Raw genomic sequence first — 57,671 nt, 5'->3', positions numbered from 1 at the left:
CTGCTCGGCGATCCGCTCGGTGTACCAGTCGAACGCGGGATGTTCGGGCAGGTTCCGGTATTCGAATGAATCGTCCTGCACCAAAATCTGATTGACCAGCAGTTCGGCCACCCGCACACCCATCAGGGCCAACGACCCGATGGTGCGGACCGCCTCCGCGGCCACCACCCGCTCCGGGGTGAGCACCAGGTGGGCACTCACCCGCTCGACGTCTGCGAGCAGCGCCGACAGCGACTCGGTGCCCGCGGCGACCCGCTCGACCAACATGACCACACCCGCCGATACCGGGTCGGTGCTCGACGGGGACAGGCGCCGGTGCCGAGGCCACATCCGCTCCAGGTACAGGCCGAACGTCGCGGGCAGGGTGAGCATCCGCAGCGCGTCGGCGGTGGAGGCGCAGTCCACGACCACGTGATCCCAGCGACCCGAGTCCGCGAGCTCCCCCACCTCGTACAGGCCGAGTACTTCCTGGACTCCGGGCAGCGCCGAAAGTTCCTCGGGGGCAACATTTCCCAGATCTGATTCGGGAAAGCGGTCGGCGAGCAGACCGGCGATGTCACGCCAGCGGTTCTCCAGCAGGGCCAGCGTGTCCAGGGCCAGCGCATCGAGGTGCCCCCCGGAGGAATCCGCGACCCCGGCGTCCAGGTCGGCGAGCACCCGGGTGGGCGCACGCTCGCCGGTGGGGATCACGGCTACGCCGAGCACGTCGCCGGTGGAGTGCGCCTGGTCGGTCGACACGATCAGCACCCGCTGCCCGCTGCGCGCATCACGAACGGCGGTGGCGGTGGCCAACGTGGACTTGCCTACCCCACCCTTGCCGACGAACAGGCTGATCCGGGCGGGCACGGGTGCTTGCTCACCATTCAGCTCACACCCACCTCGACTCGCTTCTTGAGGTCCTTGAGCGCGGTGTCGGTGAGTCGGCGTTCGGCCTTGCGCTTGAGCAGGCCGATCATCGGGATCAACAGATCGACGGACAGCTCATAGGTGACATCTGTCCCAGAGCCCTTGGGCGACAACTTGTATGCCCCCTCCAGGCCACGCAGCAGCGAACTGGACACCAGGGTCCAGGTCACCGATGTACGGTCGGCGGGCCATTGGTAGGCGAACACCATGGTGTCCTTGAGCACCGCCGCGTCGAGCACCAGGCGGGCCGTCTTGGGATTACCCTCGCCGTCGGCGTCGAGCACTTCCGCTTCCTTGTACTCGGCCACCCATTCCGGGTACGAGCCGATATCGGCGATCACGTCCATCACCGTCGAGGGATCGGCATCGATGTAGATCGTCTGAGCCGTCTTCTCTGCCACGCACAGAAATGTACCCGCACCGCCGAACGGGCTGCTCGCTATCGGGCCAGCCGTGACACCCCGACCGGCCGGTGCTGCTCCAGCCGGGTCTTGACCTCGAAGGCCATGTTCTTGCCGGCGACCCGGCGAACGTGGTTGAGCTTGGCCAGATCCAAGCGGGCCACCTCGTGGGCGGCGGCGCCGGCCGGCTCGGCATGCAGGAAATAGTGCAGGATGACGCCGTCCATCATGGTTTCCAGCCAGACCTCCATGGTGCCGGTCAGTGCACCCGTGACGGTCCAGCGCACCCCGACCGGGCCGCGGTCCTCGACGACGGTCAGGTGCAGATCCGGCCACCAGCGGCGCCAGCTCGCCGGGTCGTTCACCGCACGCCCGACATCGTCGGGATCGGCGCATACGAAGGTCTCGTCAGAGATCTGCACGCTGCTCATGGCTGACCAGCATCACACACGCGGTACCGCCGGTCCGAAGCGGGCGACTAGGCTGTCGCGCGGAAGTTCCGCCACGGACCTAGAGGGGCCAAGATCGTGCGTGAGTACAGCGTTCCGGCAACGTTTCAGATCGGCGCGAGCGACACCGTCGTCGACGCCGTCTACGCGCACGAGCGGGATGATCCGAACCATGTCATCCTGCAGCGCCAGACCGGCGCCGGCTGGACCGATGTCACCTGCGCCCAGGTAGCTGCCCAGATTCGTTCTGCCGCTTTGGGTTTGATTGCCGAAGGCGTACAGGCCGGCGACCGGGTGGCGATCCTGTCCGCCACCCGCTACGAGTGGCCGATCCTCGACTTCGCCATCCTGTCCATCGGAGCGGTCACCGTGCCCATCTACGAGACGTCGGCGGCCGAGCAGGTCCGCCACGTGCTGGACAACTCCTCGGCGGTGCTGGTGTTCGCCGAGACCGACGGGCACGCCGCCACCGTCGAGCAGATCAGGGACACCCTGCCCCAGCTGCGCAAGGTGCTGCGCGTCGAAGCGCTGGACACCCTGGCCGAGACGGGTGTCGGCGTCGACGCCGCCGAACTGGACGCCCGCCGCGCGGCCATCAAATCCTCGGACCCGGCCACCCTGATCTACACCTCGGGCACCACCGGCCTGCCCAAGGGCTGCCAGCTGACCCACGCGAATCTCCTCTCGGAGATCCACGGCGCCAAGGCCTGCTTCCCCGATCTGCTGACCAAGGGCGAGCGGATGCTGGTGTTCCTGCCGCTGGCGCACGTGCTGGCGCGGGCCATCACCGTCGCGGCCTTCACCGGCAAGGTCACCCTCGGCTTCACCAGCGATATCAAGAACCTGGTGCCGACGTTCGGGGTGTTCAAGCCGACCCTGGTGGTCTCGGTGCCACGGGTGTTCGAGAAGGTCTACAACACCGCCGAGCAGAACGCCCGCGACGGCGGAAAGGGCTGGATCTTCGGACCGGCCGCCGACACCGCGATCGAGTACAGCAAAGCCCTGGACACGGGTGGGCCCGGCCTGCTGCTCAAGGCCAAACACGCGGTGTTCGACGCCTTGGTCTACGGCAAGCTGCGCGACGCGCTGGGCGGCGACTGCCACGCCGCCATCTCCGGCGGCGCGCCGCTGGGCGCGCGGCTCGGGCACTTCTACCGCGGTGTCGGGCTGACCATCTACGAGGGCTACGGCCTGACCGAGACCAGCGCGGCGATCACCGTCAACCAGGTCGGCGCGCTCAAGGTCGGTTCGGTCGGAAAGTTGTTGCCGGGCAACAGCATGCGACTCGGCGACGATGACGAAGTGCTGGTCTCGGGCGGCGTGGTGTTCAGCGGCTACTGGCAGAACGAGGAGGCCACCAACGACGCCTTCACCGACGGCTGGTTCCACACCGGCGACCTCGGCGCGATCGACGACGACGGGTTCCTCACCATCGTCGGCCGCAAGAAGGAGATCATCGTCACCGCCGGCGGCAAGAACGTCGCGCCCGCGGCACTGGAGGACCGGCTGCGGGCCCACCCGCTGATCAGTCAGGCCATGTGCGTCGGCGACCAGCAGCCGTTCATCGCCGCGCTGATCACCATCGACCCGGAGGCGTTCCCCGGCTGGAAGCAGCGCAACGGCAAGGATGCCGCCGCCACGGTCGGCGACCTGGCCGACGATCCGGACCTGGTCGCCGAGATCCAGTCGGCCGTCGACGACGCCGACCAGACGGTGTCCAAGGCCGAGGCGATCCGCAAGTTCCGGATCCTGCCGGTCGATTTCACGGAGGCCACCGGCGAACTCACCCCGACGCTCAAGGTGAAGCGCAAGGTGGTCGCGGAGAAGTTCGCCGCCGATATCGAAGCGCTGTACTCCTAACCCGGTTCGGCGCCACTCAGCAGCCGGTGCAGGCGCGCCCCCTGGGCGCTCCACTGCCAGTTCTGCACGGCCCACTGCCGACCCGCGGCGCCCATCGCCGCGGCGGCATCCGGGTCGGCCAGCACACCGCTGACCGCAGCCGCGATGGCGGCCACGTCGGTGCCGTCGACGACCACACCGGTCTCCCCGTCGCGCACCGTCTCCGGTGCACCCCCGGAGCGGCCGGCCACCACGGGCACCCCGCATGCGGAGGCTTCCAGGTAGACGATGCCCAGTCCCTCGACGTCCAGACCGGCGCCCCGGGTGCGGCACGGCATCGCGAACACGTCGGCCATGGCGTGATAGGCGGGCAGTTCCTCGCCGGGGACTCCGCCGGTGAACACCACGTCGTCGGCGACCCCGACCGTGCGGGCCAGCGTGTGCAGGGTGTCCCGATAGGGCCCGCCACCCACCACGACCAGGGCGGTGCCCGGTACGGCGTCGCGGATGGCGGGCAGCGCGCGGATCAACATGTCCTGACCCTTGCGCGGCACCAACCGCGACAGGCAGACCACCACCGGCCGCTCCCCCAGGCCGTGCCGGGCCCGCAGTTCGGCGCGGGCGACCGAGTCGGGCACGAAGCGGTCCACGTCCACTCCGGGTGACAACCGCTCCAGGCGAGCCTGGGGCCCGAACGCCGAGGCGAACCTGCCCCGGGTGTAGTTGCTGACATAGGTGACGACGTCGGTCTCGTTACCGATGCGCCGCAAGGCATTCCGCGCCACCGGCAGCATCGACCAGCCCACCTCGTGGCCGTGCGTGCTGGCGATCACCCGGTCGGCCCCCGCCGTGCGCGCCAGCGGGGCCAGCAGCGCCAGCGGGGCGGCCGCACCGAACCAGACGGTCTGGATACCGCGTTCGGCGATCAGTGCGCGCATCCGAGTGGCCACCGTCGGCTCGGGCAGCATCAGCGTGGTGGGATGGCGCACCACGTCGTAGCCGAGCTGCCCGGCGGCACTGTCGTACTCGGGAGCACCCTTCCACTTCGGTGCATAGACGGTGAGCTCGTGCCCGCCGGACTGCAGCAACTGGCCGACGAACGCCTCCAGATAGGACTGGATACCACCGCGGCGCGGCGGAAAATCGTTGGTCACCAGCAGAACCCGAGTCATCGTGACCACGCTATCCGCTCATCCAGTCCCGCCAGCCGGCCAGTACCCCGTCCAGCCCGGTGCCCAGGGTGTCGGCCACCGCCACCGCCACGTCCGGGTGCCCGGGCTCGCTGGCCCGCACGTACAGCGCTTTGAGCGTGGCCGGGCCGTAGCGGGCGGCGATATAGCGGCTGAACCACCAGGCCCGGTCGTAGGCGGCAGAGCGCTGTGGCCCCACGGCGTCCAGGTCGGCGTCGGTGGGCAGCCGCGCCAGCGTGGCCGCGGCGCCCGGCCCGGGTACCGGAGTGGCCGGCCGCCCCACATAATCGGCGACCCCCTCGGCGAGCCAGCGCGGGGCGTCGGCAGCGGTGTGTGCCCGCGCCGCATAGTGAAAAAGCTCGTGCCGCAGCACGATCCGCAGGGAGTCCGGACTCATCGCGGCAGCCCCGGGCGCGAACACGATTCCGTCGGCGGTGGTCGCGGCCGCGATATCGGGACCGTCGAAGCCCAGCACCCGGAACTGCTCATCGGTCTCGGTCGCGATCACGACGATATCCCGCGGCCAGTCCGGTCCCCAGAATGCGGTGACGGCCGCCGCGGCGGCGTCGAGTTCGCCGGCGATCCGATCCAGCAGCGGCTGGGTGCGGGCGCCGCCGAGACCGCGCAGGTGTGCGGTGCGGCCGTCAGAGAGGGGCAAGGCCAAGGGCAGCGGCTGCGTATCGGCCGCGGCCGGCGCTGTCGATGACGTGGCCGGCGGGCCACCGGGCTGCTGGCACCCGGCCGACAGGACCCCGACAACCAGGAGCAGGAGGGCCGCCGCCCGCCGGGTCAGGTCAGTAACGGCGGACGTTGTAGATCGGCGCGTTGTTGACCGGCGCGACGCGGACGGGCACACCGAAGGTCGATGCGTGCACCATCATGCCGTCGCCGATGTAGATGCCGACGTGGGAGGCATCCGAGTAGTAGGAGATGACGTCACCGGGCTGCATCTGGTCGGTCGAGACCGGCTGGCCACCGGCGGCCTGCGCGTAGCTGGAATGCGGCAAGGAGACACCGGCCTGCTGGAAGGCCCACTTGACCAGTCCGGAGCAGTCGAAGGCGCCGGGCCCCTCGGCACCCCAGGAGTAGGGCGAACCGATCCGGGTCAGCGCGGCCTGCACGGCGGCCATGCCCTCGTTGGTACCGCTGACACCGGGCACCACCGCACCGTCCGGCGGCGGCGCCATATCGCCGGGCGGGATGCCCTCCGGGGGCGCGGCGAGGATGGCGGGATCCTGTCCCGGCAACGCTGCGGGCGGCGGCACGTCGGCCGGCGCCGGCGCGGCGGGCGCGGGCGGAATGGCGGCCAGCGCCTCTCGCTGCGCCGGGGTGAGCACCTGGTACTGGGACTTGACGACGGCGATCTGGACCTGCAATTTGCTTTGCTTGGATTGCAGATCTGCGCGCACCGCGGCGGCCTGCTCGGCGGCCGTCTTGGCATCGGCGGCCGACTGCGCCGAGGCCGTCTCGGCCTGCGCGGCCCGCAGGCTGGTGGTCCGGAAGTTCTGCATCTGCGCCGACATCTCGGTGGCCATCACCCGCTGCACGGCGAGCTGGTCGATCAGCCCCTGCGGCGAACTGGCGGTCAGCATGGCGTCCAGGCCGTCCGTCCGGCCACCCATGTACTGGGCGGCAGCAACCCTGTTGACCGAGGTCTGGAACGTTGCCAGCGCAGCCTTGGCGGTATCGGCGGCGGCGAGGTCGGATGCGTGCTTGGCCTCAGCGGCATGCTGCGCTGCCAGCTTGTTGTCCAGATCCAGCTGTGCCGCGTGCATGGCCTCGGTGGTCGATTCGGCCTGCCGAGAAAGTTCGTTGAGCTTTGCCAGCGCATCGTCGGCCGGATCGGCGTGCACACCCCCGGCAAGGAGGCTACCGAGGACGGTCAGGCTCGCTAACGCACCGACTAGGGCTCTCTTGACGCCACGCTTTGGTCGGTGTGTGCGATCAGGCCTCAAGGTTTTGCGTCCTTAAACTGCTTACGATCCGCTCGAACTCAATTAGGTCTCAGACAGGTTACGAAACGGCATCGAGCTTGTCCAACAGGAGACGCAAATTTAACAGTCCGTCGGGATGAATTTTTGCCTCCGCAGAGTGTGCGTGTCATCACGCCACACCTGTTCTACCACCTCTGTCCTCCGACCGTCGGATCGGCACCAGCCTCAGCCGCGGCGCCAGACCGGCGTCGGCCAGCACCTCCAGCGCCCGACGTTCGTCGTCCAGCAAAGTTTCAGGAACACCGAGCAGCACGCTGACCACACAGTCCTGACATCCGGGACCACGCACCGCGCAGTCATCGCAGTCGATCACCACCGTGCCGGTGTCCGGGTCCGGACCGGCACTCGGATCCGGCCGGCGGTCCCCGGTCTCCCCGGTTGGCTGCTCTACAGGCTTCACGGCACGCCCTCTCATATCTTTCTTTCGGTCAGCGATGACTTTCTCGCTCTGTGCCGCACCGTAACGAGGGGTACCGACAGATCCCGCCGCTCGTCGGTGTACCCAGATACCGTCACCCCTGTGTCGCAGCTGAGCTTCGCCGATGTCGAGCCGCTCGCCGATATCGCGCTGGCCGACACCACCTTCGTCGTGGTCGATCTGGAGACCACCGGCGGACGGGCCGCCGGCGACGGCCATGACGCCATCACCGAGATCGGCGCGGTCAAGGTGCGCGGCGGTGTGGTGCTCGGTGAACTGGCCACGCTCGTCGACCCGGGCCGGGCCATCCCGCCGCAGATCGTCGCGCTGACCGGCATCACCTCGGCGATGGTGCACGACGCCCCGCGGATCGACAGCGTGCTACCGGCCTTCCTGGAGTTCGCCCGCGGCGCGGTGCTGGTGGCCCACAACGCCGGGTTCGACATCGGGTTCCTGCGGGCCGCGGCCGAGCGGCTGGGGCTCACCTGGCCGCGCCCGCCGGTGCTGTGCACCGTGCGACTGGCACGCCGGGTGCTCACCCGCGACGAGGCGCCCAGCGTCAAGCTCTCGGCGCTGGCCCGGCTGTTCGGCGCCGCCACCACCCCCACCCACCGCGCGCTCGACGACGCCCGCGCCACCGTCGACGTGCTGCACGGTCTCATCGAGCGGGTCGGCAACCAAGGTGTGCGCACCTACCCGGAACTGCGCGCGTACCTGCCCGACAAGGCCGCACCCCAGCGCCGCAAGCGCCATCTGGCCACCGGCATTCCCGGCAAGCCCGGGGTCTATCTGTTCCGCGGCCCGGGCGACGAGGTGCTCTACATCGGCACCGCGGTGGACCTGCACCGCCGGGTCAGCCAGTACTTCACCGGAGCCGACCCCCGCACTCGCATGAAAGAGATGGTGGCGCTGGCCACCCGTGTCGACCACGTCGAGTGCGCGCACGAGCTGGAGGCCGGGGTGCGTGAGCTGCGGCTGCTGGCCGCGCACGCACCGCCGTACAACCGGCGCTCCAAGTTCCCCCGCCGGTGGTGGTGGATCGTGCTCACCGATGAGGCGTTTCCGCGTTTCTCGGTCGTCCGGGCACCGCGCAGCGCCCGCGCGCTCGGCCCGTTCAGCGCGCGTGGCGACGCCGCCGAGACCGCGGAGATCCTGGCCCGCGGGACGGGTGTGCGCACCTGTACGGCGCGGCTGTCCCGAACCGCCGCGCACACCTGCGCCGACCACGAACTGGCCCCGTGCCCTGCCCCGCGCGGCGCCGACGCCGCCGGCTACGCCCCGGCACCCCGGGCGGCCGCCGCGCTCATCGAGGGCACCGACAGTTCGGCGTTCGGCACCCTGCTGGCCCAGATCGACGCGCTGGCCGGCCTGCACCGGTACGAGAGTGCCGCCCGGTTGCGCGACCATACGGCCGACGCGGTGGAGGTGGTGTGCCGCGGCCAGCGGCTGCAGGCGTTGGCCGCCGTCGACGAACTGGTCGCCGCCCGGCCCGACGGCCGCGGCGGCTGGGAGCTGGCGGTCATCCGGCACGGACAGCTGGCGTCGGCCGGATGTGCGCGCCGCGGCGTACCCCCGATGCCCGTGGTGGACGCCATTTGCGCTGCGGCACAGACGATTCTGCCGGAATCGGCACCACTGGGCGGGGCTCTGGTCGAGGAGACCGGACTGATCGCCCGCTGGCTGGCCGGTCCCGGCGTGCGCATGGTGCGCGCCCAACCCGGCTATGCCAGCCCCGTCGGGTCCGCCGCCCGCTGGGCCGACTGGGCCGCGGCGGCCCGGTCGGCCCGGCTGGCGGCACAGCAGCAGGACGGCGCCGGCCTCGCCGACGACCGGTTCGGAATCGACCCGCCGGCCCGAAAGACCGCTGCCGTCAAGCTTTCTGGGTGAACCTGGCCCACTTGGCCAGCAGCTGCTCGGCCGCACCGGAATCGATCGCCTCGGCGGCACGACGCAGACCGGTCTCCCAAGCCGGGACCCACTTGGCGTCGCCGGACAGTCCGGCGTGCGCCACCATCGCGCCGGCCGCATTCAGCACGACCGCGTCACGCACGGGCCCCGTCGCCCCGCCCAGCACCGAGCGCACCGACGCGGCATTGGCCTCGGCGTCCCCGCCGATGAGCTCGCTGAGATCGGCCCGCTGGAAGCCGAACGCGGCGGGGTCGAGCGTCAGCCGCTCCACCGTGCCCGCCTGCACCCGCCAGATGGTGCTGGTCGTGGTGGTGGTCAACTCGTCGAGACCGTCGTCGCCGTGCACCACCAGCACGCTGGATCCCCGCGCGGCGAATACCCCGGCCATCACCTCGGCCAGGTCCCCCCAGGCGCAGCCGATCAATCCGGCCCTCGGCGAGGCCGGATTGGTCAGCGGGCCGAGCAGATTGAACACCGTCGGCACCCCGATCTCGCGGCGCACCACCGAGGCGTGCCGGTAGGACGGGTGGAACTGCGGAGCGAAGGCGAAGCCGATACCGACCTCGCTCAGACTGCGCGCCACCTCCTCGGGCCCCAGGTCGATGCGGACGCCGAGGGCTTCGAGGGTGTCGGCACCGCCGGACAACGACGAGGCCGCCCGGTTGCCGTGCTTGATCACCGGCACACCGGCCGCGGCGACGACGATCGAGGCCATCGTGGACAGGTTCACCGTGTTGGAACCGTCGCCCCCGGTGCCGACGATGTCGACGGCGTCGTTACCGACCGCACCCGAGGGCAGCCGCCGGGCGTGTTTGAGCATCGTGTCGGCCAGTTCACGGACCTCGGCGGAGTTGGGCCGCTTCATCTTCATCGAGACGGCGAACCCGGAGATCTGGGCGGGTGTCGCGGCGCCGGTCATGATCTGGTCCATCGCCCAGCCCGCTTGCCCCCGGAGCAGATCCTGGTGTGTCGTCAGCCGGCCCAGAATCTGAGGCCACGTGGTGGTGTCGAGTTGCGGTTCTGCGGAAGGCACCAGGTGATGCTATCGCCCGGTCGGGCACGCTCCCGCGGCCCGATCACGAGACAGGTATGACACGTACCCGACCCGAGCCCGACACGATCGAGACCAATTCGGAACCCGGGTGGAGTTAATCAACTACAAAGCGTCATACTTGCACCTGTGACGAGCGCTGTAGGGACCTCCGGAACCGCGATCACATCTCGCGTACATTCGCTGAACAGGCCAAACATGGTCAGTGTCGGCACCATCGTCTGGCTTTCCAGTGAACTGATGTTCTTCGCTGGTCTGTTCGCGATGTATTTCACTGCGCGGGCCCAAGCACACGGCGTCTGGCCGCCGCCCCCCACAGAACTGAACCTGTGGCTGGCCGTGCCCGTCACCGCCGTGCTGATCGCCTCATCGTTCACCTGCCAGATGGGCGTGTTCGCGGCGGAGCGCGGTGACGTGTTCGGGCTGCGCCGGTGGTACCTGCTCACGCTCCTGATGGGCGCATTCTTCGTCGGCGGCCAGGGCTACGAGTACATCCACCTCGTCGAGCACGGCACGACCATCCCGGGCAGCGCCTACGGCTCGGTCTTCTACCTGGCGACGGGCTTCCACGGGTTGCACGTCATCGGCGGTCTCGTCGCGTTCGTCTTCCTGCTCGCGCGAACCCGGATGAGCAAGTTCACGCCGGCTCAGGCCACGGCCGCGATCGTCGTCTCGTATTACTGGCATTTCGTCGACATCGTGTGGATCGCGTTGTTCGCCGTCATCTACTTCGTCCGATGACCGGCTCGCCGATGAGAAGGGGTTCGATGACCACCAAGTCACGCCGTCGGTTGCACCGGCGCCTGTCAGCGGCAGTGCTGCTGCTGGTCGGCCTCGGTGCCGCGGGCGCCGTCGCGGCCACGCTGACCCCCACCCCGCAGGTGGCGGTCGCCGACGAGTCACAGTCGGCACTGCTGCGCACCGGCAAGCAGCTGTTCGACACGTCCTGTGTCAGCTGCCACGGTGCCAATCTGCAGGGTGTGCCCGACCGCGGCCCGAGCCTGATCGGTGCCGGCGAGGCGGCCGTCTACTTCCAGGTCTCCACCGGCCGTATGCCGGCGATGCGCGGCGAGGCCCAGGCCCCGCGCAAGGACCCGGTGTTCGACGAGCACCAGATCGACGCGCTGGGCGCCTACGTCCAAGCCAACGGCGGCGGCCCTGTCGTACCGCGGGATGCCAACGGGCACATCGCCGACGAGTCACTGCTCAATGGTGACGTCGCGCGCGGTGGCGACCTGTTCCGGCTGAACTGCGCGTCCTGCCACAACTTCACCGGCAAGGGCGGTGCGCTGTCCTCCGGTAAGTACGCCCCCGATCTCGGTGAGGCGTCCAAGGTCCCGGCGCAGGTGTTCACCGCGATGCTCACGGGTCCGCAGAACATGCCGAAGTTCTCCGATCGTCAGCTCTCCCCCCAGGAGAAGGTCGACATCGTCAGCTACGTACGGGAGGCTGCGGCCACCCCCAGCCCCGGCGGCTACGGACTGGGTGGATTCGGTCCGGCGCCTGAAGGTATGGCGATCTGGATCATCGGAATGGTGGCCGCGATCGGTGTCGCGATGTGGATCGGAGCCCGCGCATGAGCGCCAACACCCCTGACATACCGACCGACGCCCAGCTGGCCGAGATGTCGCGTGAGGAGCTCCTGGAGCTCGGCGGCAAGCTCGACGGCGTCGAGATCGTCTACAAGGAGCCGCGCTGGCCCATCGAGGGCACCAAGGCCGAGAAGCGGGCCGCGCGCACCGTCTCGTACTGGCTGCTGTTCGGTGGGTTCGCCGGTCTGGCCCTGCTGCTCATCTTCTTGTTCTGGCCCTGGGAGTACCAGCCCTACGGGTCCAAGGGCGAGTGGGCCTATTCAATGGCCACTCCCCTGTACGGCCTGACGTTCGGGTTGTCGATCCTGGCGATCGGTGTCGGCGCTGTGCTCTACCAGAAGAAGTTCATCCCGGAAGAGATCACCATCCAGGACCGCCATGACGGCGCCTCCCCGGAACTGCACCGCAAGACCATCGCCGCCAACCTGAGTGACGCCCTGGAGACGTCGACCATCAAGCGGCGCAAGCTGGTCGGGCTCTCGTTGGGCATCGGCCTCGGCGCGTTCGGGCTCGGCACCCTGGTCGCCTTCGCCGGCGGTCTGATCAAGAACCCGTGGAAGCCGGTGGTGCAGACCGCCGAAGGCAAGAAGGCTGTGCTGTGGACCTCGGGCTGGACCCCGCGGTTCACCGGCGAGACGATCTTCCTGGCCCGTGCCACGGGCCTGCCCGGCGAGTCGCCGTTCGTGAAGATGCGCCCGGAGGACATCGACGCCGGCGGTATGGAGACGGTGTTCCCGTGGCGCGAATCCGATGGTGACGGCACCACGGTGGAATCGCACGAGAAGCTCGGCGAGATCGCCCTGGGTGTCCGCAACCCGGTGATGCTCATCCGCATCAAGCCCAATGACATGCACAAGGTGGTCAAGCGGCAAGGCCAGGAGAGCTTCAACTTCGGTGAGCTGTTCGCGTTCACCAAGGTGTGCTCGCACCTGGGCTGCCCCTCGTCGCTGTACGAGCAGCAGACCTACCGCATCCTGTGCCCGTGTCACCAATCGCAGTTCGATGCACTGCATTTCGCGCGGCCGATCTTCGGTCCGGCCGCACGGGCGCTGGCACAGCTGCCGATCACCATCGACAAAGACGGCTATCTGGTCGCCAATGGCGACTTCATCGAACCTGTCGGCCCGGCATTCTGGGAGCGCAAATCATGAGCCCTGACCTTGCCAAGCTCGCCGCCCACCAGGGCGACGCGATTGACTCGCGGTTCCATCCCTCCGCCGCGGCCCGCCGCCAGCTGAACAAGGTGTTCCCCACCCACTGGTCCTTCCTGCTGGGTGAGATCGCGCTGTACAGCTTCATCGTCCTGCTGATCACCGGTGTCTACCTGACGCTGTTCTTCGATCCGTCGATGGCCGAGGTCACCTACAACGGCGTCTATCAGCCGCTGCGCGGTGTCCAGATGTCGCGGGCCTACGAGTCGGCGCTGGAGATCAGCTTCGAGGTGCGCGGCGGCCTGTTCGTCCGCCAGATCCACCACTGGGCGGCACTGCTGTTCGCGGCGTCGATCATGGTGCACATGGCCCGCATCTTCTTCACCGGTGCGTTCCGCCGCCCGCGTGAGGCCAACTGGGTCATCGGCTCGCTGCTGCTGATCCTGGCGATGTTCGAGGGCTACTTCGGTTACTCGCTGCCCGACGATCTGCTGTCCGGCATCGGCCTGCGTGCCGCGCTGAGCTCGATCACCCTGGGTATCCCGGTCATCGGCACCTGGATGCACTGGGCGCTGTTCGGCGGTGACTTCCCCGGGAACATCATCATTCCGCGCATGTACGCCCTGCACATCCTGCTGATCCCGGCGATCATCCTGGCGCTGATCGCCGCGCACATGATGATCCTCTGGTTCCAGAAGCACACCCAGTTCCCCGGCCCCGGCCGCACCGAGAACAACGTGGTGGGCGTGCGCGTGATGCCGGTCTTCGCGGTGAAGTCCGGTGCGTTCTTCGCCATCATCACCGGCATGCTGGGGCTGATGGGCGGCCTGCTGCAGATCAACCCGATCTGGCAGCTCGGCCCGTACAAACCGTCTCAGGTGTCCGCGGGTAGCCAGCCCGACTTCTACATGATGTGGACAGAGGGCCTGGCGCGTATCTGGCCGCCCTGGGAGTTCTACCCGTTCGGCCACACCATCCCCGCGGTGTTCGGTGTCGCGGTCCTGATGGGTGTGATCTTCGGTCTGCTGATCGCGTGGCCGTTCCTGGAGAAGAAGTTCACCGGGGACGACGCCCACCACAACCTGCTGCAGCGTCCACGTGACGCACCGGTCCGCACGGCCATCGGCGCGATGGCGATCTCGTTCTACATGCTGCTGACGCTGGCGGCGATGAACGACATCATCGCGCTGAAGTTCCACATCTCGCTGAACGCGACGACGTGGATCGGCCGCATCGGCATGGTCGTGCTGCCCGCGATCGTCTACTACATCGCCTACCGCTGGGCGATCGGTTTGCAGCGCAGCGACCGCGCGGTGCTCGAGCACGGTATCGAGACGGGCATCATCAAGCGGCTGCCGCACGGTGCCTACATCGAGCTGCATCAGCCGCTCGGCCCGGTCGACGACCACGGACACCCGATTCCGCTGGAGTACCAGGGCGCAGCGCTGCCCAAGAAGATGAACAAGCTGGGCTCCGCCGGAGCGCCGGGTACCGGCAGCTTCCTGATCCCCGATCCCATCGAGGAGAACGATGCGCTCGCCGAGGCGGCCCACGCCGCCGAGCACAGGGCGCTGACCGCCTTGCGGGAGCATCAGGGCACCGGTAGCAACGGATCCAACGGGCACCACTAGAAGTACGAAGCGAAGGGCCCGCACAGCGAAAGCTGTGCGGGCCCTTCTGCTTTGGCGGACCACCACTCCCCTCCCCCGGGGTGGGAACGCTACTGCGCGGTGACGTGGGTGCGCGCGTGGGCGACGGCCTCATCGAGGTCGTCGACCAAGTGATTCTCGTGCCGCAGGGCCTCGATGACCCCGACATTGGTGAGCAGCTCTCGATGCTCGGGACGGATGCCCTTGATGATGACGGTGATACCGCGGGATTCGAGTTCACGCGCGATCTCGGCCAGGGTGTTCGCGCCGGTGGCATCGAGCATCCCCAGTTGGGACAGCCGGATGATCACCACCGAGGTGTCGGGGTGGCGGTCATCGATGATGGTGGCCGAGATCCGTTCTGCGGCACCGAAGAACATCGCACCGTCGAGCCGGAGCAGCGCGATCCGTTCGTCACCGGGTTGGGCCGGGCCGGGGAGGTCCTCCCGGGTGACGCTGCTGCGTCGGGCCAGGCTGCGCAGCGCGAACACGGCGGTGACGGCGATACCGATCTCGACGGCTTCGATCAGATCGAAGCAGACGGTCACCAGTGCCGTCAGCGCGAAGGTGACGGCATCGGAACGGGTGGACCGCACAATGCGCGCAATCGTGGGCCACGAGACCATCCGGAATGCGGTCACCATCAGCACGGCCGCCAGCGCAGCCAGCGGGATCGCCCCGACCGGACCGCTGACCAGGTAGACCACCGCCAGCAGCAGCACCGCGTGCACGATCGCCGCCACCCGGGTGCGCGCGCCGGAGCGCACGTTGACCGCGGTGCGGGCGATCGCGCCGGTGGCGGGCATACCGCCGAATACGCCGGAGGCGATGGAGGCCAGCCCCTGGCCGAACAACTCCCGATTGGGGTCATAGGGCCCGGTCGGTGACATGGTCGCCGCGACCCGCGCCGAGAGCAGAGATTCGATCGCGGCGAGTGCGGCGATCGCCAGGGCGGCCCCGGCGAGGTCGCGCAGCGCCCCCAGGTCGGTGTGCGGCCACACCGGGGTCGGCAGTTGCGCCGGCAGCGCGCCGATTCGGGCGGCCGACAGCCCGCAGACGGCGACCAGGACGGTGGCCGCGATCACGGCCAGCAGCGATGCCGGCACCGCCGGATGCAGCTTCGGCAGGAGCAGCATCAGACCCACGACCAGCGCCACCACCGCCGCCGCAGGGACGGCCGTCGCCGGATCGATCCTGGCCAGCACGGTGGCCGCCGCAGCCAGGGGTGACTCGCCCGGAGGTACCGGTTGTCCGATCGCGGAAGGGACCTGCTGGAGGAAGATGATGACGGCGATGCCGAGGGTGAAGCCCTCGACCACCGGCCAGGGCAGAAACGTCACCGCCCGTCCGAGCCCGGCGATCCCCGCGACCACCACGACGACGCCGGCCAGCACGGTGACCAGGGCGACGCTGCTCACCCCGTACTGGGTGACGATGGGCGCGAGGACCACCGCCATGGCCCCGGTCGGCCCGGACACCTGTACGTGCGAACCGCCGAACACCGCCGCGACCACCCCCGCCACGACCGCGGTGACCAGGCCTGCGGCGGCTCCCACACCCGAACTGATGCCGAAGGCCAGCGCCAGCGGTAGCGCGACCACACCGACGGTGAGACCGGCGAACACATCGCGGCGCCAGGAACGGGACAGGCCGGCGTAGTCACCGCGCCGCGGCAGCAAGCCCAGCACGGCCGGCGCCCACCGGCTCATCAGCGCGTGCCGATGGGGGGCAGTGACTGCACGACATCGAGTTGGTCGCGCCGGGCGGCCAGAGTATCGGTGAGGAAGACCCGGGCGATGCGCAGCAACTCGGCGACCTTGGGGTGCGCCAGCTGGTAGTACACCGCGTTACCCACCCGCTTGCCCTGGACCACGTGGTGGCGTTTGAGTACGGCCAGGTGTTGAGACAGCACGGTCGGCTCGATATCGGTGTCGCCCAGGATGGCACTCACCGGGACCGGGTCGTCGCTCATGGACACGATTTCCAGCACCCGGATACGGGCCGGGTGAGCCAGGGCCTTGAACAGGTTGGCCTTGATCTCATAGAGCGGTCGCTCTGGACCGTCCAGGACATTGTCGGGCACGACGTGCACGCTCCCCTGCAGATTATGGATTGAGTAAATTCGCAATTCATCATATCGCGCATTACCCTGACCAAATGTCCCGTGGTCAGACCTCATCCAGCACGCCGGGCCCCCTGCAGTACGTCGCGTACTGCTACGGCAAACGGTTACCCGACTCGATGCGCGCGTGGGTCGCCCGTGATCTGGCCGGGCCCGGGGCCACGGTGCGGATGATGATCAGGGTCGCCATCCCGGCGATCTTCATCCTGGCGCCCATCTGGTTCATCCCGATGTCGCTGTACCTGCACGCCAGCATGACGCTGCCGATCTTCCTGCCGTTCGTGTACTTCTCGCACGCCCTCAACAAGATCTGGCGCCGGCACATGCTCGTCAAGCACGGACTCGATCCGCACCTGGTCGACGCCCTGTCCCGGAAGAAGAACGCGCACATCCACGAGGCCTACGAGCGGCGGTACGGTCCCCGCACGGGCCCCGCCAGCAGCCACGACGTGTAGCGAGGCTAGGCGGCCTGCGCTCCGGTGACGGCGCGCAGCTCACGCAGAGAGAACCAGGGCACCGCGACCATCCCGACCGTGATGAGCCCGCCCACGATATAGGCAGCCCAGGCCCCGGTGTCCTTGCCCGTCGCCATCAGATAGGTGCCGATGGCCACGGCGAGAACTCCGCCGCCCACCAGACACCCGATGGCGGTGGCGCAGCGCACGTACACCTGGTCGACGATCGCGGGCAGCGCCGGCGGCCTGCCGTCGGAACCCGGGGTGACCGCACGGCGCCGGCCGGCCGGCCGGCCGGCGACGGCCGCGATATCGTCGACCGCCGATCCGGTGCCACCACCGGTCACCGCGCGTGCCGGACGCACGCTGTTGTCCCGGCGGGCCCGGATCAGCAGCGGGATGGCCGCGGCGATGACCGCCGCCGACACCCCGATCACGATGTAGAGCACCCAGGGCGTGTCGGAGCCGGACAGTTCGGCGCGGACCGAACCGCGCCCGTTGCTCAGGTCGACCAGCGCGACGGTGGCCGCGACTCCGGCGCCGAGTGCGAGCAGCCAGATCCCGGCGCAGACCCCGAGCAGGATCCGGTCCAGGTTCTCGGGCCCGGAGAGCTTCCTGTCGCCGGTCATCAGCAGCTCGTCTGCGCGGCGTTACCGGTGTTGGAGGACAACACGGTGCCGTCGCTGGTCGTGATCGAGCAGTTCAGCCGGCTCACCAGGAACAGACTGGAGGCCTGCACGGATCCGACTTCGGACTGCGAGATGGGCGTGACCGTCAGCGACCACGGGATGTACACGTTGCGCTGGGTGCGACTGCGCCCGGACGCGTCGATGTAGGTGACGGTGATGATGTCTCCCGGTGCCTTGGTGCCGGTGACCGAATAGGTCACCTGGCGTGGTCCGGCGGGCGCGGTGCTCGTCGGGGGTGGCGGAGGTGCCGTGGTGGTGACAGGGGGCGGCGCCTCGGTGGTAGCCGGGGGTGGCGGCGGAGGCGGTGGCGGCTCCTGCGTCACCGTGACCGTCTCCGGCGGTGGTGGAGGTGGCGCCTCGGTCGTCGGCGGCGGCTCCGGGCTGGGCGGCGGGGGCGGCGTCGTCGTGGTGATCTCGTCCTGGACCGGTGGCGCCGACTTCGTGGTGGTCGTCGCCGGGGTGGCCAGATTGGTGTTGTCGGTGCGGGTCACCAGCACCGCGACCGAAGCGACCAGCGCGACCGCGGCGACGATGGCCACCACGCCGACCACCCACGGCCAGCGCGGCGGACTGTCCGGCACGTCGTCGGGCGCGGAATCGTAGCTGTCGTAGTCGTACAACGCCGGATCCGGCGGCACGTACGGGGAGCTGACGAACTGCTCGGATTCCGGTGCGGAGTATGCCCGCGAATGGATCTCGGTCTCACCGGTGCTCGGCGCCGGCTCGTCGCCCGCACCGGGTTTGTCCGGTCCTGAAGGCCCGCTCATCTCACACTAACCCTCGGCCTATCCGTCTCGATTACTGCCTCGGCAACACTACCCAACCGTGCGGTCGAGCGGATCAGGCGACGCGGTACGCCAGAGAACTGACGCATGGTTGTGACCTGCGAGACGGGTCAGTGCTTCTCGGGACCGATGTAGTACTCGAAGACCAGGCCACCGGCGGTGAACAGGACGAAGCAGATACCGGCCACGATCAGCCACGGCAGCCACAGTGCGGCGCCGACGGCTGCCGTCGAGAAGGACAGGGCGATCAGGATCGGCCACCAGCTGTGCGGGCTGAAGAAGCCCAGCTCGCCGGCGCCGTCACTGATCTCGGCGTCTTCGTAGTCCTCGGGCCGGGTGTCCAGGCGCCGGGCGACGAACCGGAAGAAGGTACCGGTGATCAGGGTCAGCCCGGTGGTCAGCAGCAGCGCGACCGTGCCGGCCCACTCGACGCCGCCGCGGGCGAACATCGCGGTCAGCACGCCGTAGACGACGGCGGCCAGGGCGAAGAACGCCGTCAGGAACTCGAACAACCGCGCTTCGATATGCATGAGTTGTCCTTACTACTTGCTCGCCTGGGCTGCAGGCACGCCGACCTGCTCGCCGCGCCGCGTGTCGAACGGATGGGTGGTGATCGCCAGCGGATCCTGGTTGATCGCCTGCAGCGCTTCGGCATTGGTCTTGCCGGCCTGCCGCTGCTGCAGGTAGGCCTTGAAGTCGTTGGGCTCCACGACGCGCACCTCGAAGTTCATCATCGAGTGGTACGTGCCGCACATCTCGGTGCACCGCCCGACGAACGCGCCGGTCTCCTGGATCTCGCTGACCTGGAACACGTTGTCGGAGTTGTTCGCCTTGGGGTCGGGCATCACGTCGCGCTTGAAGAGGAACTCCGGCACCCAGAAACCGTGGATCACGTCGGCCGAGGCGATCTGGAATTCGATGCGCTTGCCCTTGGGCAGCACCAGGATCGGGATCTCGGTGGACGTGCCGAGGGTCTCGATCTTGTCGAAGTTCAGGTAGGTGCGGTCCTCGGGGTTCAGGCCGCGGATGGCACCGACGCGCTCCTCGCCGTGCTCGTCCACGCCCTCGGGCTTGGACACCATGGCCGCCTTCTTCTCCGGGTCGGCGCCGTCGTAGCTGAGCGTGCCGTCGCCGAAGGCGATCTTCTGGTAACCGAACTTCCAGTTCCACTGGAAGGCGGTGACGTCGATGACGACCTCGGGGTTGGGGTCCTTGTGCAGCATGCGCTCCTGGACCACCACGGTGAAGTAGAAGAGCACCGAGATGATGAGGAACGGCACCACGGTGAGCACCAGTTCCAGCGGCATGTTGTAGCCGAACTGACGCGGCAGCTCGGTGTCGGTGGCCTTCTTCCGGTGGAAGGCGCTCGCCCAGAAGATGAGCGCCCAGACGATGGCACCCACGACGAACGAGGCGATCACCGACCAGACCCACAGGTCGCGGTTGAGCTTGCCTTCGGGCGTGATACCGGTGGGCCAGCCGAGGCCGAACACCTCCTGCCAGCTACAGCCGCTGAGCAGGATGGTCATCCCGCCCAAGACCAGTGACAACGCCACCAACTTGTACCCGCGAGCGGTCACGTTGGCGCCTCCTATAGAAGTCGGTGGACCGTCGAACGGTCAGTCGGCTCGGTATGTACTACGCAGCGTAGACCACCGGTGGGCGAACCCGCGAAGCGACCTGCCAACTCGGGCACAGTGCGGGTTAAGCCCAGGTGATTCGGCATACTGGCGCAGTGTGCGGACTGCTGGCCTACCTGACTGACCCGTCCGTTGAGACCACCCCGGCCCTGGTGGAGGCGGTGTCCGGAGCGTCGCATCTGATGCGTCACCGGGGCCCCGACGAACCAGGGACATGGGCCGATGACGATGTGGTGCTGGGCTTCAACCGGCTGTCCATCATCGACATCGCCCACAGCCACCAGCCGCTGCGCTGGGGACCGCCGGAGTCCCCGGAGCGCTACGCGCTGGTGTTCAACGGGGAGATCTACAACTACCTCGAGTTGAGGGAGGCACTGCGTTCCGAGCACGGTGCGGTGTTCCACACCGACGGTGACGGCGAGGCGATCGTCGCCGGCTACCACCACTGGGGCACCGACGTGCTGGCCCGGCTGCGTGGCATGTTCGCGTTCGCGCTGTGGGACACCCAGACCCGGGAGCTGATCTGCGCGCGCGATCCGTTCGGGATCAAACCGCTGTACATGGCCACCGGGCCGGGTGGCACCGTGCTGGGCAGCGAGAAGAAGTGCCTCGTCGATCTGGCCCCGACGGCCGGGTTGGACCTGGATATCGACGAGCGTGCCGTGCAGCACTACACGGTGCTGCAGTACGTCCCCGAGCCCGAGACGTTGCAGCGCGGGGTGCGCCGACTGGAATCGGGCTGCTACGCCCGGATCCGCCCGGGTGCGGCGCCGGAGATCACCCGCTACTTCATCCCCCGGTTCGCCGCGGTCCCGTTCACCCCCGGTGGCGAACAGGCACGCTATGACGAGATCACCGCGGCGCTGGAGGACTCCGTCGCCAAGCACATGCGCGCCGATGTCACGGTCGGCGCGTTCCTGTCCGGCGGTATCGACTCGACGGCCATCGCCGCCCTGGCGATGCGGCACAACCCACGACTGATCACCTTCACCACCGGTTTCGAGCGGGAGGGCTTCTCCGAGGTCGACGTCGCCGTCGCGTCGGCCGAGGCGATCGGCGCGCGGCATGTGACCAAGGTGGTCAGCCAGGAGGAGTTCGTCGCGGCCCTGCCCGAGATCGTCTGGTATCTCGACGAACCCGTCGCCGACCCCGCGCTGGTGCCGTTGTTCTTCATCGCCCGCGAGGCCCGTAAACACGTCAAGGTGGTGTTGAGCGGCGAGGGCGCCGACGAGCTGTTCGGTGGTTACACGATCTACCGGGAACCGTTGTCGCTCAAGGCATTCGACTACCTTCCCCGACCGGTGCGGCGCTCATTGGGCAAGGCGTCCAAGCCGCTGCCCGCCGGGATGCGCGGCAAGAGCCTGCTGCATCGCGGGTCGCTGACACTCGAAGAGCGCTATTACGGCAACGCCCGCAGCTTCTCCGACGACCAATTGCGCACCGTGCTGCGCAAGTTCAATCCGGACTGGACCCACACCGACGTGACGGCGGGGCTGTACGCCTCGTCGGCGGGCTGGGATCCGGTGGCGCGCATGCAGCACATCGACCTGTTCACCTGGTTGCGCGGCGACATCCTGGTCAAGGCCGACAAGATGACGATGGCGAACTCACTGGAGCTTCGGGTGCCGTTCCTGGACCCCGAGGTGTTCGCGGTGGCGTCCCGGCTGCCGTACGACCAGAAGATCACCCGCACCACCACCAAGTACGCGCTGCGCCGCGCGCTGGAACCGATCGTGCCGGCGCATGTGCTGAATCGGGCGAAGCTGGGCTTCCCGGTGCCGATCCGGCACTGGTTGCGTGCCGGCGCCCTGCTGGACTGGGCATACGAGACGGTGGCCACCTCGCAGGCCGGGGATCTGATCGACCTCGCCGCCGTGCGGACCATGCTCGATGAGCACCGCGGCGGGGAGGCCGATCACAGCCGCCGGTTGTGGACGGTGCTGATCTTCATGCTGTGGCACGCCATCTTCGTCGAAGGCAGCGTGACACCGCAGATCGCCGAACCGACCTACCCGGTGCAGCTCTGACCCCATCCCGCCCAATTGATCAAACGGGCGCAAAAAGTGCGAGTAATTCGCGCCCGTTCGTCGAATTCGACGTGGGATCAGGCCAACGCCGAGGCAATCTCCGCGGCGGCGTCGGGGCCGTAGGCCTCGGCGATCCGCGCGATGCCGGCGTCCTTGTCCCAGGTCCACTCCTGCGGGCCGGTGGCTTCCAGCACCAGCACGGCCACCAGTGAGGCCAGCTGGGCCGAGCGCTCCAGGCTCAGGCCGGCCGAACGGCCGGTGAGGAATCCGGCCCGGAAGGCGTCGCCGATACCCGTCGGGTCGGCCTGATGGGTCTCGGGCACCACGTCGACGTGAATCGGAGTCCCGCCTGTGTCTCTACCGGGCACCAGGTCCACGCCCTTGGCGCCCAGGGTGGTGACGCGCAGGCCGATCTGTCCCATCACCTGGGCTTCGCTGAGGCCGGACTTCTGCAGCAGCAGGTCCCATTCGTAGTCGTTGGTGAACAGGTAGGCGGCGCCGTCGATGAGGCGGCGGATCTCCTCGCCGGACAGGCGGGCCAACTGCTGGGACGGGTCGGCGGCGAAGGCCAGGCCCAGGCTGCGGCATTCCTCGGTGTGGGCAAACATGGCGTCCGGGTCATTCGCGCCGATGATCACCAATTCCGGTGTGCCGGTGCGTGATACGACATCCGCCAGCTTGATGTTGCGCGCCTCGGACATCGCCCCGGGGTAGAACGAGGCGAACTGGGCCATATCGACGTCGGTGGTGCAGACGAAGCGGGCAGTGTAGGACTGCTCGGAGATCAGCACATTGTCGGTGTTCACGCCATGGTCGTTGAGCCACTGCCGGTAGTCGCCGAAATCCGATCCGGCCGCACCGACCAGGGCCGCCTTACCGCCGAGGACACCGATGGCGAAGGCCATGTTGCCGGCCACGCCGCCGCGGTGCACGACCAGGTCGTCGACCAGGAAGCTCAGCGACACCTTCTGCAGATGTTCGGGCAGCAGCTGCTCGGAGAACTTGCCTGGGAACTTCATCAGATGGTCGGTCGCGATCGAACCGGTCACCGCAATGGTCACAACGTCGCCCTTCATGTTCATTAACGAATCTAACTAGCGTACGGGTGTGCCACGGGCATCGGCGCCCCGGTGCGCTAGCCTGCCTGAAAGTCCAATTGACGGTCACGTCCGACCGGCGAGCCCAAGCCTAGACACCGAAACGTAGCCGATGTCCTTTCCTCCTCCGGGTCCTCCTCCGGGATTTCCACCGCACCAGATCTCCGGTGCCTACCCTGGCATGCTTCCGCCACCGGTGCAGTACCCCAGACGTCGGCGCTGGCCCCTAGTCGCGGCGATCGTGGGTGTCATCGCGGTGATCGCCGCCGCGGTCGGCATCGTCGTGGTGGTCGCAGGACGCCAGGAGCCCGGAACCCCGATCACCGCGGCGACCGCAAAACCGGCGATCCAGGAGTTCCTCGACGCGCTGGCCGACGGCGACGAACAGACCATCGCCCGGCACACGCTGTGCGGGCTCTATGACGCGGTGCGCAACCACGATTCGGATCTGGCCCTCGCAGATATGAGCGGAGACGCATTCCGCAGGCAGTACAAGCGGGTCGAGGTGACCTCGATCGACAAGATCGTCTACCTGTCACCGACCCAGGCGCAGGTGCTGTTCAGCATGAAGGGCACGCCCGCCCCGTCGGGGCGGATGCCCGCCGCAGCCGCAGACGAGCGTCAAGCCGTCGCCCAGGTACTGGCGCAGGACGGCAAGATCCTCGTCTGCAGCTACGTGCAGCGCACGGAGTAGATCAGTTGAACGAGTCGCCGCAGGCGCACGACCCGGTGGCGTTGGGGTTGTCGATGGTGAAACCCTGCTTCTCGATGGTGTCGACGAAGTCGATGGTGGCGCCCTGGATGTACGGCGCGCTCATCCGGTCGACGGTCAGCGCGACGCCGCCGAAATCGGTGGTCAGGTCGCCGTCGAGGGTGCGGTCGTCGAAGAACAGGTTGTAGCGCAGGCCGGCGCAGCCGCCCGGCTGCACGGCGATACGCAGCGCCAGATCATCGCGGCCCTCCTGCTCCAGCAGCGCCTTGGCCTTGCTGGCGGCGGCGTCGGTCAGCACCGCACCGTGGGTTTCGGTGGTGGTGTCGTCCTGAACAGTCATTGCATCTCCTGATTGCATGCGTGCGTGCATTCGCGATGTGTTCAACGGTACCTTGTCCGGGCGCTATTCCCGACTCTCCGGCCAACCCGATCCGGTGCGTTGAGCCAGTCCGGTCAGCTGGTTGGCGGCATCGGCGATGGCCAGCTCCACTGATCCGGCGAACTCGGTGATCGAATACGCCGCGGCGACACCCGCCGCGGCCAGCACCGCCGGTTCGAGTGTGACCTGACCGGCCAGTACCAGCACCGGGGTACCGCGGCCGCGGGCGCCGGCGGCCAGTGCACTCACCACCTTGCCGTGCAGTGACTGATCGTCGAACCTGCCCTCGCCGGTGATGATCAGGTCCGCAGCCGCCACATCGCCGGCCAGGCCGGTGTGCTCGGCGATCACCGCGGCCCCGGATTCCCGGCGGCCGCCGAGTGCCAGCAGAGCCGCACCGATCCCCCCGGCAGCGCCCGCACCCTCCCTCTCGGCGATACCGGGACCGAGCTCGCCGGCCCACTCCGTCAGGCGGGCTTCCAGCACCGCCACGGTGTCCGGATCGGCCCCCTTCTGCGGGCCGAACACCGCCGCGGCGCCCATCGGCCCCAGCAGCGGGTGCTCCACATCACTCGCGGCGATCAGCTCGACCCCGGCGAGCCGGGCCCGGGCCGTGCCCAGGCCGCCCAGCGCCTCCACCAGTCCCCGGCCGCCGTCGGTACAACTACTCCCGCCCAGCCCCACCGCGATCCGGCGGGCGCCCGCGTCCAGCGCGGCCGCGATCAGCTCGCCCACTCCCCTGCTGTGCGCCGCGAGCGCGGTCTGCACCGTCGGCGGTCCGCCCAGCAGGGTCAGCCCGCACGCCTGCGCACATTCGATGTACGCGGTGTCGCCGTGCAGCACCCATTCGGCGCTCACCCGGTCCCCCAACGGCCCGCTGACCTGCGCATACCGCAATCCACCCAGCCGGCTGGCCAGGACGTCCACGAACCCCGGCCCGCCATCGGACTGGGGTGCCAGGGTGAAGGTGTCGCCGTCCCGCGCCCGGGCCCAGCCCGACGCGATGGCCTCGGCGGCCTGCACCGCGGTCAGGCTGTCACCGAAACAGTCCGGGGCCACCAGCACATGCATCCGCCCAGCGTAGGACCTCCGATCCGGAGCCGCTCACCAAGGAAATCCCGTTCGGAAGTACCCTGTGAGCGTGAATCTGCTGGGCCGCAAGAAGGACAATCCGCAACCCGACGATGTGGACGCCGCCACAGAATCGACTGCCGCCGGGGACGGCCTGACTGCGCCCAAGGGCCGACCCACGCCCAAGCGCAGCGAGGCCGCCCGTCGGCGCGGGCCCGTCGCGCCGGCGCCGCTGACCACCGCGGAAGCGCGTAAGCGCCGCAAGGAACTGGCCGCGTCCAAGCCCAAGCTGACCAAGGAAGAGCGCAAGGCCGAGAAGGTGTCCCGGCGGGCCGAGATGGCCGACCGCCGGGAGCGGATGATGGCCGGCGACGACGCCTACCTGCTGCCCCGCGACAAGGGCCCGGTCCGCCGGTACGCCCGCGATATCGTGGACTCCCGCGCCAACCTGCTCGGCCTGTTCATGCCGGTGGCGCTGGGCCTGGTGCTCGTCACCCTGGCCGTGCCCGCGGTGGCGGTCCAGAAGTACGTGTCTTTCGGCATGCCGGTCCTGCTGCTGGTGATGGCCGTCGACGGCGTGCTGTTGGGCCGACGGGTCAACCGCAGGGTCGACGAGAAGTTCCCCGACAACACCGAAAGCGGTTTCAAACTCGGCTTCTACGCCGCCAGCCGCGCCTCTCAGCTGCGCCGGATGCGCGCGCCGAGACCGCTGGTCAATCGCGGCGACGACGTCTGAGCGCGTGCGGGTACTGGTCCTGGGCGGGATCCGTTCGGGTAAGTCGCACTGGGCCGAAGCCACCATCTCCGACACCGCGGGCGAACCCGTGCGCTATGTGGCCACCGGCCGCACCGACCCCACAGACCCGGATTGGTCCCGGCGCGTGGACACCCACCGCAGCCGCCGGCCGGCGCACTGGTCGACCGTCGAAACCACCGATGTGGCAACCGAATTGCGCGCCGACCCGCGCACCCCGACGCTGGTGGACGATATCGGTGGCTGGCTGACCGCGACGATGGACCGCCTCGACGCGTGGACGGGCGGGTCGGTGCGGACCGACGTCGACGCACTCTGCGCGGCGGTCACAGGATTCGATGGGAAGCTGACCCTGGTGAGCCCCGAGGTGGGGCTAACAGTGGTGCCCGCGACCGCGGGCGGCCGGCTGTTCACCGATGAACTGGGCACGCTCAACCAGCGATTGGCAGCACTGTGCGACCGCGTGGTGCTGGTCGTCGCCGGACAACCTTTAGTCGTGAAGGAGGCCAGGTGAGCGCATTCCCCGCGATCACCCCGCCCGATGCCCAGGCCCTGCAGGCGGCATTGGCCCGGCAGAACACGCTGACCAAGCCGCCCGGCGCGCTGGGCCGGCTGGAGGCGCTGTCGGTGTGGGTGGCGTCCTGTCAGGGCGTGTGCCCGCCACGGCAGTTCACCCGGGCCCGGGTGGTGGTGTTCGCCGGTGACCACGGCGTGACCGCCTCCGGCGTGTCGGCCTTCCCGTCCGAGGTGACCCCGCAGATGGTCGCCAACTTCGATGCCGGCGGCGCGGCCATCAACGTGCTGGCGACACTGGCCGACGCCACCGTGCGGGTCGCCGATATCGCCGTCGACGCCGAACCGCTGAGCCCGGCGATCGGCGCGCACAAGGTGCGCCGCGGCAGCGGCAACATCGCGATCGAGGATGCCCTGAGCGAAGCGGAGACCACCGCGGCGATCCAGGCGGGGCGCGCCATCGCCGACGAGGAGGTCGACGGCGGCGCAGACCTGCTCATCGCCGGCGATATGGGTATCGGGAACACCACGCCCGCAACCACGTTGATCGCGGCGGCGACTCGGTCCGAACCGGTGGCGGTGATCGGCCGCGGCACCGGCATCGACGACACCGGCTGGGCCCGCAAGGTGTCGGCCATCCGCGACGCGCTCTACCGGGCACGCACCGTCACCGGCGATCCCGAGGCGCTGCTGCGGGTCTGCGGTGGCGCCGACCTCGCGGCCATGGCCGGCTTCCTGGCCCAGGCCGCGGTCCGGCGCACCCCGGTACTGCTGGACGGCGTGGTCGTGACCGCCGCGGCACTGATCGCCGACCTGTTGGCCCCGGGCGCGCGGGCCTGGTGGCAGGCCGGGCACCGGTCCACCGAACCGGCGCACACGCTGGCGCTGGACCACCTGGGACTGGTACCGATCGTCGACCTCGGGATGCGCCTGGGCGAGGGCACCGGCGCCGCCGTGGCGCTTCCGGTGGTGCGGGCCGCGGTGGCCACCCTGGCCTCGATGGCCACCTTCGACGAAGCCGGAGTCTCCGACGCGTGATACCTCCGGCCCTGTGATCGGTTCGCTGGCTTCGGCTTTCGCCTTCGGCACGGTGTTGCCGTTGCGGGTGGACCATCCCTTCGGCCGGGGTGCGCTGACCGCATTGCCGGTGGTGGGCGCCGCGCTCGGTGGCCTGGCCGCGCTGACGGTCGGGGGTGCGGCCCAGCTGTACCCCGCCGGGGCGTTGGCCGGGCTGCTCGCGGTGGCCTTGCTGCTGTTGTGCACCCGCGGCCTGCACATCGACGGGTTGTCCGACACCGTCGACGGGCTCGGTTGTTACGGGCCGCCCGAACGCGCGCTGGCGGTGATGCGCGGCGGCACCGCGGGCCCCTTCGGCGTGGCGGCTGTGGTGCTGGTGATCGTGTTGCAGGGCTTGGCTTTCGGCGCGCTGACCGCCGTCGGCGTGGTGGTCGCCGTCACCGCGGGACGGGTGGCGATCGTGGCGACCTGCCGGCGCGGGGTACCGGCGGCCCCGGGCAGCACACTGGGCGTCCTGGTGGCCGGTTCCCAGCCGTGGTGGGTGGCAGCGGGCTGGACGCTCGCCCTGGTGGCCGCCGCGGTCCCGGCGGCGCCGCGGTGGTGGCAGGGACCGGTGGTGGTGTTGGCGGCACTGGCCCTGTCCGTGGTGCTGGTCGGTCACTGCGTGCGCCGGTTCGGCGGGATCACCGGTGACGTGCTGGGCGCGGCCTGCGAGCTGACGACGACAGTGGTCGCCCTGGGTCTGGCCGTGCACTGAGCCGGCCTGAGTACTGTCGAAACCATGATTGCGCTGGGTGACCGTTTCGCCCGCACGCTGCCGGAACTGTCCGTCGCCTGGCAGGCTCAGGCCGCCGCCGATCCGGCATTGCTGCTGCTCAACGAGCCGCTGGCGGCCGAACTGGGCCTGGCGCCCGACTGGCTGCGCAGCGACGCCGGCCTCAGGTTTCTGACCGGGACCGCACTGCCCGACGGTGCCGCCCCGGTGGCGCAGGCCTATGCGGGCCACCAGTTCGGTGGCCTGGTGCCACGCCTGGGCGACGGCCGCGCGCTGCTGCTCGGCGAACTGCCCGACGGCCGGGACCTGCACCTCAAGGGATCCGGACGCACCCCGTTCGCCCGCGGTGGCGACGGTCTGGCGGCGGTGGGGCCCATGCTGCGCGAGTACGTGATCAGCGAGGCCATGCACGCGCTGGGCATCCCGACCACCCGTGCGCTGGCCGTGGTGGCCACGGGTGTCACCGTGCACCGCGAGACGCCCTTGCCGGGTGCGGTGCTGGCCCGTGTGGCCAGCAGCCATCTGCGGGTCGGCAGCTTCCAGTACGCGGCGCTGACCGGGGACGGCAATCTGTTGCGGCGCTTGGCCGATTACGCGATCGAGCGACACCATCCGGACGCCGCCGCGGCCGACAACCCGTACCTGGCGTTGCTGCAGGCGGTGATACGCGCCCAGGCCACCCTCATCGCCGGGTGGATGTCGGTGGGGTTCATCCACGGCGTGATGAACACCGACAACATGACCATCTCGGGCGAGAGCATCGACTACGGGCCGTGCGCGTTCATGGAGGCGTACGACCCGGCGACGGTGTTCAGTTCGATCGACAGTGGGGGCCGCTACGCCTACGGCAACCAGCCGGCGGTGGCGGCCTGGAACCTGGCCCGGTTCGCCGAGACGCTGCTGCCCCTCATCGATCCCGATGTCGACGCGGCCATCGAGATCGCCACCGCCGCCCTCGACGCCTTCAAGGACAGCTACCAGCACGCGTTCCAGGCCCGGATGAGCGCCAAACTCGGTATCGCGCAGGAAGACCCGGAACTCGTCGACGATCTGCTGGCGCTGCTGGAGCAGCAGCGGGCCGATTTCACGTCGTTCTTCCGGTCATTGAGCGCGGGTACCGTACCGGACGGGTTCGGCGACTGGGCGCGACGCTGGCGGGCACTGGGACCGGATATCGCGGCCATGGACCGGGTCAATCCGCTCTACATCCCGCGTAACCATCTGGTCGAGGCCGCCCTGACCGCCGCCACCGCCGGCGATCTGGACCCGGTGCGCGCACTCGTCGCCGCCGTACGCGAGCCCTATACCCCGCGTCCCGGGCTGCAGCACTACGCCGAACCGGCGCCCGAGGCGTTCGCGTCGGGCTACCGGACGTTCTGCGGCACCTGAGGGGCCCAGCAGCCGAAACCGGCGGTACCGCATAATGCAGGGATGACCGCCCCCACCATGCGCGCCGTGACCTGTCATGCCGGCGTACTCGACGTCGTCGACCTGCCCGCGCCGCGCCCCGCCAAGGGGCAACTCGTGATCGACGTCGCCCGCACCGGCATCTGCGGCTCCGACCTGCACGCCCGCACGCAGGCCGACGAGCTCAAGGGCGTCATGGAGGAGATCGGCTACCGCGACTTCATCTCCAGCAGCTCCACGGTGGTGATGGGCCACGAATTCTGCGGTGCGGTCGCCGAACGCGGGAAGGGCGCCGCCAGGGAGTTCAAGGTCGGCACCCCGGTGGCAGTGTTCCCGATGCTGCGCGCCCACGGCGGCGTGCACATGACGGGGCTGTCGCCGCTGGCCCCCGGCGGCTACGCCGAGCAGGTCCTGGCCGAGTCGTCGATGGCCTTCGCCATCCCCAACGGTCTCTCGATGGACATCGCCGCACTCACCGAGCCCATGGCCGTCGCGCTGCACGCGGTGCGGCGCAGCGCCATCTCCCGGCGCGACACCGCGGTCGTGATCGGCTGCGGCCCGTTGGGCCTCGCCGTCATCTGCCACCTCAAGGCCCGCGGCGTGCAGACCATCGTGGCAAGCGACTTCTCCCCCGGCCGCCGGGCGCTGGCGAAACGGTGCGGCGCCGACATCGTCGTCGACCCCGCGGTGGACTCGCCGTATGACGCGGCGAGAACCAAGGGCACCATCACCGAGGCGCCCGCGCTGTTCGAGCTCGCCGTGGGGTCCATGGAGAAGCTGCGCAAGGTCCCGGGCTGGGTGCACCTGTACCGGCTGGTCGACTCACTCGGCGGCGCAGATCCCAAGCGCCCCATCGTGTTCGAGTGTGTCGGTGTCCCGGGCATGATCGACGGTGTCATCGCCGCGGCACCGATGGGCACCCGCGTGGTGGTGGTCGGGCTGTGCATGGGCGAGGACAAACTGCGCCCCTCGATGGCCATCGGCAAGGAGATCGACCTGCGCTTCGTGTTCGGCTACACCCCGCTGGAGTTCCGCGACACCCTGCACCTGCTGGCCGACGGCAAGCTCGACGCCGGCCCGCTGATCACCGGCACCGTCGGACTCGACGGTGTGGCGGCGGCGTTCGACGCGCTGGCCGACCCGGAGAAGCACGCGAAGATCCTCATCGATCCGCGCAGCCCCGCCAAAGAGCCGGTCTAATTCCCCGAGTCGCTGCGCTCCTGCCCGCCGGTCCAATTCCCCGCGTCGCTGCGCTCCTGCCCGCCGGTCCAATTCCCCGAGTCGCTGCGCTCCTGCCCGCCGGTCTAACCGAGGTTGGTCATCCAGCCGTGCGTATCGGCGAAGGTGCCGCGCTGGATCCCGGTCAGGGTGTCGCGCAGCGCCATGGTGACCTCACCGGGCTGACCGTCGGCGATGGTGAATTCACCGTCGCGGTGCTTGACGTGCGACACCGGGGTGATGACGGCGGCGGTGCCGCAGGCGAACACCTCGGTGATCTCGCCGGCGGTGGCCTTCTTCTGCCACTCGTCGACATCGATCTTGCGTTCCTCGACGGCGTAGCCCGCGTCGGTGGCCAACTGCAACAACGAATCCCGGGTGATACCGGGCAACAGCGAACCGGACAGCTCCGGGGTGACCAGCCGCGCCGTGCCGCCGCTGCCGAACACGAAGAACAGGTTCATCCCGCCCATCTCTTCGACGTAGCGGCGCTCGATGGCGTCCAGCCACACCACCTGATCGCAGCTCCGCTCGGCGGCCTGCGCCTGCGCCAGTAGGGACGCGGCGTAGTTGCCACCGAACTTCGCGGCGCCGGTACCACCGGGCGAAGCCCGCACGTACTCATGCGACAGCCACACGCTGACGGGCTTGATCCCGCCCTTGAAGTACGCCCCGGCCGGTGACCCGATGACCAGGTAGCGGTACTCGTCGGCCGGCCGCACGCCCAGCCCGGGCTCCGTGGCGATCACGAACGGACGCAGGTACAGCGATTCCTCACCGCCGGCCGCGGGCACCCACTGGTTGTCGACGGCGATCAGCTGACGCAGCGACGCCAGGAACGTCTCGGTGGGTAGCTCCGGGATGGCCAGCCGGCGCGCGGAGGCCTGCAGCCGGGCCGCGTTGGCCTCCGGCCGGAACGACACCACCGAGCCGTCGGCCCAGCGGTACGCCTTCAGACCCTCGAAGATCTCCTGCCCGTAGTGCAGCACGATGGCCGACGGGTCCAGCTGCAGCGGGCCGTACGGCAGCACTGCGGCGTTGTGCCAGCCGTCGGCCACGGTGTAGTCGATCGAGACCATGTGGTCGGTGTGGTGCCGGCCGAATCCCGGGTCGGCCAGAATGGCAGCCCTTACCTCGTCGCTTGCCGGTGACGTGTTGCGGGCAAGCGTGAATTCGAGGGGACCGTCTGTCATGGTCAGATTGTATCGCCCGAGGCTAGCGGGTTTTGACTGCCACAAACGGGGGTGCCACCACTTCGCATTCCAGCGCGCGGCCGCGGACGTCGACGGTCACCGTCTGCCCGTCGGCGATCCCGGCGGCGGTGTCGATCAGTGCGAGCGCGATGCCGACCTTCAGCGTCGGCGAGAAGGTTCCCGACGTCGTGACACCGATCGGGTTCCCGTCGTTCAACACCGTGAGATCCGCCCGCAGCACGCCGCGCCCGAGCGCCTTGAGCCCGCGCAGGGTGCGCCGCGGTCCGGCCTGCTTCTCGGCCAGCAGCGCGTCCCGGCCCCAGAAGGCGTCCTTCTTCCAGCCGACGGCCCAGCCGGCACGCGCCTGCACCGGCGAGATGTCCAGCGACAGTTCGTGCCCGTGCAGCGGGTAACCCATCTCGGTGCGCAGGGTGTCGCGTGCGCCCAGCCCGGCCGGCTCGCCGCCGGCGGCGCGCACCGCGTCCAGTAGGGCGTCCCACACCACACCGGCGCGGTCCCAGGCGGGCAGCAACTCGTAGCCGTGCTCGCCGGTGTAACCGGTACGGCACACCCGGACGGGCACACCCTGGTATTCGGCGTCCGCGTACCCCATGTAGTCGAACTCGGTCGGCAGGCCCAGCACACCGAGCACCTCGGCCGATTTGGGCCCCTGGACCGCGAGCACCGCGTACGAGCGATGCTCATCGGTGATGGTCAGCTCGGCCGGGGCATGGCGCTGCAGTTCGGCCACCACCGCGGCGGTATTTGCCGCGTTGGGCACCAGGAAGATCTCGTCCGGCGAGACGTAGTAGGCGATCAGATCGTCGATCACGCCACCGGATTCGTTGCAGCACAACGTGTATTGCGCCTTACCGGGCCCGATCCGGGTCAGGTCGTTGGTCAGCGCCGAGTTGACGTACGCCGCCGCACCCGGGCCGCGCACCAGCGCCTTGCCCAGATGACTGACATCGAACAGGCCCACCGCGGTCCTGGTCGCGTTGTGCTCGGCGACGGTGCCCGCATACGCCACCGGCATCAGCCACCCGCCGAACTCGGCGAAACCGGCCCCGAGCGCTCGGTGGCGGTCCTCCAGGGGGCCATGCAGGACAGAGCCCGATACGGTGCTCGATTCGGGGGCGGTCGACTCTTCGGCACTCACAATCCACCACCCTAAAGGGGATCGCGCTGGCACACTTGCACCGTGGTCGATTTCGACGCGCTGGAAGCCGCGGGAATCACCGATGCCCGCCAGCGTGCCCCGCTCATCGAGTATCTCGACCAGCTCGGCTTCACCGCCGCGGAGATGGTCGAGGCCGAGTCCCGCGGCCGGCTGTTCGGCCTGGCCGGCGATGTCCTGCAGTGGTCCGGGCCGATGCTGTACTGCCTGGCCGACGCGGCCGCCGAGATCGGGGTGCCGCTGGCAGATGTGGAGCGGGCCTGGGCGGCGCTGGGTCTGACCGTCACCGACTGTGCGACCAAATCCTTGAGCCGCGCGGATGTGGAGGCGCTGCGTACCTGGGCCGAAATGCGGCTGGTCGTCGGTGATGTCGCGGCGACGGGATTGCTGCGGGTGATCGGCGCCGGGATGGCGCGACTGGCCGAGGCCGAATCGTCGATGATGCGGGCCAGCTCCCCGGAGGTCCAGATCGAGGTCTCCCACGACGAGCTGGCCACCGCCCGCGCCTATCGGGCAGCCGTCGGGTATCTCCCCCGCATCGGCGCCACGATCGAGGCGGTGCACCGTCAGCACCTGATGAGCGCCCGCACCTACTTCGAACACGTCGTGCGCGACGAATCACCGACTGTGGTGTGCGGCATCGGTTTTGCCGACCTGTCCGGATTCACCGCACTGACCCAGCTGCTCAGCGCCGCCGAACTCTCGGACCTGCTCAACGAGTTCGGCGCCACCGCAGCCGACGTGGTGCACGCGGCCGGCGGGCGGGTGGTGAAGTTCATCGGCGATGCCGTCATGTGGGTGAGCACCACACCGCAACAACTGGTGGCCGCGGCCGTCGCGCTGGTCGAGAATGTGAAGGCACGCGACGCGGGGCTGCAGGTGCGGTCCGGGCTGGGCTACGGCGAGGTGCTGGCCATCAGCGGTGACTATTTCGGCAACCCCGTGAATCTGGCGGCCCGTTTGACCACCAACGCCGAACCGGGCCAGATCCTGTCGTCATCGGCGCTGCGTGATGCGCTGCCCGAACACGACTTCGCACCCGCGCGCTCCTTCACCCTGAAGGGGTTCGATGTCCCGGTCACGGCGTATCCACTGCAATCACTTATAGGGTGATCCCCGTGAGCAGCGCATCCGGATACCAGGCCCCGTCCGTCACCGTCAGTTCGTCCCTGCCCCGCCGCGGCGGCGGCGACGCGGTTCTCATCGTCGGCGTGGTGGCCGGCGACAACGGCGAGGGCAGGCCCCGCGTGCTCGGCGACCATCTCGACGCCGGCGCGGTGGCGGCCATCGAGTCCGGCCTCGCGGCACTGGGCGGCACCGGCGGTGAGGGCCAGCAGCACCGGCTGGTGATCGCGGATCTTCCGGTGGCCAGTGTGCTGACGGTCGGCCTCGGCGAGGAACGCGACGAATGGCCCGCCGACACCCTGCGCCGGTTGGCCGGCAGCGCCGCCCGCAGTCTGGACAAGGTCGGTTCCGTCGTCACCACCCTCACCACACTCGATCTCGAGGCGGTCATCGAGGGGCTCATCCTGGGTGCGTACCGGTTCACCGAGTTCCGCAGCGAGAAGACCGCCCCCAAGGACAAGGGCCTGACCAAGATCGTCGCGCTGGCCGGGGACAGCAAGGCGGCCACCAAGGCGCTGGCCCAGCGGGCGGTCGATATCGCCACGGCCGTGGCCACCGCGCGGGATTTCGTCAACACCCCGCCGAGCCACCTCTACCCCGCCGAATTCGCCAAGCGGGCAAAGGCTCTGGGCGAGGCCGCCGGACTCACCGTCGAGGTTCTGGACGACAAGGCACTCGTCAAGGGGGGCTACGGCGGCATCGTCGGTGTCGGCCAGGGTTCGTCACGCCTGCCGCGGCTGGTCCGCCTGACGCACAAGGGCGCCGGTCGCAAACCGAAGCGTGTCGCGCTGGTCGGTAAGGGCATCACCTTCGACACCGGCGGTATCTCGATCAAGCCGGCCGCCGGGATGCACCACATGACCTCCGATATGGGTGGCGCGGCCGCCGTCATCGCGACCGTCGTGCTGGCCGCCAAGCAGAACCTGCCGATCGACGTCATCGCCACCGTGCCGATCGCCGAGAACATGCCGTCCTCGACCGCGCAGCGCCCGGGCGACGTGCTGACCCAGTACGGCGGCATCACCGTTGAGGTGCTCAACACCGATGCCGAGGGCCGGCTCATCCTGGCCGACGCCATCGTGCGTGCCGGCGAGGACGATCCCGACTATCTGATCGAGACCTCGACCCTGACCGGCGCGCAGACTGTGGCGCTGGGCGCCCGCACCCCGGGCGTGATGGGCAGCGACGAGTTCCGCGACCGGGTGGCCCGGCTGTCCCAAGCGGTCGGCGAGAACGGGTGGGCCATGCCGCTGCCCGAGGAGCTCAAGGACGATCTCAAGTCGACGGTCGCCGACCTGGCCAATGTCAGCTCCTCGCGGTACGCCGGGATGCTGGTGGCCGGGACGTATCTGCGTGAGTTCGTGCCCGAGGGAGTCGAGTGGGCGCATATCGACATCGCGGCCCCGGCGTACAACACCGGCGGGCCATGGGGTTACACGCCCAAGGGCGGGACCGGCGTGCCGACACTGACCCTGTTCGCGGTGCTCGAAGATATCGCGCGCAACGGTTGACGCAGCGCGCGTCACTCCTCCAGTTCGCTGCGCAGCGCACGCTGACGTTCGATGCGCCGCCGAGCGTCGTAGTCGCGCATGCGCTGCGGGTATCCCACCTTCTGCACGTCGTAGACCGGGATGTCGAGTTCGCGGCTCAGCCGCCGCGCGCCGGCGTCACCGCCGGTGCGGCGCCTGGTCCACTCACCGTCGGCTGCCACCAGCACGACGGTGACCTCGGTGACCGTGGTCTTGGGCTCGACGAAGGCCTCGACGCCGTGATGGGTGGCGACCCACTGCCGCAGGTAATCCAGATCGGCTGCGCCACGAGCACCACCACCCGAGCCACGCCATTTATCGAACAGTCCCACCCGGCGTAACTCCTCTCTTTGTCACCTTCGATGGTGCCAGAACGGCAAGTACCGACGTCTGCGACGACCGGGCCGGGCGGACGTGACAGGATGGGTTCTGCACCGCATTCCAACCGCGACGACGACTGTTCGAGGAGTCAAAACCCATGGCCATCTCCGTCCAGATGCCCGCACTCGGTGAGAGCGTTACCGAAGGGACCGTCACGCGGTGGCTCAAGCAAGAAGGCGATACCGTCGAGGTCGACGAGCCGCTGCTTGAGGTGTCCACGGACAAGGTCGACACCGAGATCCCGGCACCGGTATCCGGAGTGCTGACCAAGATCATCGCCGCCGAGGACGATGTCGTGGAGGTCGGCGGCGATCTCGCGCTGATCGGTGAGGCGGGCGAGTCCGGTGAATCCGCAGCAGAACCCGAGCCCACGGCTTCCGAGCCGGAACCGCAGCCGGAGCCGGAGCCGACCCCCGAACCGGAGCCCGCGGCCGAATCGGCCCCGGCACCCGCCGCGACCGGTGGCGGCGAATCCACGTCGGTGAGAATGCCCGAACTCGGTGAGAGCGTGACCGAAGGCACCGTCACCCGGTGGCTGAAGAAGGTCGGCGACACCGTTGCCGTGGACGAGCCGCTGGTCGAGGTGTCCACCGACAAGGTCGACACCGAGATCCCGTCCCCGGTGGCCGGCGTGCTGGTGGCCATCACCGCCGAAGAGGACGATGTGGTCGCCGTCGGAGGCGAGCTCGCCAAGATCGGCGCCGAGGGATCGGCGCCGGCCGCACCGGCCCCCGCGCCCACCCCGGAACCCAAGCCGGAACCCAAGCCCGAACCCGCACCCGAGCCGAAGCCGGCCGCCGCCACCCCGCCGCCGGCACCCAAGCCGGAGCCGAAGCCCGAACCCACACCTGCTCCCGCCGCGGCGGCCGCGCCGTCCGGTGACGCCAGCCCCTACGTCACCCCGCTGGTGCGAAAGCTGGCCGCGGAGAACGGTGTCGACCTCGCCGCACTCACCGGTACCGGTGTCGGCGGCCGGATCCGTAAGCAAGATGTGCTCGCGGCGGCCGACGCGAAGAAGACCCAGCAGGCCCCCGCTCCCGCGGCACCGGTACCCACCGCCGCCAAGGCCCCCGAGTCCAAGGCGGCGGCTCCCGCTCCGGCGCTCGCCCATCTGCGCGGCACCACGCAGAAGGCCAACCGGATCCGGCAGATCACGGCGAAGAAGACTCGCGAGAGCCTGCAGACCACGGCCCAGCTGACGCAGACCCACGAGGTCGACCTGACCAAGATCGTGGCACTGCGGGCCAAGGCCAAGAAGAGCTTCGCCGAGCGCGAGGGTGTGAACCTCACCTTCCTGCCGTTCTTCGCCGTCGCCGTCGTCGATGCGCTCAAGGCACATCCGAACGTCAACGCGAGCTACAACGAGGACAGCAAGGAGATCACCTACTTCGACGCCGAGCACCTCGGCTTCGCGGTCGACACCGATCAGGGTCTGCTCTCCCCCGTCGTGCACAACGCGGGCGACCTGTCGCTGGCCGGCCTGGCCCGGGCCATCGCCGATATCGCCGCGCGTGCCCGGTCGGGCAACCTCAAGCCCGACGAGTTGTCGGGTGGCACGTTCACCATCACCAACATCGGCAGCCAGGGCGCCCTGTTCGACACCCCGATCCTGGTGCCGCCGCAGGCGGCGATGCTGGGTACCGGGGCCATCGTGAAGCGCCCCCGCGTGGTGGTCGACGAGAACGGCAACGAGTCGATCGGGGTGCGGTCGGTGGCGTACCTGCCGCTGACCTATGACCACCGGCTGATCGACGGCGCCGACGCCGGCCGCTTCCTGACCACCATCAAGCGACGCCTTGAAGAAGGGGCGTTCGAGGCCGATCTGGGGCTCTAGTGCCACTACAGGCACCCGGCGTGATCGCCATCGCCGGGTCATCGGGGCTGATCGGATCGGCGCTGACCACGGCGTTGCGCGCCGCCGATCACCGGGTCATCCGGATCGTGCGGCGCGCGCCGGGTAACGCGGACGAGCTGTTCTGGAATCCGGCCACCGGCGATTTCGACATCGACGCGCTGGCCGGTGTGGATGCCGTGGTCAATCTGTGCGGAGTCGGAGTCGGGGCTGCGCGCTGGTCGGGCTCGTTCAAGCAGAGTCTGCGCGACAGCCGCATCGGGCCCACCGAGGTGCTGGCCGGGGCGGTCGCCGATGCGCAGGTACCCGTGCTGCTCAACGCGAGTGCGGTCGGCTACTACGGCGACACCCGCACTCAGGTGGCCGACGAGAGCGCACCGCAGGGACGCGGTTTCCTGGCTCAGTTGTGCGCGGACTGGGAGGCGGCGACCGAAACCGCTGCCGAGGGCGGAGCTCGGGTGGTACTGGCCCGCACCGGTGTGGTGCTGTCCCCCTCCGGTGGCGCGCTGGCCCGGCTGCGTCCGTTGTTCGCCCTGGGCCTGGGGGCCCGGCTCGGTAACGGCCGCCAGTACTTTCCGTGGATCAGCCTGGAGGACCAGGTGCGGGCGCTGCTATTCGCCATCGCCGACGACAATCTGGCCGGGCCGGTCAACTTCACCGGGCCGGCGCCGGTCACCAACGCCGAGTTCACCGGTGCGCTCGGCCGGGCACTCAACCGGCCGACCCCGATGATCGTGCCGGGATTCGCGTTGCGCGCGGTGCTCGGCGAGTTCGCCGACGAGGGCCTGCTGTTCGGGCAGCGCGCGATCCCCGCCGCGTTGGAGCGTGCCGGTTTCGTGTTCCACCACAACACCGTCGGTGAGGCCCTGGCCTACGCCACCAGCGCCGCGCCCGCCGGGTAGCTTGGCGTCATGAGCTCCATCCGGGCGTCGACCGCACCCCTTGAGGTCCGGCTGCTGGGCACGGTCGCCTACGCCGACGCCTGGGCGCTGCAGCGCGAGATCGCCGAGGCCCGGGTCGCCGGCGGGCCCGACACCCTGCTGCTGCTGGAGCACCCGCCGGTCTACACCGCCGGCAAGCGGACCTTGCCGGAAGAACGACCGCTGGACGGCACCCCGGTGGTGGACACCGACCGTGGCGGCAAAATCACCTGGCACGGCCCCGGTCAGCTGGTCGGCTATCCCATCATCGGGCTGACGGAGCCGCTGGATGTGGTGAATTTCGTTCGGCGCCTTGAGGAAGCACTCATCACGGTGTGCGCGGGCCTCGGCGTCGACGCGGGCCGGGTCGAGGGCCGGTCCGGGGTGTGGGTGCCCGGTGAGCCTGCCCGCAAGGTCGGTGCGATCGGTATCCGGGTGGCCCGCGGGGTGACGCTGCACGGGTTCGCCCTGAACTGCGACTGCGACCTCGGCGCGTTCGGCGGCATCATCCCGTGCGGTATCGCCGATGCCGGTGTCACGTCGCTGACCGCCGAGCTGGGCCGGCCGGTGGCTGTGAAGGATGTCACCGAGGCGGTGGCTGAGACCATCGCCGACGCTCTCGACGGCCGATTGGCCGTAGCATTGACGCCGTGAGTATTGCCCCCGAAGGCCGTAAGTTACTGCGCCTCGAGGTGCGCAACGCCGAGACACCGATCGAGCGTAAGCCGCCGTGGATCAAGACCCGGCTGCGCACCGGTCCCGAATACACCGAACTGAAGAGCCTGGTTCGCCGCGAGGGTTTGCACACGGTGTGCGAGGAGGCGGGCTGCCCCAACATCTACGAGTGCTGGGAGGACCGCGAGGCCACCTTCCTCATCGGCGGCGAGCAGTGCACGCGGCGCTGCGACTTCTGCCAGATCGACACCGGCAAGCCCGCCGAACTCGACCGCGACGAACCGCGCCGGGTCGCCGAGAGCGTGCAGGCGATGGGTCTGCGGTATTCGACGGTGACCGGCGTGGCGCGTGACGACCTGCCCGACGGCGGCGCCTGGCTGTACGCCGAGACCGTCCGCCAGATCCACGCGCTCAACCCGAACACCGGCGTCGAACTGCTGGCACCGGATTTCAACGCGGTCCCCGAACAACTCGAAGAGGTCTTCGAGTCGCGCCCGGAAGTGTTCGCGCACAACGTCGAGACCGTGCCGCGCATCTTCAAACGGATCCGCCCCGCCTTCCGCTACCAACGCAGCCTCGACGTGATCACCGCCGCGCGTAACTTCGGGCTGGTCACCAAGAGCAACCTGATCCTCGGCATGGGTGAGACCAACGACGAAGTCCGCGCCGCATTGGCCGATCTGCACGAGGCGGGCTGCGACATCGTGACCATCACCCAGTACCTGCGCCCCTCGCCGCGGCACCACCCGGTGGACCGCTGGGTGCACCCCGACGAATTCGTCGAGTTGTCCGCCTTCGCCGAGGGCCTGGGCTTCGCCGGTGTGCTCGCCGGACCACTGGTGCGATCGTCCTACCGAGCGGGCCGGTTGTACGAGCAGGCGGCGCGCGTGCGCCCGCCCGTTTCCTGAGCCGTATCCTCAGAGCTATGGCGAAATCACGTAACCCCGCCGCCGACAAGGCCGCAAAGGCCGAGGCCAAGGCTGCCCGTAAGGCTGCGTCCAAGCAGCGCCGCAGTCAGCTCTGGCAGGCGTTCCAGATGCAGCGCAAAGAGGACAAGCGGCTGCTGCCGTACATGATCGGTGCGTTCGTGCTGATCGTCGCGGCTTCGGTGGCGTTGGGCCTGTTCGCCGGCGGGTTCACCGCCTACATGCTCATCCCGCTGGGCGTGGTGTTGGGCGCGCTCGTCGCCTTCATCATCTTCGGCCGGCGTGCCCAGAAGTCGGTCTACCGCAAGGCCGAGGGGCAGACCGGTGCCGCGGCCTGGGCGCTGGACAATATGCGCGGCAAGTGGCGCGTCACCCCGGGCGTGGCTGCGACCGGCAACTTCGACGCCGTGCACCGGGTGATCGGTCGCCCCGGCGTGATCTTCGTCGGTGAGGGTGCGCCCACCCGGGTGAAGCCGCTGCTCGCGCAGGAGAAGAAGCGCACCGCCCGCCTCGTCGGTGAGGTGCCGATCTACGACATCGTGGTCGGCAATGGCGAGGGTGAGGTTCCGCTGTCGAAGCTGGAGCGGCACCTGATGAAGCTGCCGGCCAACATCACGGTCAAGCAGATGGACTCCCTGGAGTCCAAGCTGGTGGCGCTCGGTACCAAGGCCGGGCCGGCGGCGATGCCGAAAGGACCGCTGCCCAACGCGGGCAAGATGAAGGGCATCCAGCGCACCGTAAGGCGCCGCTGACCACTTCCGCGTGGCGCGGCGTCTGAGCAATTGACCTGGTCAACAATATCCGGGTGTGTACCGCATGCGAGTGGGCTCCGCATTTCGCGTCCGTCGGCGCCCCCGCCACGCCCCGGATCTCCGCACCCGCCGCCCGCGATGCGGTGACCGACGCCTCCGGGACTGACGCCGATTTCGTGTTCCACCACGGCCGGGTCTACACGGTCGACTCCGAACGACCGTGGGCCGAGGCCGTCGCCGTGCGCGGTGAGGTCATCGTCCAGGTCGGGGATGACGCGGCAGCCCTGGCGCTGGCGGGCCCCCACACAAGGGTGATCGACCTGGACGGCAGGCTGCTCATGCCGGGCTTCGTCGAGGGCCATATCCACCCGTTTCTCGGCGCCTTCCTGAGCAACGGCGTCGATCTGCAGGTGCCCACCGAGGACGACGCCCTGGCGGCCATCGCCGCCTACGCCGCCGAGCACCCGGACGGCCCGGTGCGCGGATTCGGTTGGCGGGTGGACATGTTCGGGCCCGACGGCCCGACCCGCCAGTCGCTGGACAGCGTGCTACCCGACCGGCCCGGCTTCTTCTTCGCCATCGACGCGCACAGCATGTGGGCCAACAGCAAGGCGCTGGAGGTCGCGGGCGTCGGTCGCGACACCCCCGATCCGGTGCCGGGATTCAGCTACTACGCACGCGATGCCGACGGTGATCCGACCGGCTACCTGCTGGAGATCGATGCCGTGCTGGGCCTGGTCAACGCCAACGACCCGATCAGCACCGACGGCATGCGGCGCATGCTGGAGCAGTGGCTGCCCAGAGCCGCCCAGGCCGGGATCACCGCGGTGTTCGACGCCGGGGTGCCGCCCGTGGGCGCTGAGCAGGCCGATGTCATCGCGCTGTACGCCGATATCGAGCGAGAGGGCAAGCTGCCGTTTCGCGTCGTGGCCTCCTATACCGTCAAGTCCCCGCCGTTCGACGATGCCGTGACGAGGTTCACCGAGGCACGCGAGCGGGTGTGTACGGAGCTGGTCCAGGTCGGCATGGTGAAGATCGTCGGCGACGGCACCCAGGGCGGGTACACCGCATGGCTGCTGGAGCCCTACGCCGACAAGGCGGATTCGATCGGCGGGTCGCCGTTCACCGAGACGCAGTGGCACCAACTGGTCGACGAGATCGACGCGGCGGGTATCGATATGCACATTCATGCCTGCGGCGAGCGCACCGCACGGGTGGCACTGGATGCGCTCGAGGCGGCGATCGCCGCGAACCCGGCCCGCGACCGCCGACACACCATCGCGCACCTGGTCTACCTCGGCGGCGAGGACAGCGCGCGGTTCGGCGCCAGCGGTATCGGGGCGCAGTTCTCGGCCAACTGGTTCTCCGCGGATCCCGACACCGTGGTCAACATGGCCGCCCGCTACGGCGCGCCGCGTAAGGACAACTTCTATCGGGTGCAGGACGTGCTGCGCACGGGTGGACGGGTGTCGCTGGGCACCGACTGGCCGGCGGCCGGCTACTTCTCCACCTACAAGCCGCTCGACTCGATCCAGATCGGCGTCACGCGCCAGCTGATCGGCGAGCCCGATGCCGAGATCCTGTCCCCCGCCGAGCAGCGACTGACGGTCGCGCAGGCCGTGCATGCCAACACACTCGGCGCCGCCCACCAGATCCGGATGGCGGACCAGATCGGTTCGGTCGAGGTCGGTAAGCGGGCCGACCTGATCGTGCTGGACCGCAACATCCTCGACGGCGACCCGCACGATATCCATCGAGCCAAGGTCACGGTCACGATGATGAACGGCCGGATCGTGCACGAGTCCGGAACGGACTAGCGCCGCACCACCGCGGTCGCCGTCCCGCGATCCTGCAGTCCGCGCAGATCGGTGTCGGTGAACAGCGGCGGCACCACCGTCGCGATCAGCAGTCCCCGCCCGATCGCCCGGCCCAGCCCGACATGGTCCCGATTGTCGACGGGCACCACCATCAGTCCCATCACGAATTGTCCTGGGCTGAAACCGAATAGCCGCACCGACACCACGCCGAGCACGAACCACACGGCCAGTACGGTCGTGGACAGCGCCGGGAGGGAAACCAGGCCCAACGCCATCGCGAGCGCCGCGAGGCCGTAGCCGATCAGCCAGTCGATCAACAGCGCGGCGGTGCGCCGGCCGAATCGGGCGATCGATCCCGAACCGTGTTCGGGCATACCGAGCCGTCGCCCCGGATAGTCGCCGGATTCAAAATCTGGCTGCGGGCCGGACAACCAGGACGCGATTTCGCGGGCCATGGGCCCAAGCATAGAGCGCGCCCGATGGCGTAACTTCGGCGCAACATATGGTTGACCGGGGTGCAACATCAACTCCCTAGCGTCACCGGCGGGTAACGAGTCAAAGGAGATTTATCAGTGCCAGAAAAGACATCGGACGACCTCTTCAAGCTGATCAAGGATGAGAACGTCGAGTACGTCGACATCCGGTTCTGCGATCTGCCTGGTGTCGTCCAGCACTTCTCGATCCCGGCTTCAGCCTTCGACGAGAGCGTTTTCGAGGACGGCTTGGCGTTCGACGGTTCGTCGGTGCGCGGTTTCCAGTCGATCCACGAATCCGACATGATGCTGCTGCCGGATCCCGACACCGCGCGTATCGACCCGTTCCGCGCCGCCAAGACGCTGAACCTGAACTTCTTCGTGCACGACCCCTTCACCCGCGAGGCCTACTCGCGCGACCCGCGTAACGTCGCCCGCAAGGCCGAGAACTACCTGGCCAGCACCGGTATCGCCGATACCGCTTACTTCGGCGCCGAGGCCGAGTTCTACATCTTCGACTCGATCTCCTTCGACTCCAAGATCAACGGCACCTTCTACGAAGTCGACTCCGAGTCGGGCTGGTGGAACACCGGTGAGCCCTTCGAGTCCGACGGCAGCCCGAACCTGGGTTACAAGGTCCGCCCCAAGGGTGGCTACTTCCCCGTCGCGCCGTACGACCACTACGTGGATCTGCGCGACGAGATGGCCACCAACCTGCAGAACGCCGGGTTCACCCTGGAGCGCGGTCACCACGAGGTGGGTACCGCCGGCCAGGCCGAGATCAACTACAAGTTCAACACGCTGCTGGCCGCGGCCGACGATGTGCTGCTGTTCAAGTACATCATCAAGAACACCGCATGGAAGAACGGCAAGACCGTCACCTTCATGCCCAAGCCGCTGTTCGGTGACAACGGCTCCGGTATGCACGCCCACCAGTCGCTGTGGAAAGACGGCAAGCCGCTGTTCCACGACGAGTCCGGGTACGCGGGCCTGTCCGATATCGCGCGCCACTACATCGGCGGCATCCTGCACCACGCCCCGTCGCTGCTGGCCTTCACCAACCCGACGACGAACTCGTACAAGCGCCTGGTGCCGGGCTACGAGGCCCCGATCAACCTGGTCTACAGCCAGCGCAACCGCTCGGCCTGCGTCCGTATCCCGATCACCGGCAACAACCCGAAGGCCAAGCGCCTCGAGTTCCGCTGCCCGGACAGCTCGGGCAACCCGTACCTGGCGTTCGCGGCGATGCTGATGGCCGGTATCGACGGCATCAAGAAGAAGATCGAGCCGCAGGCCCCGGTCGACAAGGACCTCTACGAGCTGCCGCCGGACGAGGCCGCCAACATCCCGCAGGCGCCCACCTCGCTGGCTGCGGTGATCGACAAGCTCGAGGAGGATCACGACTACCTCACCGAGGGTGGCGTGTTCACCGAGGACCTGATCGAGACCTACATCTCCTACAAGCGGGAGAACGAGATCCTGCCGGTGCAGATCCGTCCGCACCCGTACGAGTTCTCGCTGTACTACGACGTGTAAGTCAGCAGACAACGAGTCGGCCCGTCAGGCATCTGCCTGGCGGGCCGACTTGTTGTGCGCGCCCGGCACGCCATGCCGCGATCCCGTAGGCTCTGGCATCCGTGAGCCTCGACGAATTCTGTTCGTCCGATCAATGGAGCATGCTGACCTCGGCTTCCGAGCATTCCAAGCTCGCCGCGGCCCTGGGCGGCTTCCTCATCACCGCCATCGCCCTGTATCTCAAGGGCGAGGTACGCGAGAGCGTGCACACACTGGCGTTGTTCTCCTCGGCGGTGCTGATTCTCGTTCTCAGCGCCTTCCTGTCCAGCCTGATCACCGGGACGGTGGTCCCCGCCGACGCCCAGCGGGACGGTATCTGCGCGATCGTCTGGGCCCAGGGCGCGCTGGCCACTGCCATGCTGGCCGCGGGCACCGCCGCCTTGTTCGGCGGCCTCGGCTGGATGCTGGCCGGGCACGCCATCTCCAAGATGCCCGCCGGCGCGGACGAGGACGCCGCCGGCTACACCTTTCTCACCAAACTCGGTACCTGGCTGACGTTCGCCGCGACCATGACCACCACCCTGCTGCTGAGCGAGACGTCGATCGACTACGTGCATTTCGCATTCGGCGGCGCCCCGCCGGGGTGGCTCGTCGACGCCATCGGCGCCGCCGCGGCGGCGGTGGTGGTGACATCGTTGGTTTTCGTGGTGCGCCGCAGCAGGGCGCTGCGACTGGCCGAGGGCGCCGAACCGACCCGGCTGACGTTGGGCGCCCTCAAGGTCGCCACGGTGTGCCTCGTGGTGCTGGCGATCACGGCGTCCTGGCTGGCCCTCACCCTGGCGCGGTTTCCCAAGGACTGGCTGACCACACCGGGTTCCCCGGTCATGTACGCCGTGCTGCTGCTCACGTTCGGGTTGCCCGCGGTGGTCGGGACGGCGATCTGCTACTCCGCGCCCAGCACCGACCAGCGTTAAGCGACATGTCACCTCGCTTCAGTACGGTCGAGGCCATGAACAACCTGAACAATCGCTTGGAAGCATTGACGCCTACGGTGCTGAGCCTGGTCCGCATCGTGTTCGGTTTCCTGTTCACCCTGTTCGGCACGTCCAATCTCTTCGACTGGCCCATCGTGATGGGTGTGCCGACCGGGAGTTGGCCCGGCTGGTACGCGGGTCTCATCGAGTTCGTCGGCGGGCTGCTCATCATGACCGGACTGTTCACCCGGATCGCGGCCTTCCTCTGCTCCGGCGCGATGGCCGTCGCCTATTTCTGGCAGCACCAGCCGCTGGCCCTCTGGCCGATCGTCGATCCTCAGTACGGCGGCAACGGCGGCCTGCCCTCGATCGCCTTCTGTTTCGTGTTCTTCCTGCTGGTGTTCACCGGCGGCGGGCGGTACTCGCTGGACGCCTGGCGTAGTCGCACACCCCAGCCATAGAGATAAACGGACCGTAGTCCTATTATGGGTGCCATGTCATCGACCCAGATCGAAACCAAGCTCAACGGATTCGCACCCATCGTGCTGTCGGCGTTCCGGATCGTGTTCGGCCTGCTGCTCACCATCCACGGCACGTCGAAACTGTTCGCTTGGCCCATCGCGGCCGGTGCCGGTGGTGCCGTCCCCGCCGGGACCTGGCCGTTCTGGTACGCCGGTGTCCTCGAACTGGTGCTGGGCCTGCTGCTGATCGCCGGGCTGTTCACCCGCGCGGCCGCCTTCGTCGCCTCCGGCGAGATGGCATTCGCCTACTTCAGCCAGCACCAGCCGACAGGGCTGTGGCCCATCGAGAACGGTGGCGAGCTCGCCGTCCTCAACTGCTTCGGTTTCTTCCTGCTGGTGTTCCTCGGCGGCGGGTCGATCGCCGTGGACGCCGTCCGCAAGCGCCGGAGCTGACCCCTCAGCCAGCCTCGCGCGCCCAGGCCGGCATCACGAAGATGCCCTCGGCTTCGACGGTCACCCCTTCGGCATCCAAGATCCGGCCTCGCGCAAAGGCTTTGACGCCCTCGGTGCGGTCGATCCACGCTTCGGCGCGCAACGGGCCCAGCGGGGTACCACGCAGATACTTCAGCGTCAGGGTGCCGGTGAAGCGCGGTTTCACCAGTCCCTCGCTGGCGACCTCGCCGAGGACGTGGTCGAGCACCAGCGCGCAGATGCCGCCGTGCACGCGATCGGGCGGGCCCTCGTAGCGAGCGCCGAGGGTGAACTCGGTCCAGCAGCGCCCATCTTCGGTGTGCTGAACGTCCAGGGGTGGAGCGATCGCGTTGCGCAGTCCGATGGCCGGGTCCGCCCAGACCACCGGGCGGCCGGTGACCGCGTGCCGCAGGGTGCGCGGACCCTCGTACTGCCGGCTCTCCAGCGTGGCGGTGACCGCCTCAATCGCGGCCTGGGCGTCGCGGATCACCTGGTCGTCGACGCCGGTCCGAATACTGGCGTCGACCAGTTTGCGCACGGCGGTCGTCAGCGGGCCGTACAACGCGTGTAACCGGTCGTGTTCGTCGGCGCTGATCTCGGCAAAAGACTCCCTCATCAACTGGTTCTATCAGCCGGCCTGACCACAGCGCCGATCGGCCCGACGCAGCGAGGCAAATCGCACCCAAGCTCTGTCAGTCACTGCCACCTTGTGGTTTACTGCCAAAGTAATCTGACGGAGCTGTGAATATTTGCCATGAGCGGCAACCGCGTCGAACGGAGGCGTTGGACGTGCGAAGCGAATCCCGTGCGAGTTACGCACATTATGTCGGGCGAGTCGGTGCACTCGCGGTCGCCCTGGGTATCGGAAGTGCGGTAGCCACAGCCCCTGCGATCGCCTGGGCGGAACCCGAGGGCACCACCTCGACCACGTCCTCGGGCGACACGGACGCCTCCGGCGCCGACAGCCAGACCTCGACTTCTACGAGTGCCACGACCAGCACCGCGACGCAGGCCGGCGACACCGCTACTGCCGCCACCGAACCCACCACGGCGGCAAGCACCACGACGGCAAGCACTACGGCGGGCACGGCCACGAAGGCCGCCCCGAAGAAGTCCCGCACCAGCGACCGCAAGCACCGCACCTCCTCGACAGCCAAGACATCGTCGGCGAAGACCGCCACCGCCGCCGCGACCGCCACCGCGCCGCAGGCGCCCAGCACCCCCGACACCACCAGCGCGACGACGGCCACGACGGAGGTGCGTGCGCTGCCCACCGCATCGGCGATCACCACGACCACGCTGAGCACCGCCACGGCCACCGTCGGTTCGGCCCGCGCCACGGCGGCCACCCCTGCGGTGGCGGTGGCGCGCGCCGGCGCCGCGATCAGCACCGCACTCAACCAGTTCTTCGCCCGCATCCTCGGCGCCGTCCATTCGATCGTCTCTCCCCTGTCCTGGGCCATGGCAGCCGCCGCGCGGCGTGAGATCGGTCAGACCGAGGACACCAGCCTGAGGCTGGCGACGGCCACCGCCGTGGCCAACCAGCAGCCGGTCGTCGACGCGCCGCTGCTCGGCGATCCCGATCCCACCACCGGCGCGGTGTCCGGGCAGATGGTCGCCACCGACCCCGAGGGCAAGACGCTGAGATACGCCCTGGTCACCGGCCCCACCCTGGGCACCGTGACAGTCAGCAAGACCGGCAGCTTCACCTACACACCGACTGCAGCACAACGTGTTTCGGCGGCAGTCACGTCGGAACCCGATGCCGAGTTCACCGTCTCGGTGTACGACGGCACCACCGCCAAGGTGGTGCGCACCGTGGCGGTTCCCATCGACCCGACACCGGTCCATCTGCTCAGCCCGGTGAGCACCGGCCAGGTCACCGCCGTGGCCGCCACCAGCACCCGCGCCTACCTGACCGACAGCGCCACCGGCACGGTCACCGTGGTCAACACCCTCGACGGCACCGTGGTCACCACCATCGCAGTGGGCGGCAACCCCGTCGGCGTCGCAGTCAAACCCGACGGCAAGTTCGTCTACGTCGCCAACAGCAACTCCCTCTCGGTCATCGACGCGGCGACCAACACCGTCAGCCGGACCATCGCCCTCACCATCACCCCGACGAGCATGGTCATCGCGCCCAACGGCGGCACCCTGTACATCGGCAACGCCACCGGCAAGATGGCGAAGGTCAGCACCTCCACCAACAAGATCACCGGGTGGGTGTCCGCGGTGGGCGTCACGTCGGTGATCGTCAGCCCGGACGGCAAACGGGTCTACGCCACCACCCCGTCCGGGATCGTCTCCTACACCGTCTCCACGGGTACCACGAAACTCCTTGCCGTAGCGGGTAGTTCGCCCACCGCCATCGCGGCAAGCAAGGATGGCAAGAAGCTCTACGTCCGCACCGATGGCAGCACCGTGAACGTGCTCGACACCACCAAGTTCGCCTCCCTCGGCACCTTCGACACCATCTCGGCGGTGCGGGCGGCGACGGTCAACAAGGACGGCTCGCTGCTGCTGGTCACCACCCAGAGCGGCGATCTGCAGGTGTACGACACCGCGACCAGCACACCGCTCACGACACTGCACACCGGTGACACGGTGAACGGTATCGCCGCCAGCCCCGACGGTATGCAGCTCTACACCGCGGGTGACACCGCCATGGGCGTGGTCTCGCTGGTCCCGGCCAATGTGACACCGGTGGTGAGCCTTCCCAGCAGCACGTCCAGCGGGGTCACCGGGGTCATCAGCGGCGCGACCGGGGTCACCGACGCCGACGGCGACCCGCTCGCGGTCACGGTGCTCACCGGGCCGACCAAGGGCAGGGTGACCTTCGGCACCGACGGCACCTTCACCTACACCCCCACCGCCGCGGCCAGGCACAAGGCCGCCGCGGACACCGCGTCGACCGCCGACCTCACCGACACGTTCACCTTCACCGTCAGCGATGGTCGCCGCGGCGTCGTGCAGCAGACCATCACCGTGACGGTGGTCCCGGCGAACAAGACGCCGACGTTCAAAACGACCACCGGTAGCCCCAATTCGTCGACCGGTGTGGTCACCGGGTCGGTCAAGGGCACCGACGGTGATGCCGACAAGCTCTACTACGACGGCACTCTCGCGACGTTGACGGGCACCGTGGTCGTCGGCGCGGACGGCAAGTTCACCTACACCCCCACGGTCACCGCGCGGCATGCCGCGGCCGCCGGCGGACCTGCCACGGACACCTTCTCCGTCACCGTCGACGACGGTCACGGCGGTGTCCTTTCCGTACCGGTCACGGTCACCATCCGGCCGAGCAACGCCGCGCCCACCGTGGCCACCGTCAGCACCCTGACCACCAGTTCCACCACCGCGCGGGTCACCGGCCAGATCAGCACCACCGACGCCGACAACGACACGCTGGCCTACACCGCCACCGGTGCCACCAAGGGCACGGTGGTGGTCAATGCCGACGGCTCGTTCAGCTACACCCCGAACGCGGCGGCCCGTGTCCTGGGCACGAGCACCGACACGTTCACCGTCACCATCAGCGACGGCCACGGCGGCACCCGTGCGGTCACCGTGAAGGTCAATGTCGTTGCCTCGGCCACGGGTAACGCCCTGCCGGTGAACCCGACCTACTCGACCAACGTGAACACCGCGACCGGCATCGTCACGGGCCAGATCAGCGCCGCCGACGCGAGCACCCTCACCTATGCGCGGGAAACCGATGTGGCCGGTGCGCTGGGCAGCGTCAGCGTCAACTCCGACGGCACCTACACCTACACCCCCAGCCAGGTGGCCCGCTACAACGCCTGGTTCACGCCGGGCGACGACGTGGCCACCTTCACCGTGGCCGCCTACGACGGCCAGGACGGCATCCCGATCGATGTCACCGTGCCCATCACCGCGTGGCACCCCGACAGCGACGGCACCCTCACCCTGACGGAGCTGAAGGCACTGTCCGGGGCCGAGGACGTCGATGTCACCCTGAACTCCAGCGGCAAGGTCCGCGCGATCTCCGGCACCTTCACCGTCAGCACGGTGTCCGGCGCCGCCGACGCGGCGGCCGTCCTGAACAAGGTCGCCGGACTGCTCGGGGCGCCAACCGGATTCGCCGATCAATCCCGGATCACGGTGTCCTCGGTCGACTACTCCGGCAGTGTCTTCTACCGGTTGAGCCAGACCGTGAACGGTGTGCCGGTGGTGGGCAGCGAGGTGGTGCTCTCCACCGACGGCGCCGGTCGCGTGACCGGGCTGGTGAGCAACTACGACCCCGCGATCAGCACCGTCAACACCACGCCCACCACCGGTCTCGCCACCGCCGCTGCGGCCGAAGCGATCGCCAGGGCCGACGCCGTCAGCGACTTCGGCGGAAGTCCCAGCCAGGCCACCAAGGATGCCTTCGCGGCCACCTTGATCTTCGACACCGACCTGGTCATCTACGACCAGGATGTCAGCACGAACCTGAGCACCGGGGCGCGGTGGAACCCGGCCACCCTGGCGTGGCGGGTGACGGTCTCCTCGGACCCCGCCAGCCCGTACCCGTCGGTCGGTGCCACCTACTACATCTACGCCAACGGAGCCAAGGCCGGCACCATCTTCTCCGACTTCTCCAGCGCGCAACAGGCTTTGGCGCCCATCCGGTCGTCGGGCACCGATCTGCAGGGCAAGACCCGCACCGTGAGCGCAGGCAACACCGGGACCGCGCTCGTCCTGAGCGACCCGACCCGCAACATCACCACCTACGTGACCACCTACGTCAGCACCGGCTGGGCCGGCCAGCCCAGCATCCCGGGCAGCACCGTCACCTACTCTTCGAGCTGGGGTAAAGCCGCCGTCTCCGCGCAGTCCAACATGACGCGGGTGTACGACTACTACACCTCGATTCTCGGCCGGGATTCCTACGACGACAACGGCGCTGCGGTCGTCCTCAGCATCGACTACAACCCCAGCGGGTCGTCGGCGGCCGGGTGGCGCAACGCCGCCTGGACCGGTCGCGAACTGGTCTTCGGTGACGCCGGGAACACCCAGGCCGCCCTGGATCTGGTCGGCCACGAATACACCCATGCCGTCATCCAAACCGTCAACGGCCTGGCCTATCTCGGCGATTCCGGGGCACTCAACGAGGCGTACGCCGACATCATGGGCGCGCTGATCGAGAACAAGACCGGAAGCGGCAGATGGCTTTTCGCCGAGGACGCGGCCGGTAATCCGTACCGCAGCATGGAGGATCCCTCGGACTACAGCCAGCGGGAGAGCTACCCCCAGCGCTATATCGACCCGTGCGGCTGCACGGACAACAACACCGACGACTTCGACTACGTGCACAGCAACAGCGGGATCCTGTCCTTCGCCGCCTACAAGATGATGGACGCCACCAAGAACGAGGTGTCCGGCGAACAGTGGGCCCGGGTGTACTACGAATCGCTCTACAGCCTGCCGTCGACGGCGTCCTATATCGACGCCCGCTACGCCATCCTCAGCAGTGCCCGCGCCAACGGGTTCACCGCCAAGCAGATCGCCGCGATCAAGGCGGCCTTCGATGCCGTGGCAGTCACGACGTCGGCGCTCTAGGCTCCGAACACCTTGCGCACCACGGCTTTCGCCCGCCTGGTCACGCGTAGGTAGTTGTCCAGGAACTCGCCGCCATCGCCGTTCGTCCACCCCGAGGCCAGGGCCACGGCGTTGAGCTGACGGCCCGGTCCGGGCAGCTGATCGGTCGGCTTGCCCCGCACGAGCACCAGCGCATTGCGGGCCCGGGTGGCCGTCAGCCACGCCTGACGCAGTTGATCGATATCGCCCTCGGCGATCAGTTCGGCGGCCCCGATCGCGTCCAGCGTCTCCAGGGTCGAGGTGTTGTGCAGCGCCGGGATCTTGTCGGCGAACCGCATCTGCAGCAGCTGCACCGTCCACTCGACATCGGCAAGCCCGCCCCGGCCCAGTTTGGTGTGGCTGTTCGGATCGGCACCGCGCGGTAACCGCTCGGCATCGATGCGGGCCTTGATGCGCCGGATCTCCTGCACGGTCTCCGGTGAGATGCCGCCCTCGGGGTAGCGGGTCTTGTCGATCATCCGGAGGAAGCGCTCACCCAGATCCGGGTCACCGGCCACCTTGTTCGCACGCAACAGGGCCTGCGTCTCCCAGGGCTGCGCCCACTGCGTGTAGTACGCCTCGTACGACGCAAGGGTGCGCACCAGTGAGCCGTTGCGGCCCTCGGGGCGCAGTCCGGCGTCCACCTCCAGCGGCGGATCCGAGCTCGGTGTCCCCAGCAGCGTGCGCACCTGCTCGGCCACCCCGACCGACCACCGCACGGCCGCCGACTCATCGGCGCCCGCAGCGCCTTCGACGGGCTCACACACGAACATCACGTCGGCGTCGGACCCGTAGCCCAGTTCGCTGCCGCCGAGCCGACCCATCCCGATCACCGCGATCCGCGCGGGGGCGCCGCCCGCCGGGGTCCGGTCCCTGATCACCACGTCCAACGCCGCCTGCAGCACCGCCACCCAGATCGAGGTGAGGGCACGGCAGACCTCGGTGACCTCGAGCATGCCGAGCAGGTCCGCCGAGGCGATCCGGGCGAGCTCGCGGCGCCGCAGGGTGCGGGCCGCGGCGATGGCGCGGGCCGGATCGGCGTGCCGCGCAGCCGACGCCACCAGTGCCCGCCCCACCGCATCCGGATCGACCTCGAGCAGCTTGGGCCCCTGAGGTCCGTCGGCGTAGAGCTGGATGACCTCCGGTGCCCGCATCAACAGATCCGGCACGTAGGCCGACGTCCCCAGCACGCGCATCAGCCGTTTGGCCACCGCGCCCTCGTCGCGCAGGGTGGACAGATACCACCGCAGGTCGCCGAGTTCCTCGCTGATGCGCCGATAGGACAGCAACCCCGCGTCCGGGTCCGGGGTGTCCGACAACCAGTCCAGCAGGGTCGGCAGCAGGACCTTCTGCACCTGCCCACGCCGGCCGCTCTCGCTGGTCAGCGCCGCCAGGTGGGTCAGCGCACTCTGCGGACCCTCGTAGCCGAGCGCGGCCAACTGCCGTTCGGCCGCCTCGGTGCTCATCGCATGGAAGCCTTGTCTGCCCACCGATTCCAGCAGCGGCTGGTAGAACAGCTTGGCGTGCAGGCGCGATACCCGCATGCTCTGGCGCTTGAGCTCATCCCGCAGCACACCGACGGCGTCGTGCCGGCCGTCCGGGCGCACATGGGCGGCGCGCGCGAGCCAGCGCATCGCCTCCTCGTCACCGTCCTCGGGCAGCATGTGGGTGCGCTTGAGCCGCTGCAGTTGCAGCCGGTGTTCGAGCAACCGCAGGAACTCGTAGGAGGCGGTCATGTTGGCGGCATCGTCGCGGCCGACGTAGCCGCCGGCCCCGAGTGCGGCCAACGCGTCGACGGTCGACGCCACGTGCAACGAGTCGTCGTTGCGGCCGTGCACCAGTTGCAGCAGCTGCACCGCGAATTCGACATCCCGCAGCCCGCCGGTGCCGAGTTTGAGTTCGCGGGAACGCACCCCGGCGGGCACCAGCTCCTCCACCCGGCGCCGCATCGCCTGCACGTCGGCGACGAAATCTTCACGCTCGCAAGCGCTCCAGACCATCGGCATCAGGGCGGCGATGTACTGCGCCCCCAGTTCGGCATCGCCGACGGCGGCCCGCGCCTTCAGCAGCGCCTGGAATTCCCACGTTTTCGCCCAGCGTTCGTAGTACGCGATATGCGACTCCAAGGTGCGCACCAGCTGGCCGCGCTTGCCCTCGGGACGCAGGGCGGCGTCCACCTCGAAGAAGGTGTCGCTGGCGAACCGCATCATCTCCCCGGCCACCCGCGTGGTGAGGGTGTCGGCGTTCTCGGCGACGAAGATGACGTCCACATCGCTGACGTAATTCAATTCGCGTGCACCGCATTTGCCCATCGCGATGACCGCGATCCGCGGTGCCGGGGTCTCCGCGCCGCAGACCGACGCGGTGGCAAACGCCAGCGCGGCGGCCAGCGCGGCGTCCGCGAGGTCCGACAAGTGCGCGCCGACGGTACCGAATTCCACAACCGGCTCGTTCTCCACCGTCGGCGCCAGATCCAGGGCGGCCAACACCAGCAGGCGGTCCCGGTACAGGCTGCGCAACGAGGCCTGTACCGATCTGGTGTCGGTGGTGCTCTGCGCGACCGCGACGAACTCCTTGCGCAGCTGCGCGGCGTCGGGCAAGCTCACCCGGCCGGACAATAGGTGCCAGGACTGGGGCCGCGCCACGAGATGGTCGCCGAGTGCCGCCGATCCGCCGAGCACCGCGAACAGCCGACCGCGCAGCGCCTTGTCCTTGAGCAGCGCCCGGTTGAGTTCATCCCAGCCGTCGTCCAGTTCATCGGCCAACCGCACCATGGTCCGCAGCGCGGTATCGGCGTCGGGGGCGCGCGACAGTGACCACAGCAATTCGACGTACTCGTCGGTGTTCCAGCCGAGCCGGTCCAGCCCGGCGCGGGCGGGTGCTTCTACCAGCCCGAGCCGGCCCACACTGGGCAGCTTGGGGCGCGATGTGGCGGGTTTGGGCACGCCCAAACGTTACCTGGGGCGAGCGAAGCGACTACAGCGACAGGTAGTTCTTCAGCTCGAACGGGGTGACGGTGCTGCGGTAGTTCTCCCACTCGGTGCGCTTGTTGCGCAGGAAGTAATCGAAGACGTGCTCCCCCAACGCTTCCGCGACGAGTTCGGAACCCTCCATCTCGGCGAGGGCGACACCCAGCGAGGACGGCAGTTCCCGGTAGCCCATCGCGCGGCGTTCCTCGGGCGTCAGGCTCCACACGTTGTCCTCGGCCTGCGGCCCGAGCACGTAGTTCTTCTCGATACCGCGCAGACCGGCGGCCAGCAGCACCGCGAAGGCCAGGTACGGGTTGCAGGCCGAGTCGGGACTGCGCACCTCGATACGCCGGCTGGACGCCTTGCGCGGGGTGTACATCGGCACACGCACCAATGCCGACCGGTTGGACGCGCCCCACGACGCGGCCGTCGGCGCCTCGCCGCCGTGCACCAACCGCTTGTAGGAGTTCACCCACTGGTTGGTGACGGCGCTGATCTCGCTGGCGTGCTCCAGGATCCCGGCGATGAACGACTTGGCGACATCCGAGAGTTGCAGCGGGTCATCGGCGCTGTGGAAGGCGTTGTTCTCCCCCTCGAACAGGCTCATGTGGGTGTGCATCGCCGAGCCCGGGTACTCGCCGAACGGCTTGGGCATGAACGACGCGCGCACCCCGTCGGCCAGCGCGACCTCCTTCACCACATACCGGAAGGTCATCACGTTGTCGGCCATGGAGAGCGCGTCGGCGTAGCGCAGGTCGATCTCCTGCTGGCCGGGCGCACCCTCGTGGTGGCTGAACTCCACCGAGATACCCATCTGTTCCAGCGCGTCGATGGCGTGCCGGCGGAAGTTGGGGGCCGCGTCGTGCACGGCCTGATCGAAGTAGCCGCCGTTGTCGGCCGGAACGGGCACCGAGCCGTCATCTTCGCCCGGCTTGAGCAGGAAGAACTCGATCTCCGGATGCACGTAGCAGGAGAAGCCCAGATCACTGGCCTTGGCCAGCTGGCGGCGCAGCACATGCCGCGAGTCGGCCCAGGACGGTGAACCGTCGGGCATGGTGATATCGCAGAACATCCGCGCCGAGTAGTGCTTGCCGGCGCTCGTCGTCCAGGGCAGCACCTGGAAGGTGGACGGGTCGGGCCGCGCCACGGTGTCCGATTCGTACACCCGCGCGAAGCCCTCGATCGACGAGCCGTCGAAGCCGATGCCCTCTTCGAACGCACCCTCCAGCTCGGCGGGGGCGATCGCCACCGACTTGAGGTATCCGAGGACGTCGGTGAACCACAGCCGCACAAACCGGATATCGCGTTCCTCCAGCGTGCGCAGCACGAATTCCTTCTGGCGGTCCATGACCGAAGCCTAGGCAGCGGCTGTTAAATCTGTGTTACACGGGAGGATCGGCTTCGCGCGGGCAACGCGCGATCTGGCGCGATGGCGTGATTCAGTACAGCGATGAGCAGTCGATCCCGCCAAGACCTGGCGGCCGCCGCGGAGTTGCGCACGCTGGCCGATTCGCTGGGTGCCGCGGCCGCCGCGGCGGCCGCCGCCGAATGGGGTGACGACACCGCCTTGCGCGCCGAGGCCGCCAAGGCGCGGTCCACCCTGGCCACGCTGACGCAGCTGCCCGACGACGCCATCGCCGAAGCCCCGGCCGAGGTGGTGCACGCGGTGCGC

Annotated in this window: 54 protein-coding genes (2 of these 54 only partly in view); 29 read left to right on the top strand and 25 right to left on the bottom strand. The window is 68.8% G+C overall.

Annotation, left to right across the window (positions count from 1 at the left end; all coding sequences use genetic code 11):
- The 3 genes in view from FHU31_RS22120 to FHU31_RS22110 are tightly spaced (at most 38 nt apart) and all read right to left on the bottom strand, a layout consistent with a single transcriptional unit that may run on beyond the window.
- Positions 1-846, bottom strand: the 5' portion of a protein-coding gene (locus tag FHU31_RS22120; protein WP_263987746.1) for an ArsA family ATPase. It extends 408 nt beyond the left edge of the window; only the first 846 of its 1,254 coding nucleotides appear in the window; the start codon lies at positions 844-846; the stop codon falls past the left edge of the window.
- Between the two features lie 17 nt (positions 847-863).
- Positions 864-1,307, bottom strand: a complete 444-nt coding sequence (locus FHU31_RS22115; protein ID WP_090353803.1) for an SRPBCC family protein — start codon at positions 1,305-1,307, stop codon at positions 864-866.
- Positions 1,308-1,345: 38 nt separating this feature from the next.
- Positions 1,346-1,738: a polyketide cyclase / dehydrase and lipid transport gene (locus tag FHU31_RS22110; protein WP_167162476.1), complete on the bottom strand. Its 393-nt coding sequence runs from the start codon at positions 1,736-1,738 to the stop codon at positions 1,346-1,348.
- Positions 1,739-1,834: 96 nt separating this feature from the next.
- Between FHU31_RS22110 and FHU31_RS22105 the strand changes: the two genes are divergently transcribed.
- The gene (locus FHU31_RS22105) at positions 1,835-3,616 is read left to right on the top strand and encodes an AMP-dependent synthetase/ligase (protein WP_167162474.1); all 1,782 of its coding nucleotides are present in this window, start codon (positions 1,835-1,837) and stop codon (positions 3,614-3,616) included.
- Here FHU31_RS22105 and FHU31_RS22100 read toward each other — a convergent pair.
- From FHU31_RS22100 to FHU31_RS22085, 4 genes are all read right to left on the bottom strand, one after another.
- Complete coding sequence (locus FHU31_RS22100; protein ID WP_167162472.1) at positions 3,613-4,767, bottom strand: glycosyltransferase family 4 protein; 1,155 nt, start codon at positions 4,765-4,767, stop codon at positions 3,613-3,615. The two genes, FHU31_RS22105 and FHU31_RS22100, sit on opposite strands and share 4 nt — an antisense overlap.
- A gap of 10 nt (positions 4,768-4,777) precedes the next feature.
- Complete coding sequence (locus FHU31_RS22095) at positions 4,778-5,578, bottom strand: peptidase (RefSeq protein WP_208411298.1); 801 nt, start codon at positions 5,576-5,578, stop codon at positions 4,778-4,780.
- 1 nt (position 5,579) lies between these two features.
- On the bottom strand, positions 5,580-6,740 hold the full coding sequence (gene ripC / locus FHU31_RS22090; protein WP_167162468.1) for a peptidoglycan hydrolase RipC: 1,161 nt from the start codon (positions 6,738-6,740) through the stop codon (positions 5,580-5,582).
- A gap of 148 nt (positions 6,741-6,888) precedes the next feature.
- Complete coding sequence (locus FHU31_RS22085; protein WP_167162974.1) at positions 6,889-7,095, bottom strand: hypothetical protein; 207 nt, start codon at positions 7,093-7,095, stop codon at positions 6,889-6,891.
- Positions 7,096-7,299: 204 nt separating this feature from the next.
- On the opposite strand from FHU31_RS22085, the gene FHU31_RS22080 reads away from it, so the two are divergent.
- Positions 7,300-9,084 (top strand): DEDD exonuclease domain-containing protein, encoded by a 1,785-nt coding sequence (locus FHU31_RS22080; protein ID WP_263987747.1) that lies wholly within the window; start codon positions 7,300-7,302, stop codon positions 9,082-9,084.
- On the opposite strand, the gene trpD is transcribed toward FHU31_RS22080, so the two are convergent.
- The gene (gene trpD, locus FHU31_RS22075) at positions 9,068-10,138 is read right to left on the bottom strand and encodes an anthranilate phosphoribosyltransferase (protein WP_167162466.1); all 1,071 of its coding nucleotides are present in this window, start codon (positions 10,136-10,138) and stop codon (positions 9,068-9,070) included. The two genes, FHU31_RS22080 and trpD, sit on opposite strands and share 17 nt — an antisense overlap.
- Positions 10,139-10,285: 147 nt before the next feature.
- Here trpD and ctaE point away from each other — a divergent pair, with 147 nt between their 5' ends.
- From ctaE to qcrB, 4 genes are read left to right on the top strand one after another with little or no spacing between them, the layout of a single operon-like run.
- Positions 10,286-10,897: an aa3-type cytochrome oxidase subunit III gene (gene ctaE, locus FHU31_RS22070; RefSeq protein WP_167162464.1), complete on the top strand. Its 612-nt coding sequence runs from the start codon at positions 10,286-10,288 to the stop codon at positions 10,895-10,897.
- A gap of 26 nt (positions 10,898-10,923) precedes the next feature.
- Positions 10,924-11,736, top strand: coding sequence for a cytochrome bc1 complex diheme cytochrome c subunit (qcrC, locus tag FHU31_RS22065; RefSeq protein ID WP_167162462.1), 813 nt, complete (start codon positions 10,924-10,926; stop codon positions 11,734-11,736).
- Positions 11,733-12,899: a cytochrome bc1 complex Rieske iron-sulfur subunit gene (qcrA, locus tag FHU31_RS22060; protein ID WP_167162460.1), complete on the top strand. Its 1,167-nt coding sequence runs from the start codon at positions 11,733-11,735 to the stop codon at positions 12,897-12,899. The genes qcrC and qcrA overlap by 4 nt, the downstream gene beginning before the upstream one ends.
- The gene (gene qcrB, locus FHU31_RS22055) at positions 12,896-14,530 is read left to right on the top strand and encodes a cytochrome bc1 complex cytochrome b subunit (protein ID WP_167162459.1); all 1,635 of its coding nucleotides are present in this window, start codon (positions 12,896-12,898) and stop codon (positions 14,528-14,530) included. The genes qcrA and qcrB overlap by 4 nt, the downstream gene beginning before the upstream one ends.
- An 89-nt stretch (positions 14,531-14,619) precedes the next feature.
- Here qcrB and FHU31_RS22050 read toward each other — a convergent pair whose 3' ends face one another.
- Together FHU31_RS22050 and FHU31_RS22045 are read right to left on the bottom strand one after the other, a co-directional pair.
- Entirely contained in the window at positions 14,620-16,257 is a 1,638-nt protein-coding gene (locus tag FHU31_RS22050; protein ID WP_167162457.1) for a SulP family inorganic anion transporter, read from the bottom strand.
- Positions 16,257-16,631 (bottom strand): ArsR/SmtB family transcription factor, encoded by a 375-nt coding sequence (locus tag FHU31_RS22045; protein ID WP_090354011.1) that lies wholly within the window; start codon positions 16,629-16,631, stop codon positions 16,257-16,259. Before FHU31_RS22045 ends, FHU31_RS22050 begins: the two co-directional genes overlap by 1 nt.
- Before the next feature lie 74 nt (positions 16,632-16,705).
- Between FHU31_RS22045 and FHU31_RS22040 the strand changes: the two genes are divergently transcribed.
- Entirely contained in the window at positions 16,706-17,125 is a 420-nt protein-coding gene (locus tag FHU31_RS22040; protein ID WP_167162454.1) for a DUF5313 domain-containing protein, read from the top strand.
- Positions 17,126-17,130: 5 nt separating this feature from the next.
- Here FHU31_RS22040 and FHU31_RS22035 read toward each other — a convergent pair whose 3' ends face one another.
- The 4 genes from FHU31_RS22035 to ctaC all read right to left on the bottom strand — a co-directional run bounded on the left by FHU31_RS22035 (position 17,131) and on the right by ctaC (position 20,179).
- The gene (locus tag FHU31_RS22035; protein WP_167162452.1) at positions 17,131-17,754 is read right to left on the bottom strand and encodes a DUF2561 family protein; all 624 of its coding nucleotides are present in this window, start codon (positions 17,752-17,754) and stop codon (positions 17,131-17,133) included.
- Positions 17,754-18,581: an MmpS family transport accessory protein gene (locus FHU31_RS22030; RefSeq protein WP_167162450.1), complete on the bottom strand. Its 828-nt coding sequence runs from the start codon at positions 18,579-18,581 to the stop codon at positions 17,754-17,756. Before FHU31_RS22030 ends, FHU31_RS22035 begins: the two co-directional genes overlap by 1 nt.
- 128 nt (positions 18,582-18,709) lie before the next feature.
- Positions 18,710-19,129 (bottom strand): cytochrome c oxidase subunit 4, encoded by a 420-nt coding sequence (locus FHU31_RS22025; protein ID WP_167162448.1) that lies wholly within the window; start codon positions 19,127-19,129, stop codon positions 18,710-18,712.
- Between the two features lie 12 nt (positions 19,130-19,141).
- The gene (ctaC, locus tag FHU31_RS22020; RefSeq protein ID WP_167162446.1) at positions 19,142-20,179 is read right to left on the bottom strand and encodes an aa3-type cytochrome oxidase subunit II; all 1,038 of its coding nucleotides are present in this window, start codon (positions 20,177-20,179) and stop codon (positions 19,142-19,144) included.
- Between the two features lie 155 nt (positions 20,180-20,334).
- On the opposite strand from ctaC, the gene asnB reads away from it, so the two are divergent.
- Complete coding sequence (asnB, locus tag FHU31_RS22015; RefSeq protein ID WP_167162444.1) at positions 20,335-22,266, top strand: asparagine synthase (glutamine-hydrolyzing); 1,932 nt, start codon at positions 20,335-20,337, stop codon at positions 22,264-22,266.
- Between the two features lie 77 nt (positions 22,267-22,343).
- Here the strand turns inward: asnB and FHU31_RS22010 are convergent, their stop codons facing one another.
- Entirely contained in the window at positions 22,344-23,327 is a 984-nt protein-coding gene (locus FHU31_RS22010) for a carbohydrate kinase family protein (protein ID WP_167162970.1), read from the bottom strand.
- Between the two features lie 217 nt (positions 23,328-23,544).
- On the opposite strand from FHU31_RS22010, the gene FHU31_RS22005 reads away from it, so the two are divergent.
- Positions 23,545-24,057 carry an Rv0361 family membrane protein gene (locus FHU31_RS22005; RefSeq protein WP_234901548.1) on the top strand — a complete coding sequence of 171 codons (513 nt, stop codon included), beginning with the start codon at positions 23,545-23,547 and terminating at the stop codon, positions 24,055-24,057.
- 1 nt (position 24,058) lies between these two features.
- On the opposite strand, the gene FHU31_RS22000 is transcribed toward FHU31_RS22005, so the two are convergent.
- Positions 24,059-24,415 (bottom strand): HesB/IscA family protein, encoded by a 357-nt coding sequence (locus FHU31_RS22000; protein WP_090353777.1) that lies wholly within the window; start codon positions 24,413-24,415, stop codon positions 24,059-24,061.
- Between the two features lie 63 nt (positions 24,416-24,478).
- Positions 24,479-25,525, bottom strand: a complete 1,047-nt coding sequence (locus tag FHU31_RS21995; protein WP_167162440.1) for a glycerate kinase family protein — start codon at positions 25,523-25,525, stop codon at positions 24,479-24,481.
- Between the two features lie 70 nt (positions 25,526-25,595).
- Here FHU31_RS21995 and FHU31_RS21990 point away from each other — a divergent pair, with 70 nt between their 5' ends.
- From FHU31_RS21990 to FHU31_RS21965, 6 genes are read left to right on the top strand one after another with little or no spacing between them, the layout of a single operon-like run.
- Positions 25,596-26,261, top strand: a complete 666-nt coding sequence (locus tag FHU31_RS21990; RefSeq protein ID WP_167162438.1) for a DUF3043 domain-containing protein — start codon at positions 25,596-25,598, stop codon at positions 26,259-26,261.
- A 4-nt stretch (positions 26,262-26,265) separates the two neighbouring features.
- The gene (locus FHU31_RS21985; protein WP_167162436.1) at positions 26,266-26,793 is read left to right on the top strand and encodes a bifunctional adenosylcobinamide kinase/adenosylcobinamide-phosphate guanylyltransferase; all 528 of its coding nucleotides are present in this window, start codon (positions 26,266-26,268) and stop codon (positions 26,791-26,793) included.
- The gene (gene cobT / locus FHU31_RS21980; RefSeq protein ID WP_167162434.1) at positions 26,790-27,830 is read left to right on the top strand and encodes a nicotinate-nucleotide--dimethylbenzimidazole phosphoribosyltransferase; all 1,041 of its coding nucleotides are present in this window, start codon (positions 26,790-26,792) and stop codon (positions 27,828-27,830) included. The genes FHU31_RS21985 and cobT overlap by 4 nt, the downstream gene beginning before the upstream one ends.
- Before the next feature lie 13 nt (positions 27,831-27,843).
- Positions 27,844-28,566, top strand: a complete 723-nt coding sequence (locus FHU31_RS21975; protein WP_167162432.1) for an adenosylcobinamide-GDP ribazoletransferase — start codon at positions 27,844-27,846, stop codon at positions 28,564-28,566.
- A 24-nt stretch (positions 28,567-28,590) separates the two neighbouring features.
- Entirely contained in the window at positions 28,591-29,973 is a 1,383-nt protein-coding gene (locus tag FHU31_RS21970; RefSeq protein WP_167162430.1) for a protein adenylyltransferase SelO, read from the top strand.
- A 57-nt stretch (positions 29,974-30,030) separates the two neighbouring features.
- Positions 30,031-31,191, top strand: coding sequence for a zinc-binding dehydrogenase (locus FHU31_RS21965; RefSeq protein WP_167162968.1), 1,161 nt, complete (start codon positions 30,031-30,033; stop codon positions 31,189-31,191).
- A gap of 104 nt (positions 31,192-31,295) precedes the next feature.
- On the opposite strand, the gene FHU31_RS21960 is transcribed toward FHU31_RS21965, so the two are convergent.
- Positions 31,296-32,402 carry a branched-chain amino acid aminotransferase gene (locus tag FHU31_RS21960; RefSeq protein ID WP_167162428.1) on the bottom strand — a complete coding sequence of 369 codons (1,107 nt, stop codon included), beginning with the start codon at positions 32,400-32,402 and terminating at the stop codon, positions 31,296-31,298.
- 22 nt (positions 32,403-32,424) lie between these two features.
- Positions 32,425-33,561 carry a glycine cleavage system aminomethyltransferase GcvT gene (gene gcvT, locus FHU31_RS21955; protein WP_167162426.1) on the bottom strand — a complete coding sequence of 379 codons (1,137 nt, stop codon included), beginning with the start codon at positions 33,559-33,561 and terminating at the stop codon, positions 32,425-32,427.
- Between the two features lie 42 nt (positions 33,562-33,603).
- On the opposite strand from gcvT, the gene FHU31_RS21950 reads away from it, so the two are divergent.
- Together FHU31_RS21950 and FHU31_RS21945 are read left to right on the top strand one after the other, a co-directional pair.
- Entirely contained in the window at positions 33,604-34,692 is a 1,089-nt protein-coding gene (locus tag FHU31_RS21950; protein ID WP_167162424.1) for an adenylate/guanylate cyclase domain-containing protein, read from the top strand.
- A 5-nt stretch (positions 34,693-34,697) separates the two neighbouring features.
- Positions 34,698-36,215, top strand: a complete 1,518-nt coding sequence (locus FHU31_RS21945; protein WP_263987748.1) for a leucyl aminopeptidase — start codon at positions 34,698-34,700, stop codon at positions 36,213-36,215.
- An 11-nt stretch (positions 36,216-36,226) separates the two neighbouring features.
- Here the strand turns inward: FHU31_RS21945 and FHU31_RS21940 are convergent, their stop codons facing one another.
- A complete protein-coding gene (locus tag FHU31_RS21940; RefSeq protein ID WP_167162421.1) occupies positions 36,227-36,565 on the bottom strand; it encodes an oxidoreductase in 339 nt (112 codons plus the stop codon).
- A 146-nt stretch (positions 36,566-36,711) separates the two neighbouring features.
- Here FHU31_RS21940 and sucB point away from each other — a divergent pair, with 146 nt between their 5' ends.
- From sucB to FHU31_RS21910, 6 genes are all read left to right on the top strand, one after another.
- A complete protein-coding gene (sucB, locus tag FHU31_RS21935) occupies positions 36,712-38,448 on the top strand; it encodes a 2-oxoglutarate dehydrogenase, E2 component, dihydrolipoamide succinyltransferase (RefSeq protein WP_167162419.1) in 1,737 nt (578 codons plus the stop codon).
- A 20-nt stretch (positions 38,449-38,468) separates the two neighbouring features.
- The gene (locus FHU31_RS21930; RefSeq protein ID WP_263987749.1) at positions 38,469-39,368 is read left to right on the top strand and encodes a TIGR01777 family oxidoreductase; all 900 of its coding nucleotides are present in this window, start codon (positions 38,469-38,471) and stop codon (positions 39,366-39,368) included.
- A 9-nt stretch (positions 39,369-39,377) separates the two neighbouring features.
- Entirely contained in the window at positions 39,378-40,040 is a 663-nt protein-coding gene (lipB, locus tag FHU31_RS21925; RefSeq protein ID WP_167162415.1) for a lipoyl(octanoyl) transferase LipB, read from the top strand.
- The gene (gene lipA, locus FHU31_RS21920; protein WP_167162413.1) at positions 40,037-40,969 is read left to right on the top strand and encodes a lipoyl synthase; all 933 of its coding nucleotides are present in this window, start codon (positions 40,037-40,039) and stop codon (positions 40,967-40,969) included. The genes lipB and lipA overlap by 4 nt, the downstream gene beginning before the upstream one ends.
- Before the next feature lie 17 nt (positions 40,970-40,986).
- Positions 40,987-41,739: a DUF4191 domain-containing protein gene (locus tag FHU31_RS21915; RefSeq protein WP_167162411.1), complete on the top strand. Its 753-nt coding sequence runs from the start codon at positions 40,987-40,989 to the stop codon at positions 41,737-41,739.
- Positions 41,740-41,855: 116 nt separating this feature from the next.
- Positions 41,856-43,556 carry an amidohydrolase gene (locus FHU31_RS21910; protein WP_409371164.1) on the top strand — a complete coding sequence of 567 codons (1,701 nt, stop codon included), beginning with the start codon at positions 41,856-41,858 and terminating at the stop codon, positions 43,554-43,556.
- Here the strand turns inward: FHU31_RS21910 and FHU31_RS21905 are convergent.
- The gene (locus FHU31_RS21905) at positions 43,553-44,011 is read right to left on the bottom strand and encodes an RDD family protein (RefSeq protein WP_167162407.1); all 459 of its coding nucleotides are present in this window, start codon (positions 44,009-44,011) and stop codon (positions 43,553-43,555) included. The genes FHU31_RS21910 and FHU31_RS21905 overlap by 4 nt on opposite strands.
- A gap of 117 nt (positions 44,012-44,128) precedes the next feature.
- Here FHU31_RS21905 and glnA (FHU31_RS21900) point away from each other — a divergent pair, with 117 nt between their 5' ends.
- The 4 genes from glnA (FHU31_RS21900) (at position 44,129) to FHU31_RS21885 (ending at position 47,432) form a co-directional block, all read left to right on the top strand.
- Positions 44,129-45,565 (top strand): type I glutamate--ammonia ligase, encoded by a 1,437-nt coding sequence (gene glnA / locus FHU31_RS21900; RefSeq protein ID WP_167162405.1) that lies wholly within the window; start codon positions 44,129-44,131, stop codon positions 45,563-45,565.
- Between the two features lie 101 nt (positions 45,566-45,666).
- Complete coding sequence (locus FHU31_RS21895; protein ID WP_167162403.1) at positions 45,667-46,518, top strand: hypothetical protein; 852 nt, start codon at positions 45,667-45,669, stop codon at positions 46,516-46,518.
- A 35-nt stretch (positions 46,519-46,553) separates the two neighbouring features.
- Positions 46,554-46,979: a DoxX family protein gene (locus FHU31_RS21890; RefSeq protein ID WP_167162401.1), complete on the top strand. Its 426-nt coding sequence runs from the start codon at positions 46,554-46,556 to the stop codon at positions 46,977-46,979.
- Positions 46,980-47,012: 33 nt separating this feature from the next.
- On the top strand, positions 47,013-47,432 hold the full coding sequence (locus FHU31_RS21885; protein ID WP_167162400.1) for a DoxX family protein: 420 nt from the start codon (positions 47,013-47,015) through the stop codon (positions 47,430-47,432).
- 4 nt (positions 47,433-47,436) lie between these two features.
- Here FHU31_RS21885 and FHU31_RS21880 read toward each other — a convergent pair whose 3' ends face one another.
- A complete protein-coding gene (locus FHU31_RS21880) occupies positions 47,437-48,066 on the bottom strand; it encodes a PaaI family thioesterase (RefSeq protein ID WP_167162398.1) in 630 nt (209 codons plus the stop codon).
- Positions 48,067-48,271: 205 nt separating this feature from the next.
- A complete protein-coding gene (locus FHU31_RS21875) occupies positions 48,272-48,868 on the bottom strand; it encodes a hypothetical protein (RefSeq protein WP_167162396.1) in 597 nt (198 codons plus the stop codon).
- Between FHU31_RS21875 and FHU31_RS21870 the strand changes: the two genes are divergently transcribed.
- Positions 48,813-53,012 (top strand): cadherin-like domain-containing protein, encoded by a 4,200-nt coding sequence (locus tag FHU31_RS21870; protein ID WP_167162394.1) that lies wholly within the window; start codon positions 48,813-48,815, stop codon positions 53,010-53,012. The two genes, FHU31_RS21875 and FHU31_RS21870, sit on opposite strands and share 56 nt — an antisense overlap.
- Here FHU31_RS21870 and FHU31_RS21865 read toward each other — a convergent pair.
- Both FHU31_RS21865 and glnA (FHU31_RS21860) read right to left on the bottom strand, forming a co-directional pair.
- Positions 53,009-55,975, bottom strand: a complete 2,967-nt coding sequence (locus tag FHU31_RS21865) for a bifunctional [glutamine synthetase] adenylyltransferase/[glutamine synthetase]-adenylyl-L-tyrosine phosphorylase (protein WP_167162392.1) — start codon at positions 55,973-55,975, stop codon at positions 53,009-53,011. The two genes, FHU31_RS21870 and FHU31_RS21865, sit on opposite strands and share 4 nt — an antisense overlap.
- Positions 55,976-56,006: 31 nt before the next feature.
- Positions 56,007-57,347 (bottom strand): type I glutamate--ammonia ligase, encoded by a 1,341-nt coding sequence (gene glnA / locus FHU31_RS21860; RefSeq protein WP_167162390.1) that lies wholly within the window; start codon positions 57,345-57,347, stop codon positions 56,007-56,009.
- A 102-nt stretch (positions 57,348-57,449) separates the two neighbouring features.
- Here glnA (FHU31_RS21860) and FHU31_RS21855 point away from each other — a divergent pair, with 102 nt between their 5' ends.
- Positions 57,450-57,671, top strand: the start of a protein-coding gene (locus FHU31_RS21855; protein ID WP_167162388.1) for an ABC transporter permease. Its footprint extends 837 nt past the window's final position; the window shows 222 of its 1,059 coding nt (coding positions 1-222); it begins with the start codon at positions 57,450-57,452; its stop codon lies off the right edge, out of view.

Source organism: Mycolicibacterium fluoranthenivorans, assembly GCF_011758805.1.
Classification (GTDB): domain Bacteria; phylum Actinomycetota; class Actinomycetes; order Mycobacteriales; family Mycobacteriaceae; genus Mycobacterium; species Mycobacterium fluoranthenivorans.
The sequence above is the reverse complement of the archived record's forward strand: the minus strand, read 5'-3'. Positions and strand labels throughout refer to the sequence as shown.

Excerpts from the sequence above, each read along its gene's own strand:
- FHU31_RS21905 (WP_167162407.1), bottom strand. The coding sequence starts at position 44,011 with ATGGCCCGCGAAATCGCGTCCTGGTTGTCCGGCCCGCAGCCAGATTTT.
- FHU31_RS22000 (WP_090353777.1), bottom strand. The coding sequence starts at position 24,415 with ATGACTGTTCAGGACGACACCACCACCGAAACCCACGGTGCGGTGCTG.
- qcrC (WP_167162462.1), top strand. The coding sequence starts at position 10,924 with ATGACCACCAAGTCACGCCGTCGGTTGCACCGGCGCCTGTCAGCGGCA.
- FHU31_RS22025 (WP_167162448.1), bottom strand. The coding sequence starts at position 19,129 with ATGCATATCGAAGCGCGGTTGTTCGAGTTCCTGACGGCGTTCTTCGCC.
- FHU31_RS22005 (WP_234901548.1), top strand. The coding sequence starts at position 23,545 with ATGCTTCCGCCACCGGTGCAGTACCCCAGACGTCGGCGCTGGCCCCTA.
- lipB (WP_167162415.1), top strand. The coding sequence starts at position 39,378 with ATGAGCTCCATCCGGGCGTCGACCGCACCCCTTGAGGTCCGGCTGCTG.
- FHU31_RS21915 (WP_167162411.1), top strand. The coding sequence starts at position 40,987 with ATGGCGAAATCACGTAACCCCGCCGCCGACAAGGCCGCAAAGGCCGAG.
- FHU31_RS21965 (WP_167162968.1), top strand. The coding sequence starts at position 30,031 with ATGCGCGCCGTGACCTGTCATGCCGGCGTACTCGACGTCGTCGACCTG.
- FHU31_RS21880 (WP_167162398.1), bottom strand. The coding sequence starts at position 48,066 with ATGAGGGAGTCTTTTGCCGAGATCAGCGCCGACGAACACGACCGGTTA.
- FHU31_RS21970 (WP_167162430.1), top strand. The coding sequence starts at position 28,591 with ATGATTGCGCTGGGTGACCGTTTCGCCCGCACGCTGCCGGAACTGTCC.
- glnA (WP_167162390.1), bottom strand. The coding sequence starts at position 57,347 with ATGGACCGCCAGAAGGAATTCGTGCTGCGCACGCTGGAGGAACGCGAT.
- qcrB (WP_167162459.1), top strand. The coding sequence starts at position 12,896 with ATGAGCCCTGACCTTGCCAAGCTCGCCGCCCACCAGGGCGACGCGATT.
- sucB (WP_167162419.1), top strand. The coding sequence starts at position 36,712 with ATGGCCATCTCCGTCCAGATGCCCGCACTCGGTGAGAGCGTTACCGAA.
- qcrA (WP_167162460.1), top strand. The coding sequence starts at position 11,733 with ATGAGCGCCAACACCCCTGACATACCGACCGACGCCCAGCTGGCCGAG.
- FHU31_RS21995 (WP_167162440.1), bottom strand. The coding sequence starts at position 25,525 with ATGCATGTGCTGGTGGCCCCGGACTGTTTCGGTGACAGCCTGACCGCG.
- FHU31_RS22030 (WP_167162450.1), bottom strand. The coding sequence starts at position 18,581 with ATGAGCGGGCCTTCAGGACCGGACAAACCCGGTGCGGGCGACGAGCCG.
- FHU31_RS22110 (WP_167162476.1), bottom strand. The coding sequence starts at position 1,738 with ATGAGCAGCGTGCAGATCTCTGACGAGACCTTCGTATGCGCCGATCCC.
- FHU31_RS21960 (WP_167162428.1), bottom strand. The coding sequence starts at position 32,402 with ATGACAGACGGTCCCCTCGAATTCACGCTTGCCCGCAACACGTCACCG.
- FHU31_RS22050 (WP_167162457.1), bottom strand. The coding sequence starts at position 16,257 with ATGAGCCGGTGGGCGCCGGCCGTGCTGGGCTTGCTGCCGCGGCGCGGT.
- FHU31_RS22035 (WP_167162452.1), bottom strand. The coding sequence starts at position 17,754 with ATGACCGGCGACAGGAAGCTCTCCGGGCCCGAGAACCTGGACCGGATC.
- FHU31_RS22100 (WP_167162472.1), bottom strand. The coding sequence starts at position 4,767 with ATGACTCGGGTTCTGCTGGTGACCAACGATTTTCCGCCGCGCCGCGGT.
- FHU31_RS22040 (WP_167162454.1), top strand. The coding sequence starts at position 16,706 with ATGTCCCGTGGTCAGACCTCATCCAGCACGCCGGGCCCCCTGCAGTAC.
- FHU31_RS21890 (WP_167162401.1), top strand. The coding sequence starts at position 46,554 with ATGAACAACCTGAACAATCGCTTGGAAGCATTGACGCCTACGGTGCTG.
- FHU31_RS21875 (WP_167162396.1), bottom strand. The coding sequence starts at position 48,868 with ATGCGGGCGAAGAACTGGTTGAGTGCGGTGCTGATCGCGGCGCCGGCG.
- FHU31_RS21885 (WP_167162400.1), top strand. The coding sequence starts at position 47,013 with ATGTCATCGACCCAGATCGAAACCAAGCTCAACGGATTCGCACCCATC.